The sequence below is a fragment of the Paenibacillus sp. 01T431 genome (genome assembly GCF_056398625.1).
Window position 1 is genome coordinate 344,813 of the sequence record NZ_JBFTPT010000006.1, and the last position, 57,671, is coordinate 402,483.

General features: G+C 46.1%; 59 protein-coding genes, 1 pseudogene and 1 riboswitch (1 of these 61 cut by a window edge). Of the genes and pseudogenes, 17 read left to right on the plus strand and 43 right to left on the minus strand.

The genetic code is table 11. The features are described 5' to 3' along the window. Positions 1-585: 585 nt before the first annotated feature. A complete protein-coding gene (locus tag AC1DM9_RS13770) occupies positions 586-942 on the plus strand; it encodes a hypothetical protein (protein ID WP_339208874.1) in 357 nt (118 codons plus the stop codon). Positions 943-1,566: 624 nt separating this feature from the next. Here the strand turns inward: AC1DM9_RS13770 and AC1DM9_RS13775 are convergent. Next, entirely contained in the window at positions 1,567-3,336 is a 1,770-nt protein-coding gene (locus AC1DM9_RS13775; protein ID WP_477580497.1) for an ABC transporter substrate-binding protein, read from the minus strand. A gap of 460 nt (positions 3,337-3,796) precedes the next feature. Here AC1DM9_RS13775 and AC1DM9_RS13780 point away from each other — a divergent pair, with 460 nt between their 5' ends. Continuing rightward, positions 3,797-4,051 (plus strand): hypothetical protein, encoded by a 255-nt coding sequence (locus tag AC1DM9_RS13780; protein WP_339208871.1) that lies wholly within the window; start codon positions 3,797-3,799, stop codon positions 4,049-4,051. A 395-nt stretch (positions 4,052-4,446) separates the two neighbouring features. Here the strand turns inward: AC1DM9_RS13780 and AC1DM9_RS13785 are convergent, their stop codons facing one another. Continuing rightward, positions 4,447-4,719, minus strand: coding sequence for a hypothetical protein (locus AC1DM9_RS13785; RefSeq protein ID WP_477550275.1), 273 nt, complete (start codon positions 4,717-4,719; stop codon positions 4,447-4,449). Between the two features lie 202 nt (positions 4,720-4,921). Between AC1DM9_RS13785 and AC1DM9_RS13790 the strand changes: the two genes are divergently transcribed. After that, positions 4,922-5,035, plus strand: a complete 114-nt coding sequence (locus AC1DM9_RS13790) for a hypothetical protein (protein ID WP_477511445.1) — start codon at positions 4,922-4,924, stop codon at positions 5,033-5,035. 772 nt (positions 5,036-5,807) lie between these two features. On the opposite strand, the gene AC1DM9_RS13795 is transcribed toward AC1DM9_RS13790, so the two are convergent. Further along, positions 5,808-6,116 (minus strand): hypothetical protein, encoded by a 309-nt coding sequence (locus tag AC1DM9_RS13795; protein ID WP_475448978.1) that lies wholly within the window; start codon positions 6,114-6,116, stop codon positions 5,808-5,810. 547 nt (positions 6,117-6,663) lie between these two features. Here AC1DM9_RS13795 and AC1DM9_RS13800 point away from each other — a divergent pair. Beyond that, positions 6,664-6,912, plus strand: a complete 249-nt coding sequence (locus AC1DM9_RS13800) for a DUF2642 domain-containing protein (protein WP_339208868.1) — start codon at positions 6,664-6,666, stop codon at positions 6,910-6,912. 168 nt (positions 6,913-7,080) lie between these two features. Continuing rightward, the gene (locus tag AC1DM9_RS13805) at positions 7,081-7,368 is read left to right on the plus strand and encodes a hypothetical protein (protein ID WP_477580499.1); all 288 of its coding nucleotides are present in this window, start codon (positions 7,081-7,083) and stop codon (positions 7,366-7,368) included. Here AC1DM9_RS13805 and AC1DM9_RS13810 read toward each other — a convergent pair. Then, positions 7,358-8,731, minus strand: coding sequence for an MFS transporter (locus AC1DM9_RS13810; RefSeq protein ID WP_477580501.1), 1,374 nt, complete (start codon positions 8,729-8,731; stop codon positions 7,358-7,360). The genes AC1DM9_RS13805 and AC1DM9_RS13810 overlap by 11 nt on opposite strands. 244 nt (positions 8,732-8,975) lie before the next feature. On the opposite strand from AC1DM9_RS13810, the gene AC1DM9_RS13815 reads away from it, so the two are divergent. From AC1DM9_RS13815 to AC1DM9_RS13830, 4 genes and pseudogenes are all read left to right on the plus strand, one after another. Beyond that, the gene (locus tag AC1DM9_RS13815; RefSeq protein WP_477580503.1) at positions 8,976-9,455 is read left to right on the plus strand and encodes a MarR family winged helix-turn-helix transcriptional regulator; all 480 of its coding nucleotides are present in this window, start codon (positions 8,976-8,978) and stop codon (positions 9,453-9,455) included. Between the two features lie 168 nt (positions 9,456-9,623). Next, positions 9,624-9,737 (plus strand): sporulation protein YjcZ, encoded by a 114-nt coding sequence (locus tag AC1DM9_RS13820; RefSeq protein ID WP_083681988.1) that lies wholly within the window; start codon positions 9,624-9,626, stop codon positions 9,735-9,737. A gap of 199 nt (positions 9,738-9,936) precedes the next feature. Further along, a pseudogene (locus AC1DM9_RS13825) lies at positions 9,937-10,359 on the plus strand (NucA/NucB deoxyribonuclease domain-containing protein); the annotation flags it as partial. Between the two features lie 9 nt (positions 10,360-10,368). Continuing rightward, on the plus strand, positions 10,369-10,515 hold the full coding sequence (locus tag AC1DM9_RS13830; protein ID WP_256710905.1) for an excalibur calcium-binding domain-containing protein: 147 nt from the start codon (positions 10,369-10,371) through the stop codon (positions 10,513-10,515). 39 nt (positions 10,516-10,554) lie between these two features. On the opposite strand, the gene AC1DM9_RS13835 is transcribed toward AC1DM9_RS13830, so the two are convergent. Next, positions 10,555-11,769, minus strand: coding sequence for an MFS transporter (locus AC1DM9_RS13835; RefSeq protein WP_477580505.1), 1,215 nt, complete (start codon positions 11,767-11,769; stop codon positions 10,555-10,557). A gap of 50 nt (positions 11,770-11,819) precedes the next feature. After that, positions 11,820-13,358, minus strand: a complete 1,539-nt coding sequence (locus AC1DM9_RS13840; RefSeq protein ID WP_477580507.1) for an FAD-dependent oxidoreductase — start codon at positions 13,356-13,358, stop codon at positions 11,820-11,822. Between the two features lie 150 nt (positions 13,359-13,508). Here AC1DM9_RS13840 and AC1DM9_RS13845 point away from each other — a divergent pair, with 150 nt between their 5' ends. The 3 genes from AC1DM9_RS13845 to AC1DM9_RS13855 all read left to right on the plus strand — a co-directional run bounded on the left by AC1DM9_RS13845 (position 13,509) and on the right by AC1DM9_RS13855 (position 16,153). Then, on the plus strand, positions 13,509-14,360 hold the full coding sequence (locus AC1DM9_RS13845) for an MBL fold metallo-hydrolase (protein WP_477580509.1): 852 nt from the start codon (positions 13,509-13,511) through the stop codon (positions 14,358-14,360). A gap of 314 nt (positions 14,361-14,674) precedes the next feature. Continuing rightward, positions 14,675-15,730, plus strand: a complete 1,056-nt coding sequence (locus tag AC1DM9_RS13850; RefSeq protein ID WP_477580511.1) for a DUF418 domain-containing protein — start codon at positions 14,675-14,677, stop codon at positions 15,728-15,730. A 261-nt stretch (positions 15,731-15,991) separates the two neighbouring features. After that, entirely contained in the window at positions 15,992-16,153 is a 162-nt protein-coding gene (locus tag AC1DM9_RS13855) for a hypothetical protein (protein ID WP_179089800.1), read from the plus strand. A 104-nt stretch (positions 16,154-16,257) separates the two neighbouring features. Here AC1DM9_RS13855 and AC1DM9_RS13860 read toward each other — a convergent pair whose 3' ends face one another. The 10 genes from AC1DM9_RS13860 to AC1DM9_RS13905 all read right to left on the minus strand — a co-directional run bounded on the left by AC1DM9_RS13860 (position 16,258) and on the right by AC1DM9_RS13905 (position 27,018). Continuing rightward, complete coding sequence (locus AC1DM9_RS13860; protein WP_477580513.1) at positions 16,258-17,049, minus strand: glucosaminidase domain-containing protein; 792 nt, start codon at positions 17,047-17,049, stop codon at positions 16,258-16,260. Between the two features lie 207 nt (positions 17,050-17,256). Continuing rightward, positions 17,257-18,123, minus strand: coding sequence for a TatD family hydrolase (locus AC1DM9_RS13865; RefSeq protein WP_477580515.1), 867 nt, complete (start codon positions 18,121-18,123; stop codon positions 17,257-17,259). Further along, the gene (locus AC1DM9_RS13870) at positions 18,124-18,921 is read right to left on the minus strand and encodes an ABC transporter ATP-binding protein (protein WP_477580517.1); all 798 of its coding nucleotides are present in this window, start codon (positions 18,919-18,921) and stop codon (positions 18,124-18,126) included. A gap of 2 nt (positions 18,922-18,923) precedes the next feature. Continuing rightward, complete coding sequence (locus tag AC1DM9_RS13875) at positions 18,924-19,697, minus strand: ABC transporter permease (protein ID WP_477580519.1); 774 nt, start codon at positions 19,695-19,697, stop codon at positions 18,924-18,926. Continuing rightward, complete coding sequence (locus AC1DM9_RS13880) at positions 19,687-19,989, minus strand: thiamine-binding protein (protein ID WP_054028091.1); 303 nt, start codon at positions 19,987-19,989, stop codon at positions 19,687-19,689. Before AC1DM9_RS13880 ends, AC1DM9_RS13875 begins: the two co-directional genes overlap by 11 nt. Positions 19,990-20,057: 68 nt before the next feature. Beyond that, entirely contained in the window at positions 20,058-21,098 is a 1,041-nt protein-coding gene (locus tag AC1DM9_RS13885) for an ABC transporter substrate-binding protein (protein WP_477580521.1), read from the minus strand. A gap of 184 nt (positions 21,099-21,282) precedes the next feature. Continuing rightward, a riboswitch (TPP riboswitch) is annotated at positions 21,283-21,395 on the minus strand. A 138-nt stretch (positions 21,396-21,533) separates the two neighbouring features. Next, the gene (locus tag AC1DM9_RS13890; protein ID WP_477550267.1) at positions 21,534-23,006 is read right to left on the minus strand and encodes a glycosyltransferase; all 1,473 of its coding nucleotides are present in this window, start codon (positions 23,004-23,006) and stop codon (positions 21,534-21,536) included. A gap of 91 nt (positions 23,007-23,097) precedes the next feature. After that, the gene (locus tag AC1DM9_RS13895) at positions 23,098-24,180 is read right to left on the minus strand and encodes a GerAB/ArcD/ProY family transporter (protein WP_441881383.1); all 1,083 of its coding nucleotides are present in this window, start codon (positions 24,178-24,180) and stop codon (positions 23,098-23,100) included. A gap of 21 nt (positions 24,181-24,201) precedes the next feature. Next, positions 24,202-25,410, minus strand: coding sequence for a Ger(x)C family spore germination protein (locus AC1DM9_RS13900; protein WP_477580523.1), 1,209 nt, complete (start codon positions 25,408-25,410; stop codon positions 24,202-24,204). An 18-nt stretch (positions 25,411-25,428) separates the two neighbouring features. After that, complete coding sequence (locus AC1DM9_RS13905) at positions 25,429-27,018, minus strand: spore germination protein (RefSeq protein ID WP_477580525.1); 1,590 nt, start codon at positions 27,016-27,018, stop codon at positions 25,429-25,431. Between the two features lie 197 nt (positions 27,019-27,215). Here AC1DM9_RS13905 and AC1DM9_RS13910 point away from each other — a divergent pair, with 197 nt between their 5' ends. The 3 genes from AC1DM9_RS13910 to AC1DM9_RS13920 are packed head-to-tail and all read left to right on the plus strand — an operon-like array spanning position 27,216 to position 29,003. Further along, positions 27,216-27,425: a hypothetical protein gene (locus tag AC1DM9_RS13910; protein ID WP_076268302.1), complete on the plus strand. Its 210-nt coding sequence runs from the start codon at positions 27,216-27,218 to the stop codon at positions 27,423-27,425. Next, on the plus strand, positions 27,415-28,680 hold the full coding sequence (locus AC1DM9_RS13915; protein ID WP_441881392.1) for a DNA polymerase IV: 1,266 nt from the start codon (positions 27,415-27,417) through the stop codon (positions 28,678-28,680). The genes AC1DM9_RS13910 and AC1DM9_RS13915 overlap by 11 nt, the downstream gene beginning before the upstream one ends. Next, positions 28,677-29,003, plus strand: a complete 327-nt coding sequence (locus AC1DM9_RS13920) for a YolD-like family protein (protein WP_339208844.1) — start codon at positions 28,677-28,679, stop codon at positions 29,001-29,003. The genes AC1DM9_RS13915 and AC1DM9_RS13920 overlap by 4 nt, the downstream gene beginning before the upstream one ends. 190 nt (positions 29,004-29,193) lie before the next feature. Here AC1DM9_RS13920 and AC1DM9_RS13925 read toward each other — a convergent pair whose 3' ends face one another. Continuing rightward, entirely contained in the window at positions 29,194-30,489 is a 1,296-nt protein-coding gene (locus tag AC1DM9_RS13925) for a DUF2515 domain-containing protein (RefSeq protein WP_477580527.1), read from the minus strand. Between the two features lie 168 nt (positions 30,490-30,657). On the opposite strand from AC1DM9_RS13925, the gene AC1DM9_RS13930 reads away from it, so the two are divergent. Beyond that, complete coding sequence (locus tag AC1DM9_RS13930; RefSeq protein WP_477580529.1) at positions 30,658-31,353, plus strand: SOS response-associated peptidase; 696 nt, start codon at positions 30,658-30,660, stop codon at positions 31,351-31,353. 62 nt (positions 31,354-31,415) lie between these two features. Here the strand turns inward: AC1DM9_RS13930 and AC1DM9_RS13935 are convergent, their stop codons facing one another. The 5 genes from AC1DM9_RS13935 to AC1DM9_RS13955 all read right to left on the minus strand — a co-directional run bounded on the left by AC1DM9_RS13935 (position 31,416) and on the right by AC1DM9_RS13955 (position 36,864). Continuing rightward, positions 31,416-31,703 (minus strand): stage VI sporulation protein F, encoded by a 288-nt coding sequence (locus AC1DM9_RS13935; protein WP_076268279.1) that lies wholly within the window; start codon positions 31,701-31,703, stop codon positions 31,416-31,418. Positions 31,704-31,773: 70 nt separating this feature from the next. Further along, a complete protein-coding gene (gene recG, locus AC1DM9_RS13940; RefSeq protein ID WP_076268278.1) occupies positions 31,774-33,825 on the minus strand; it encodes an ATP-dependent DNA helicase RecG in 2,052 nt (683 codons plus the stop codon). Positions 33,826-33,832: 7 nt separating this feature from the next. Beyond that, positions 33,833-34,687 carry a DegV family protein gene (locus AC1DM9_RS13945; protein ID WP_441881406.1) on the minus strand — a complete coding sequence of 285 codons (855 nt, stop codon included), beginning with the start codon at positions 34,685-34,687 and terminating at the stop codon, positions 33,833-33,835. Positions 34,688-34,720: 33 nt separating this feature from the next. Continuing rightward, positions 34,721-36,448 carry a DAK2 domain-containing protein gene (locus AC1DM9_RS13950; protein ID WP_441881451.1) on the minus strand — a complete coding sequence of 576 codons (1,728 nt, stop codon included), beginning with the start codon at positions 36,446-36,448 and terminating at the stop codon, positions 34,721-34,723. Positions 36,449-36,504: 56 nt separating this feature from the next. Further along, on the minus strand, positions 36,505-36,864 hold the full coding sequence (locus AC1DM9_RS13955) for an Asp23/Gls24 family envelope stress response protein (protein WP_076268275.1): 360 nt from the start codon (positions 36,862-36,864) through the stop codon (positions 36,505-36,507). Positions 36,865-37,157: 293 nt separating this feature from the next. Between AC1DM9_RS13955 and rpmB the strand changes: the two genes are divergently transcribed. Beyond that, complete coding sequence (rpmB, locus tag AC1DM9_RS13960; RefSeq protein WP_053375639.1) at positions 37,158-37,346, plus strand: 50S ribosomal protein L28; 189 nt, start codon at positions 37,158-37,160, stop codon at positions 37,344-37,346. Between the two features lie 99 nt (positions 37,347-37,445). On the opposite strand, the gene spoVM is transcribed toward rpmB, so the two are convergent. The 21 genes from spoVM to AC1DM9_RS14065 form a co-directional block, all read right to left on the minus strand. After that, entirely contained in the window at positions 37,446-37,526 is an 81-nt protein-coding gene (spoVM, locus tag AC1DM9_RS13965; RefSeq protein WP_010345573.1) for a stage V sporulation protein SpoVM, read from the minus strand. Between the two features lie 121 nt (positions 37,527-37,647). Beyond that, positions 37,648-37,923: a hypothetical protein gene (locus tag AC1DM9_RS13970; protein WP_076268274.1), complete on the minus strand. Its 276-nt coding sequence runs from the start codon at positions 37,921-37,923 to the stop codon at positions 37,648-37,650. 11 nt (positions 37,924-37,934) lie between these two features. Next, entirely contained in the window at positions 37,935-38,579 is a 645-nt protein-coding gene (gene rpe, locus AC1DM9_RS13975; protein WP_477511464.1) for a ribulose-phosphate 3-epimerase, read from the minus strand. 5 nt (positions 38,580-38,584) lie between these two features. After that, on the minus strand, positions 38,585-39,559 hold the full coding sequence (rsgA, locus tag AC1DM9_RS13980) for a ribosome small subunit-dependent GTPase A (RefSeq protein WP_477511465.1): 975 nt from the start codon (positions 39,557-39,559) through the stop codon (positions 38,585-38,587). Beyond that, a complete protein-coding gene (gene pknB, locus AC1DM9_RS13985) occupies positions 39,510-41,615 on the minus strand; it encodes a Stk1 family PASTA domain-containing Ser/Thr kinase (protein WP_477580532.1) in 2,106 nt (701 codons plus the stop codon). The genes rsgA and pknB overlap by 50 nt, the downstream gene beginning before the upstream one ends. A 5-nt stretch (positions 41,616-41,620) precedes the next feature. After that, positions 41,621-42,382, minus strand: a complete 762-nt coding sequence (locus AC1DM9_RS13990) for a Stp1/IreP family PP2C-type Ser/Thr phosphatase (RefSeq protein ID WP_076268271.1) — start codon at positions 42,380-42,382, stop codon at positions 41,621-41,623. A 7-nt stretch (positions 42,383-42,389) separates the two neighbouring features. Further along, the gene (gene rlmN, locus AC1DM9_RS13995) at positions 42,390-43,436 is read right to left on the minus strand and encodes a dual-specificity RNA methyltransferase RlmN (RefSeq protein ID WP_076268270.1); all 1,047 of its coding nucleotides are present in this window, start codon (positions 43,434-43,436) and stop codon (positions 42,390-42,392) included. Between the two features lie 101 nt (positions 43,437-43,537). Then, positions 43,538-45,052: a 16S rRNA (cytosine(967)-C(5))-methyltransferase RsmB gene (gene rsmB / locus AC1DM9_RS14000; protein ID WP_477512341.1), complete on the minus strand. Its 1,515-nt coding sequence runs from the start codon at positions 45,050-45,052 to the stop codon at positions 43,538-43,540. Beyond that, positions 45,049-46,005, minus strand: a complete 957-nt coding sequence (gene fmt, locus AC1DM9_RS14005; RefSeq protein ID WP_477512342.1) for a methionyl-tRNA formyltransferase — start codon at positions 46,003-46,005, stop codon at positions 45,049-45,051. Before fmt ends, rsmB begins: the two co-directional genes overlap by 4 nt. A gap of 4 nt (positions 46,006-46,009) precedes the next feature. Continuing rightward, a complete protein-coding gene (gene def, locus AC1DM9_RS14010) occupies positions 46,010-46,495 on the minus strand; it encodes a peptide deformylase (RefSeq protein WP_218639590.1) in 486 nt (161 codons plus the stop codon). Positions 46,496-46,537: 42 nt separating this feature from the next. Further along, positions 46,538-49,030, minus strand: coding sequence for a primosomal protein N' (gene priA / locus AC1DM9_RS14015; protein WP_477512343.1), 2,493 nt, complete (start codon positions 49,028-49,030; stop codon positions 46,538-46,540). Beyond that, on the minus strand, positions 49,030-50,241 hold the full coding sequence (coaBC, locus tag AC1DM9_RS14020) for a bifunctional phosphopantothenoylcysteine decarboxylase/phosphopantothenate--cysteine ligase CoaBC (protein WP_477512361.1): 1,212 nt from the start codon (positions 50,239-50,241) through the stop codon (positions 49,030-49,032). Before coaBC ends, priA begins: the two co-directional genes overlap by 1 nt. Positions 50,242-50,497: 256 nt before the next feature. Continuing rightward, positions 50,498-51,022, minus strand: coding sequence for a YfiT family bacillithiol transferase (locus AC1DM9_RS14025; protein ID WP_076268265.1), 525 nt, complete (start codon positions 51,020-51,022; stop codon positions 50,498-50,500). Positions 51,023-51,133: 111 nt separating this feature from the next. Beyond that, complete coding sequence (locus AC1DM9_RS14030; protein ID WP_477580535.1) at positions 51,134-51,679, minus strand: NUDIX domain-containing protein; 546 nt, start codon at positions 51,677-51,679, stop codon at positions 51,134-51,136. 24 nt (positions 51,680-51,703) lie between these two features. Beyond that, positions 51,704-51,964 (minus strand): hypothetical protein, encoded by a 261-nt coding sequence (locus AC1DM9_RS14035; RefSeq protein ID WP_477580537.1) that lies wholly within the window; start codon positions 51,962-51,964, stop codon positions 51,704-51,706. Positions 51,965-52,231: 267 nt separating this feature from the next. Next, on the minus strand, positions 52,232-52,441 hold the full coding sequence (rpoZ, locus tag AC1DM9_RS14040) for a DNA-directed RNA polymerase subunit omega (protein WP_053375625.1): 210 nt from the start codon (positions 52,439-52,441) through the stop codon (positions 52,232-52,234). A 16-nt stretch (positions 52,442-52,457) separates the two neighbouring features. Next, a complete protein-coding gene (gmk, locus tag AC1DM9_RS14045; RefSeq protein ID WP_441886903.1) occupies positions 52,458-53,075 on the minus strand; it encodes a guanylate kinase in 618 nt (205 codons plus the stop codon). 13 nt (positions 53,076-53,088) lie between these two features. Beyond that, positions 53,089-53,349, minus strand: a complete 261-nt coding sequence (remA, locus tag AC1DM9_RS14050) for an extracellular matrix/biofilm regulator RemA (protein WP_005548256.1) — start codon at positions 53,347-53,349, stop codon at positions 53,089-53,091. A gap of 326 nt (positions 53,350-53,675) precedes the next feature. Further along, positions 53,676-55,565, minus strand: coding sequence for a bifunctional homocysteine S-methyltransferase/methylenetetrahydrofolate reductase (locus AC1DM9_RS14055; protein WP_441886910.1), 1,890 nt, complete (start codon positions 55,563-55,565; stop codon positions 53,676-53,678). A gap of 30 nt (positions 55,566-55,595) precedes the next feature. Then, positions 55,596-56,426, minus strand: a complete 831-nt coding sequence (dapF, locus tag AC1DM9_RS14060) for a diaminopimelate epimerase (protein WP_441886898.1) — start codon at positions 56,424-56,426, stop codon at positions 55,596-55,598. Positions 56,427-56,547: 121 nt separating this feature from the next. Beyond that, on the minus strand, positions 56,548-57,671 hold the end of the coding sequence (locus tag AC1DM9_RS14065) for a calcium-translocating P-type ATPase, SERCA-type (RefSeq protein ID WP_477580539.1). Its footprint extends 1,660 nt past the window's final position; the window shows 1,124 of its 2,784 coding nt (coding positions 1,661-2,784); its start codon lies beyond the right edge, outside the window — the gene reads right to left on this strand; its stop codon occupies positions 56,548-56,550.

The window sequence follows — 57,671 nt, forward strand, 5'->3', positions numbered from 1 at the left end:
TATGGGTCACAGTTCAACTTGGTTGCTGGGCTATTTTCTATTTAGATGCTCTTAGCGCTACGGCCAGCTTGCGCCAGCCTTCTGCTTTGAAATTAAGAAAATTTTTTATACTACCATGGCATTACGAATAAATAGAACAAATGAGAAAAACCTTGCCTTATTTCGTACCATTTCGGACATGTGAAAGGTCTGAATAATCTTATTTTATATTCTTTATAGGCTACTCGCTATCTAACCGAAAGGGGAAGATCTCCTCTTCCATGAAAAGGGGGCCCTATTTTTTGTATAAAGCCCCATGATCCCAATTCCAAATAATTAATATCAGTTCTAACTCATCCTGTTGAGATTCAACTTTCCTCTTTCATTTTTAACCCATCTCTCGTTGGCCGTTGTGATCCTTTTGCCAACCTCTTCTCTTCCAGTTAAATGGTAACTAGTCAATATTAATGATATAACCATGCCTAGCAATGCTTTGATTTTAAAATAATAAAGAAGAATCTTAAATAAGAGAGAGAAATAAATAAATTAGGTGTACAATACTAATAGACTCCTGTTAAGGAGTAAAATTAGATATGAGGTGTTCCCTTGATTCCAGAAGGTATTAATTGTTCCGTGTTTTTTGATGAAATTAAACAAAAACCAAAAAGTAACTCCACATTATTAATAAAAGGGATTGTCAGTTCGGGGTTTAAAATTAAAATGAACTTGGAGTACTCAGGGGTAGAGCTTATCGATAACAGTAACGCCATGATGCCGGATGAAATTTTGAATTTATTGAATGAAGATTTAAATGAAATTTTCGGAAATGGACCATTTGATAAGAAAGTATTAAAACAAGAAATTAAAAACCTGAATATGCTGTATTATGTAAGATATAATGGTAAAGCATATCGAAGCGATGAATGGGATGCTATGCAGCCAGAAGACTTTGCACAAATGTAATAAACGCCATCATTTATAACGATATTGAAAATCCAAATCACATGTAAAAACAGGAAAAAAGCCTCCCTACTATTATGGAGACTTCTCCCTGTTTGTGAGACAAGAATCGCAACTAGTTGTCGAAATCCTATCGATTTTAGCTCACAGCCTAGGGCTTTAATTGACTTCAAATTAGGGTCTCGACCAACCGTGTATTATCAATTCCGTTTAGTTACACTATCCGCAGTTCCTTCAGCCCCATCCCCCTTGTCATATCGATACGCCTCTCAATATAAGACAACCCAATTTATAAAAAGATACAAGGATTTTTAAAATAATGAAATATCCAGGAAATGCTTTTTTCTTATTTAGGGTAAGGCTCACCCTAATGGGTCTAACGGCAAATAATTCGCGCGATTCCCCTTAAGCAGTACTCAAATTGTTCGATGCACTTTTAACATCTTATAATTTTTAAAGTATTCAAGAAAGACCAGTAGAATATAAGCAAGAAACTTTTATAAAGACTGCTGAGTCCTTTAGTTAATTAGATCCAAGCAATGAAAAAAACCTCCTCTGAATGGCTTTCGAGGAGGATTTTCTAAATCTCATGCATCATTTTAAAGATGTAAAAAGAGGAACCAATTGTTAGGCACGCCAAATGTGTTTGAAATCAATCCAGCCGAGCGAATTGATCCGAACTCCTTTTAAAGAAGGATGGTAGTCGGTATAAAATTTACTATGAAGCAAGAATAAGACCTGGTACTCCTCCCGAATTCTCTCTTCAATTTCTGTGTAAATAGCCATTCGGTCTGGCGAATTCCTGCAAGCAAGCGCTTCATCAAATCGATCAAGTGTCCAAACCGACAGTTCCGGCGTCATCAGTCTCTTCAAGAAGCTGTCTTCCTGTTCACAGCTCTCGATCAAACTAACCTCATCCTCAGGAAATACGAGCGAATACAGCGTCATATCAACCTCGTCCAGCACATTCTCCGGTGACTCAACACGAACTTGCATCTTAATGCCATAGTCGGTACACTGCTTCTGAATCCATCGGGCATCAGCCTCATTACTCGTATGCGAACATAACGTAATCGGCGATTGATCGAATCCGTATCGGATAATCTGCTTGCGCAGCTCCTCATCACAACCTGTTTCCCTTATTCCTTCAAAAGGTTCTGATTTAGGGAAAAAACCTTTGGCCGGCATATACCGGTAGCCTCCAAGTTCGCGAATCATTCGATTCCGGTCAAGCAGCTGATCTAAAATAGTGCGGAACATCTCCGACTGCTGAAGCCCTGCTCTCTGCATGTTAAAGCTCAGCATACTCGTACAGACATTCTTGGATTCAAGCTTGATCCAGCCGTCCTCTTCCATCACAGCCTGCTGTTTCGGATCACAGATCAGCTGCTTCCAACTTGCCACATTGGCCTTAAGAGCTTCATGCTGCGGTACATGTACGATTTCGACCTGGTCCAAATGAGGACGTGATTGAAAATATTGTACATTTGCTTCAAGCAGCAGCCTTCCACTGTTCCACTCTTCAATCTGGAAAGGGCCTGTGCCAATGGGACGCTTCCAGAACATCTCTTCGCTTTGCCCCAGCAGCCCTGAAGGCAATATTGACATTACAACGGAGCAGGCATATTTGAGAAATAACCAGTTGGGTTTATGCAATTGAATGCGTACAATCCGTTCTGATATGGCTTCGACTCTGTCCAGCGACCGCATAATCCAGCTATTCAGTTTTCCGCTTCTCAGACGTTCTATCGTAAAAACAACATCAGCTGCAGTAAGTTCAGTTCCGTCATGGAATAATACGCTTTTCCTCAGATGAAAAGTCCATACTGTAGCATCCTCATTGCATTCCCACTCATGGGCGATACCGGGCAATATCCGGCCCGTATTCTCCTCCAGCACAACAAGTCTGTCACAAATCTGCTGAATGATATGCGCATCAAATGAAAAGATACATTCTGCCGGATCCAAAGTCATGATCGTCCTTGTAATAGGAAGGCGCAGCACATCGGCCAGTTTCCCCTGCTGTTTGTGGAAGCCAAAGCTGCCTCTCATCCACTCCATAAATTTCTCATTGGCCGCCGTTCCTTCCCCAAAGTTCTGGAGAAGATGAAAAGCCTTATTATAATCACCGTCTTCGGCATATTGTCGTGACAGATCCAGAAGCAGCTTCTCCCGGTCTTTCCGGAAAGTAATCTGTGATCGGTTGCCCCTGCCTCTTCCTGCCTTCCACTCGATGAAGCCTTCCTCTGACAGTTTGCGGAGGACAAGCTTGGCATTTCGTTCCGTACAATACAGCGCCTCAGCTATTTTCTCAAGTGATGCCTCCGCCGCTGCCCCAGCTCCAAGCTCACTCGCAAACCGCCCGTACAGCGTTAAATAACGTTCAATCGTTAACATCGTAATTCCTCACCTCACTTAAAAGAGGAAATCTATTGAGCATATTCTACACTCTTTACACCTTTCTTTCACCTGTATAATGAAATTAATAAGTGGGGTACCCTAAACAAATTCCAAATTTTACGTTTTGCTATGTCGAACAAATAAAAGGCAATATTTAATTAATGATATAGTACTATCTCCCTTGAATGAAATATATTATGTAATCGTTTTAAAAGTTTACGATAACCAGCTAAACTTAATTTACTTAGGAATTTGACGTTTTTAATACCTGTTTACAGTGACTTATGCGCAAAGTCGCAAGGAAACATCCTGATGGCTCTTTTCTGATTTACTTTATTATTAAAATTCTACTAATCAAACTATCATTTCATGTATCTCAAAAAAAGGCATCATTTAAGTCACAATCTATCATCCTCCAGCATTTGATATAGAGTCTAGTGAAAGCGAGGTGATAGATATGTCTTCTGTAGGTATTCCTTTAGAACCTGATTTAGTATTAGTATCCTGGACAAGAAACCCGCTTATCCCCGGTTCTGCTCGCAAAATTACTGCTTCCCGTGTCATCGGCAGTGCTAAACCTTGTGAAAGCAAACTAACTTCAGGCTCGCTCCTTATCCCTGCAATAAAATGCTTGAAGAAGAACGGCTTTATTGTAGTTGTTAGCAAGAGAACAACAGCTGTATCCGGCTATTTACTGTTACAACGCGGATAGCATGATTTTTATTTATGATTTGATTTATGAATTGGCTCTTCATCAGGGCCCTTTTTTAGTTTTTGCTCATTCCGGTTCTAACGATGTAACACTTTAGATGAAGTCTCAATTTCTGACTCTACATCAATCCAATAATATCAGCTTATTTTTTGCTCAAATTGTGTATTCATACTTTGTTTGGTATGTTAAAATTTAGTGGAATTATCAAAGAATTTGTCGAGAGAAGGCATTGTTATGAGTAGAAATAGAAATAGAAGTAGAAATTCCTACATATGTCCCCTACCACACGAATCACACGAATCTTGATCAGGAACACATGAAAGAGCCTACAGATTTATCCGAAGGCTTTTCATCTTCACTTATTTCATTGCCATTGCGTTTCAACACTTTAGCTCTTAGGAGTCTTGAAGTGGATTGTTTTGAGAAGCGATAGCAGCAGCTTGTGCTTGTTGTAGTAATTGTTGTGCTGCTTGAATATCTTGTTGTTCTTGTTTCACTTGTTGTTGAGCCTGCAAAACATGTTGAATCTCCGTTTGCAGGAGCTGTTCCGCTTCTAGTAATTCTTGACTCTCTACTTGCATCAATTGATGCGCCACCTGAACCTCTTGCTGTGCTTGCTGCAATTGTTGATTTTCTAGAAAATCATCAGCATCCTTTTTCACGCTCATTGAATAAACCTCCAATAATTATTGTTATAGTCCTTTATTGCCCAATAATTATAGTGCTCATATTTACATTTTTTATGCTGAAAATGATTTCGGTTTAGGTATTACCTGTCTTTAATAAGGAGCAGTACATTGATTTATAAAATTAATCTAAGGATGTGATCACTCATGGACTCAGGTCTCTTGATCATATTCAGAGTTACTGTTGTTACTCTTAATTGGAACTGTAATTACTAAAATGATATTAAACAAACAATTACCTAGCAATAACTACACGCCTTTTAATTACATAATGGCTCAATCACCTGTGGAGTTTTAATAAGAAAAGCAAGAAAAAATAGTGAACGATACTTATGGTGATGATTAAGGTTAGTTCTTCAATACCCGATAATGTAGTAATCGTCAGCAAAAAATCTTCGTTACGCAACCTAAACAAAGAGGGCTTGCTCAGAAGTAGATCTATCTACGTTTGGAACAGCCCTTACTTTGTTTGGTTGATAAGGCTTTTCTTTGATTTCACTGCTTCCAACAATGCTCTCTCCTACTAGACCTATAGCTAACGAACCTAGCAGCTCTTATTTAACCCATTTATAAGGGATTAAAATTTTAACGAACTCCCGAGACGTTATTTCGAGAAAAATAACGCTTAACACCCTCTTCAGCAAGCTATAACGTCTATACAGTTCGTTAAAACTTCAGAAAGGCAGTTTTATGCTTAATAAGCAGGATACAGTTCGTTAGAGATAGATGTGAGCTTAGGAAGTTATGCGATTTCGGTGAGATCAGTGAGACGAATGAGTGAATCCTAACGTGATTGCCGTCAGGTTTGGATAAAAGGGTTAGATAAAGAATAACCAGCGGTGCAGGCAGAGTTCAGTTCCTGCTTCGCAGTTTGCAAAAGTAAATCTAAGACTGATGCGGCCTTCGATTGCACATATTCCACTTATACAAGCAGCTATATACCACAATAGGAAATAGCGGTGCAGGCATAACCGCCAGCAACGCTATTTTTTAATGTTATCCAGCTTTTTTGTTCAAATCAAGCTATGGCAACAGCGAACATAACTACTTATGAAACGTCCTCTTTTCATTTATTGTTGAACATTAAACAACTGTTCAACTTTTTTGATTGCTTTATTCAGCAAAATAGAAATTAAATTGGAGGAGTAGCCAAATAAAAATAACATCACGTTTGTACTGCTCAAATCCAAGTTTTGAGTTTCGCCTGGCGTAAATAGTACTCCTAAAAACAGCACGGGTATAAACATCGCTACGAGTATTCTAGTCATGCTTTTACTGTAAACGACCATGGAATCCGTTATGAAGTATAATAGCGCCCCCATAACGCTAACGAGAAAATATTTCAAATAATTTGTTACATAAACATTTATATTTTGCATAGGATCAGCACTATTATAGGAATCGATAAATACAAAAAGACCCGAGTATATTAGTATACAGAAAACTAATAATATGTAGGTTACATTTAAGTTTAAACGTGTAGATAAGCTGCCGTATGCTAGGTTTTTCCCGCTTTTATGGTCTGCTAAAATAATGTCCATTTTATCAAGATTGAATTTAAACAATGTTAATTTTCTTTCTAGCTATGCAGAATCCGTTTCTTTAATCTTATCTAACTCCTCGTACAGCGATTGGCATTTACTTATGATCAAGACGCCAATATTATCGTACTCTTTTGCTCTCTCCGATATTAAATTAATTCTTTCAGCCAGTGATTCCTTTGTAATTCTCAATCTTTTTCCCCCTGTATCTACTGTAGTTCTCATATTTTAGTATTATCGGTTTTTTAAAAATAGTATGTTATACCCAATTTATTACTTATATGCATGTCAAACGAATCGAATAATGATACAGGGCTTTAGCCCACTCCATGCACTAAGCATCTGCATATGATGGGTTAGAACCTATATTTAAGGAGTGGATAATTTGTATCAACCAAGCAACGTCAGTCCAGTTCAGAGTAATCCTGTTCAAATCCAAACCGTATCGGCCATTGATCCTTATGTAGTAGAAGCCCTCATGCGCTTAACTGGTCGCTGCGTATTACTCGAAACAACGAGGGGAGCAATCGAAGGATCTATCATTGACGTAAAACCAGACCATGTGCTCCTGCAATTACACAGCCGTCAGGCTTGCGTTCGAATCGCTGAAATTGTATGGACAATGCCATTATAAATCGAACAAAAGGGGTGCTCCCCTAGTAGGCAAACCTACTTGGCGAGCACCCCTTTTTCTTATGAATGCTGTTACTTTATTTTGTTAGACTGTGCATCGAGCATTCTCAAAAAAACCTATAATCATCCACTATTCAAATGGTATAATCCCAATAATTAGGTAAAGAAGGTGATGCTCCTGTTTTTCTCCAGCGAATTCAATCCATGGACGGCTTTGCTTCATTTATTCATTTCGTTGTTTGATACTACGCTAGCAAAATATCTTTTCTTCGGGCTCATGCTCCTTGTATTTGTATTACTCTCCTTAAAGAAACGATCCTATGGAGAAGAATCTCCCAAGATGAAAGAAGCAGAACAGATCGCAGAGAAAATTACAAAATATACAGGTCGACTATTAATGTTTGGCGCAGCAGCATTTGTTGTATTTCAATTAACAAGGATATACATTATTGATTAGCTCGTGCAACAGCTTTAGCTGCTCCAAACTGAAGACGATATATAACGATAGCAACAACAATTACAATACTTAGTACAACAAAAATATTACTGTACACATACGCTGTTGGATTCGTCACAACCGGATTTAAGTGAAAGGATGATGAACCTTTATCAAGCAATTTGCCAATTAGGCTCATCGCAATGGCACCAGAGATAAAGTTGATCATCGATAACAATCCCATGCCAACACCCGTCTCTTCTTTCGGTAACGTCCGAGATATCGTATTCGACATCGCAATTTGCATGAAGGTTTGTCCAACATTGCCCGCTATGAGAATGAGCGCTATCACGTACGGAGACACTCCAATAAATGTAGATAAAAGCATGAAGCATGAGAAAATTAACAAAGTAGCGATAGAAACGAGTGTAAAGTTGCCGCGTTCGTCAGCCAATTTGCCGCCCCTGCGTCCCATGATCGCGGAAGCAATCGCTGCTGGAAACAGGACAAAACCAATGCTGCTAGGCGATAAATGATTTAATGCTGTTAAAAATTGCGGTGACATAAACGTTAAACTAAAGCTCATCGCTGTCGTTATGAAAGCTATAAACAACCCTATAGAGTAATTTTTGTTGTGGAATAGCCTTGGCTGAATAAAGGGATTGTCCGTAGTCCTAATCCGGATAATAAATAAAACGAGCAGCACAATCCCCGCTGTGAAGAGTAAGCCGCTGCTCTGCGTAATCGCAAGCAAGAAAAGCGCAACCGCCGCAGCCAGCAATCCACCGCCAATAAAATCTATTTTCCCCGCAGTGCCTTTCGAATGATCCAAATATTTACGAAAGAAAGGAAGTGTGAGTAAAGGAAGGAGCGATATGACAAACAAGAGCCTCCAGTTTCCTACACTTGTAATTAATCCTGCTACTACTGGCCCCATAGCACTTCCTAATGCAAGCCCAATTGCTGAGGTTCCTAGTGCCCTCCCCCTCTTTTCAGGCGAGAAATATCGAATGGGTATAATCATAGCCGTAGCTGGAAGCACCGAGGCGCCAGCTGCTTGCAGAATGCGACCGGCAATAATCATCCAATACTCGGTTGCAAGCAAGCCGATGAGCGAGCCGAGAGCAAACACGATTAGTCCATACGTCAGCAAATCCTTTAAACGATATTTATCCGCTAGTTTTCCAAATACGATTGATCCAATCGCATATAACACCATATAAGACGTCATAATCCAGCTCACTTGTGAAGGGATCAGATTAAACTCCTTTCCGATTGCCGGAAGAGCCACATTAAACATCGTGCCGTTCATTACTGAAAATATTAAAGTAACAACGAGTACTCGCAGCAGCTTGTCCCCATTTTTAAATTCCGAACCAACCATGCCATTCCCTCCAATAAATATCATTTTGATCCTATTAAAAATCGCCTTTCACTTTAGTGAGTATCCTCACTATATTATATTACTGAGGATACACACTAATATGAGAGGTGTCAAGATATCAAATACTGATATAGCTGGTATTAGCTAATAACGTATGCGAAGTTTTGCAACTTGAAAACAATCAGCTAAAATAGAAAATAAACAGCTCGGCGATACCGATTATACGTCGAACAAGGAGGCACTTATGTTTACGCACTCGGACAATCCCGTACCTATAGACATCATTCATGTATTAATGAGGACAACTCACTATATTCAAAGAGAATTTGAAACACAATTATCCGCGCTTAACATGCCTTATCAAATTACCGGCCCAAGGCTGCGCCTTCTATCTGTCGTCTACAAAGCAGGGAAAATTCGCATGAATGAACTAGCATCTGAACTAGGCATTAAAGCGCGTACCGTTACCGATTTTGTTGATGCTCTGGAACGGGATAAACTACTTATCCGAATCCCAGATCCGACTGATCGTCGAGCTACGCTGTTGGAGCTCACCGAACTCGCGCAAGCAAATATAAGTCAAGTTCTAGCATTTCAATCGGATATTGCAGAGCAATTATTAAGCAACTTCTCCACTGAGCAGCGTCAACAATTTTTTGACCTTTTATTGCAGCTCATTGAGAATAAGGATATCTCTAATCCTTCTGCACACGTTTTAAAATAAAGCGTATCCCATATGCTGAATTCCTAATAAATCGCCAAATTCTCCATCACAAAAGGCTCTCATAGGCTAGAGACATATATAAAATGTCTCTATGACAAACACCCAATCAAAAAGAAAAAGTGGAGCATAACCTATAGAATCTTCAATTCAAAGGAGGTGCTATGAAAAATGTCCGGTCACGTTGGCGGTGCTTTCACTAACACTGGTACGATTCTGGTCCTTTTCATCTTGTTGGTTATTATCGCTTGCACTTGTGGTGCATTCGGCGGTTACGGCAGATAACCCTCTAAACACTGAGCTGCTACATTATCCTCATACACTTCCTCCGAAGACCTACTCGATAGGTCTTCTTTTTTTCTCCGTTACATTCATTTTATATTCGAAATTATCCGTTTTTGAACAGTATTGTAAAACTCATCCTATCCGCGACTGCAAGCTGTATTGTATGATGGTTTCAAATGACTAGAAATGGAGACACATCATGAGATCATTGTTAGCCGCATTACTCACCCTCACGCTTATCCTCACAGGATGCGGACAATTCATTATCAGTTCTGATTCAAACCCGGCTTCCACTGCTTCAGAGTATGGAATGACGATTCATTTGCCTACTGATCGTTATCCAGAGACGATGGCGCATATTGCAGCAGCCATTCGTGCAGGTGCTTCAGCCGTTTGTACGATCGATCGAGATGGCGCTAATGCTAATCGTGAAGCCTCGTTACGGGGTATTCCAACCAAAAAGGGCTATGATCGAGATGAATGGCCGATGGCCATGTGCAAAGAAGGCGGTGCTGGTGCGGATATCGCTTATGTTTCTCCTAAGGATAATCGCGGCGCTGGTTCGTGGATTGGAAATCTTTTGACTGATTTAGAGGACGGAACGCGTGTATTATTCGTTATTGATGAAGCGATGGAGCAGCCGAAGCCAACAGAAGAGACCGTTTATTATGCCAATTGTGCAGCGGCTAAAGCAGCTGGGGCCGCACCTTTACATAAAGGAGACCCCGGATACTCCTTGAAATTGGATCGTGATAAAGATGGGATAGCATGTAGCTAACCCATCCTCGAAATGCTTCGTGCAGCTGATCATTCCTTCTCACGAAGCTGATTTTTGCTTGCTTGGCTTAATCGTCAGCAAGGCTAGTATGGAGCAAAGCAATGCAAATCCCGCAAACAAATAAAATAGCAATGCTTCGTTTTTGAGCAGTACTGATGCAATCAATGGACCTACGGCTACGCCTATAAAACGCGTGCTGCTATACAGCGAGGTAATGGTGCCTCGCTGTTTTTTCTCTATCCCTTCCGTTATTAAAGCGTCCAAGCTTGGCAAGGCTAAGCCAATACCTGCTCCGCTTATAAACATAAAGGTAATTAGAAAAAATATCCCTTTTGTATTGATGATTCCACAAACCAGCATCATCCCCGCAAGTACAGCAGTGCCGATGACAATAAACCACTTCATTTTCGCCTTGTTTTCCCCTACAATTTTTCCAGTGATGAACGAAGCAAGGCATATGGCGCTTAAAGGAATGGCTAGCAGCAATCCTTTCCAAATGCCTTCGATTTTGTAATGGTCCTCTAAGACTGATGACAGATAATATAGAAATCCGAACATAATGAACATTGCAAGACCACCGATGGCAAAGGTTGCATAAAGCCAGTGACCCTTCTCAACGAGTATCGATTTAATGGATTGAAAAAACTTTTTTAAACTGCTCTCTTCTTTTTTCTTTTGCTTTGATTTAGGCTCCTTTACGAGGAAAATAACCCCAATGATTGAAATTAAAGATATGAACGGAATAACAGCAAGCGGCAAGTACCATATAACAAGGGCAAGCGCCGAACCTAATACCGGACTGAGCACTTTTCCAAATGTATTGGAGGTTTCAATCATCCCGAGCCCACTGCTTACTTCCTCCTCGCTCTCGAACATGTCACCGACTAACGGAAGCACAATTGGAAAAGCACCTGCAGCCCCAATCCCTTGTATAAATCTTCCTGCCAAAATGACCGCATAAACGTGGGAATGCATCAACCATGCTGCTAAGCCTGATATTAGTCCTCCGATCGCTGCTATGGACAAGCCTATAATAATGACTATTTTCCGTCCGAAACGATCTGACAGATACCCAGCGATTGGAATACAAATAATCGAGACTGCAGCATAAACCGTTATGATTAAGCTCGACTGCACAGAAGAGATATTCAGTTTTTTCTTCATTAAGGGCAATACGGGAATCAACATTGAGTTAGCGAGCGTCATAATTAATGGAATGGATGCTAAAGCTGCTAAGTCCCACTTTTTTTTCACAGATGTACTCCTTTCTTATTTGGAATGGTTTGACGTATCTGGGTTCATTTTTAATGCCGAAGATGCAAGGTTTTTAAAGGCTCTTCTGCAGGCCCCTCCATCACATCGCCATTAATCGCAAATCTAGAGCCATGACAAGGACAATCCCATGTGCGATCCCCATTATTCCATTCCACTTCACAGCCCATATGTGTGCAGGTTGTGTCTACGAGAAATAATTTTCCATCTTCTGATTTGTAAGCTCCTGCTCTTTTTCCATGCAAAAGCACGACACTGCCTTCATCCAGTGCCAAATCCTCCGGACGCTTATGAGCCATTTCGAGTTTGCCCGCGATAAGATGCTTCGCCATATCGGCGTTATCTACAATAAGATTCGCGATCGTTCCGAGCGACATCGAGCGTGAAGGCGCATAAAGCTCCTCATATGCATTATCCTTCTTCATAATTAAATCTCTAATAAGCAAAGCGGCAGCTGTGCCATTCGTCATGCCCCATTTACGATAGCCTGTCGCAACAAAAACATTAGTGGAAGATTCCGTTATTCTACCGATATACGGGATCTTATCACCAGTAACAAGATCCTGGGCCGACCAACGATACGCTATTTCCTTTACCCGAAAATGCTGCTCCGCGTATCTTTTCAGCTCCTCATAATAATTAATTGTACAAATCCCTTGGCCTGTTTTATGGCTTTGACCGCCAATGAGAAGCAGTCTTGTGTTTTTCGACGTTTCTACATAGCGAATGGAGCGCTTCGGGTCCTCAGCGCTTATGTACATGCCGCCTTTAATGTCATCCTCAACATGAATGCCGAGTACATAGGAACGATCTGCATGCATTCTTGAGAAATAAAATCCATGCCCATCAAAGAATGGAAAATGAGTACAAGATACGACATGCTTGCATTTGATACGGTGTCCTTTGCTTGTAATCACTTCGGGCAATGGTCCTGTTTCTACATCAATAGCTGTCGTTTTCTCATAAATAAATCCACCTGCTTCCACGAACTTCCGTACAAGCTCATACAAATATTGCAATGGATGAAACTGCGCTTGATCCTGCATGATGACAGCCGCTTTGACTGGGATCTGCAAAGGAATTTGATCGGTGAAAGAGCCAGGAATGCCGAGCGACGAATAAGCAGACATCTCGTTCTCAAGCTTAGTTATGTATGCCTCTGAATCGGTATAAACATACGCATCCTGTACGGAATACCCGCATTCCATTTTATGCAGCTTGATCGTTTCCTTAATGAATTGAAGGGCGTCATTGTTCGCTTTGTAATATAATGCTGCCTTTTCCGCTCCAGCTTTCTGCATAAGTTCATCATAAATAAGATCATGCTGCGCTGTTATCTTCGCAGTTGTATGCGCCGTTGTTCCATTAAGAAGCTGACCCGCTTCTATGAGGGCAACTTTAAACCCTTCCTGAGCTAATAAATAAGCTGCTGTTACACCCGAAATCCCGCCTCCAACGACGGCAATATCGACTTCTATATTTTCTTCAAGTATGGCGTATGAAGATTGCCGACTCGACGTTTCTGACCAATAAGACTCCGGAAATTTGGGTAAATCATACGTTTTCTCCATGACCATCACCTCCTAGAAATAATGCACCTTAATTTGTACCAATCGCTATTATTTCATTCTAAAAATAAAGATCTGCTTAAGCCAAAAGCATAACCAATAGTCATTTGGACAGTTTATACAAGAGAATGATGAAAAAGGAGGCGTTTTACGTTGGAGAGCTCATTCGAGCATTCTTTTGTGCCGATAACGACTTCTGCTAGTGGAAATGGACTTGCTTATCGGCCTGATGTTTATTGTTACTCAATCCAATTCGTCAATATTTGTTTTGTTGGTGATCCAAAGAAACCAGAAGCGGGCTGGGTTCTTATTGATGCAGGCATGCCAGGATCCGCCCATAAAATTATTAAAGAAGCTGAGGAACGCTTTGATTCCGCACCTCAAGCGATTCTGCTTACTCATGGCCATTTCGATCATGTAGGTGCCATTATTGAATTGATTGAACACTGGAATGTGCCCGTGTACGCGCACAAGCTGGAGCTGCCCTATTTGACTGGAGAATCCGATTATCCGCCCGCGGACTCCTCTGTACATGGCGGTCTCTTGTCAGAGCTTTCTACCTTCTTCCCCCATAAAGGAATTCACCTCGACGACAAAGTTCATCCCTTTCCAACTGACGGCAGCTTGCCGGGAATGCCAGGCTGGAAGTATATTCATACGCCGGGGCATACACCAGGACATACTTCATTTTTCCGTCCTGAGGATGGCACTTTGATTGCTGGTGACGCATTTGCAACAGTTAAGCAGGAATCGCTATATAAGGTCATCACACAGGAGCAGGAAATTAGCGGTCCCCCTAAATACTTTACGACTAATTGGAAAGCCGCCGAGCAATCCGTTAGAAATCTCAAAGATCTGAATCCGAATTTGGCGATTACCGGTCACGGGGAACCGATGTTTGGCGCAACCTTGTCTGATAATCTCAAGCTCCTTACGAAAAAATTCAAAGAAATTGCAGTTCCGGAGCATGGACGTTTTGTTCCAGACCATAACCAGATACATTAGTCAGTTTACTTAAAAATAGGACGGAGCAGCTGCTTAATCTGCTCCGTCCTATTTTTGTTTCTACCTACAGTGCATCTTACAATCTTGTCACCTTTAATGTCACTCTAATCGATGGCTGCCTATCGTTTTTTTCTTTATGATAGGAAATAGATTATTGAACATCAGAGGAGGCAACCACTTATGAATCAATGGTTAAAAACGATAAGAACTGTCGCTGCTGTAATTATTGTTGTAATCTTCACAGGGAAAGATTCCTTTTAAAATAAAGTCCAAACCATTTTATATTCTAAGTAAAAATTAGGAGTGCATGCTGCTTGAACCCCATTTCTGGAAACAAACGAATTGAAACGCTTGATTATTTGCGAGGTTTTGCTTTAATTGGCATTCTGCTTGTCAATATTTTGCCCCTTCTTAACGTAGCGCCAGCTGAAGCGGGGACTGCTAATTGGTATATGTCTCGTATCCTGGATTTGACGGTAGAGTCGCGTTTCTATGTCATATTCACCTTTTTATTCGGTGTAGGCTTTTATTTATTTCTATCTAGAGCGATCGAGAAAGGCAATAACGGCTACCTTTTATTTATTCGCCGGCTTATTTTTTTGCTAGCCGTAGGATTTGTTCATCAGAAATTCCATCCTGGAGAAGCCTTGTTTCTTTACGCAATCGCCGGCTTCTTCCTCCTTCCTTTCTACAAGCTTAAACCAAAAATCAATTTGATTATCGCTTTAGCGCTTATACTTCCTGCCGCCTTTCTAGGAGGCAAACTATTGCTTATTCTACCTTTGTTTCTGCTTGGGCTTGCAGCTGGACAATATAAGGTGTTTCAACGTCTTGCAGAGTCAAAATCTGCGATCCGCAAGCTGCATTGGATCTCTTTTGCACTAGCCGCTGTTGGCGTCTTTATCCAGTACCGTCTACTACCCGAGCAAAATGTTATGGTCATTGAAGAAGGCAGCTCTTCATCTGAAATGATAGCCATGCAAATTTACCAAGGAGCAGCCGCATTTATAGGCCTTCTTGTCGCTTTATTTTATGTCACTACTCTTGTACGGGCTGTTCAGCATCCATTTATTCGTACGCTGCTCAAACCTTTAAGCGCCTATGGCCAAATKGCTTTAACCAACTATTTAGGGCAAACGATTATCGTGCTTATGGCGGCAGCATTTTTTAATTTAAACGGTATGCTTAGCCCTATTCAAACGACACTGCTTTGCATCGGCATTTATATTATCCAAATGATATTCAGTATGATCTGGCTCTCCTTTTTCAAAATGGGACCGATGGAATGGATCTGGAGAATGTCCACCTATTGGACGATTCCAGCCATTCGTAACGAGCGCTATTGTAAACAAACCGACAAACATTTTTAATGCTGCGTTAAGGTTCGTTTTTTATACTTAGAGACATCAACCCCACTGTTGATATATAGATCTAGGACACCGGCCTGCAGCGATGCGGGTCATTTTTTTTTTTGTTTTAGGCCGTTTGATTTCATACAGCAGCCTCTTTGTCCCTTCAATTTTTGGAACCATATCACCCATAAAAACGTTATTACCGAATATACTCTCAAGAAGTGACTGCTTGCGAAGGAGGTTTTGCCTCGGCAAAACCTAAGCTTTAGGAGGCGATTAATGATGGAAACGTTCGGCAGAGGCTGTCTTTACATTATTCTCGGTGTCTTGATCGTGATGGTGCTCGCTGTTATTGTTGGCGGTACAATTACCATTCCGTGGTACATTTTTATCCCCCTTGTCGTACTCGCTTTTTGGGCTGCATCCAAGAAAGGCAAATAAACTGCTCATTCCATAGCATGATATCTAAACTGCATCACAAAAAGAGAAGCCAACGGATGATCCGCTGGCTTCTTGCTTATTTTGTAGAAGCTTAAATCGCTTAACTAACTGCCTGCTTTCACCTGCGACAGCAATATGACTCGCGCAGCCGTCTCCCAACTAGCGGTTAACCCAAGCTCTGCGGACAAATCTCTTATTTGTACATAACCTGTTGCTTCGGACAAAATCGAGTCGAGCTCTTTGCCGTTTACGGTAACCTTTTTCCCCGTCCAATCAATCTTCGCTCCGAGCGCTTCACCAAGCAGCCTTGCCGGTACCCAAGTTGTACCCTTGAGCAAGTAGCCATCTGAAATAACCTCTCCCTTGTACAAAACGACAACAAGCTCTGCATCCTTCAGCTTCTCTGGCTTAGGCAGCGGCGTGCTGCCTAAAACATCATATTTTTTCAACCCATACTGCGAAATAATGGCTTTTAATTTGGCTGGATAAGCCGGATCTGTCGCATAGCCGCATGCGTACAGCATGTCAGCTTGCTGTTCTGGCGTCACTGCCTTGCGAACACGCTCATAACGCGAAGTAGCCAGCAGCAAATCCAAATCCTTATAAAAATGATAGACGCTCTCATAGGCTCGGAAAGCAGCGCGAGTACTCTCGCTTCGGCCATCGACGACCTCCCATGTTCCTTTAACGACCGCTTCTCCGTGCCAATATGCATTCGTCTGTCCACTGCCCACCTTGATACCGCCTAAGTTGTACCACGGGTGAATAACACCGCCGGTTTCGAGTACATTTTGCGCTAAACGTACGGATGGAAACATCGTTGATCCTTCTCGCCTTATTCTTATAACTGTCGGAGATAATTGTTCAATAAATTGTTGTTTCGTCAGCTGTGCCATCGTCTGTCTCCTTTCTGCTGTCCACTTTGGCTTGCCATCTATTACCCTGTCCTTATCTTTGTATGCTTTGAAAGTGCAAGTGGCAATGGACAAAGCGGTATGAAAGGTCGACTCTACCACTATGTTTTTTTGTATTTTAAATATAAAAGGGCCGCATCCTCAGATTGTTCATTCTGATGGAGCGGCCTTTTCTGTATGAATTCAATACTATAGGAGTCCATAAAAGCGGCGAGTATTGGCTAGCATTATTTCCGCAACCTGCTCAGCTGGCAGCTGCTTTATATTCGCAATATGCTTTGCTGCATCTGCAGCCATTGCAGGCCGCGTCGGCTGACCCGCATAGATTTCCTCAAACGGCCATGGCCCATCCGTCTCCACCATCAGCAGCTCAATGGGATACTCCCTTACAAGCTGCTGTATTTCTGCCTCGTAAGCGACGTCTGGCGTTATTGACACCATGTAGCCGCTTGCCGCCATTCGGCGGATAACCTTTGCATCGCCCTTGAACCAATGAAAATGCGCTCTGCGAACACCATGTCGCTCCAAAATGTCGCAAGCTTTGCCGGCGTCCTCATATACTGCATGCAATACAATCGGACGATCAAGTTCGGCTGCCAGCGCAGCAAAACGATCCAGCAGCTGCAGGTATGGATTCTCATCAAAAACGATATTTCCCCCAGCTTGCTGCGCTTCTGTTCGCGTATAATACGGCAGCCCTACTTCGCCAATTGCAAACCGTTCCCCTGCTTCATGACGCAAACGAATCCAATTGAATAGCTCATCAAGCTCCTTATCGGCAGGTATGGGCTGCTCTGGGTGGAAACCATAAGCAGGATGCACACGCCCTGCATAACGCAGGGCAATGTCACGGTTCACAATAGACGATTCCAAATGCATAGATACGGCAATCACAGCTGCTACACCTTCTGCGAACGCACGCTCTAGAAGCTCATCACGCTGCTCTGCTTCATACAAATCAATATGAATATGCGCGTCTATGCATGTGCCCTCCTGCTGAGGAGATTCCGAGTACAATTGCCCTTCGCGCGGATCATTGCTTGTTTGTATCGCCATCTATACGTTTCCTTCCTTCGCACCTGTCTTAAGCAGATCATAAATGCGCTGCTTCATCGCATAAAACCGTGGGTCTGTCCATAAAGACTCATGACGCGGACGCTCGAATGGCACTTGAAATTCCTCCAGCACCACTGCCGGCGATGGTGACAGCACAATAATCCGATCCGATAGAAACAAAGCCTCTTCAATACTATGGGTAACGAGCAGCACCGATCTTCGGTTCAGCTCCCAGATCGACATAAGCCACTGCTGCATTTGCTGCCGCGTCAAGGCGTCCAGTGCGCCAAACGGTTCATCCAGCAGCATGAGATTCTGCGGAGCAAGCAGTGCCCGGAGGAAAGAAACCCGCTGCTGCATTCCTCCAGAGAGCACATGCGGATAAGAATCCGCATATTCCTGCAGCCCGATTCGCTCGAGCCATTCCGTTGTCCTCGCCTTCGCGAGTTTTTTATCAACGCCAGAGATCGTAAGCGACAACTCTATATTGCCGGCAACGGTTTGCCATGGAAGCAGCGACGATTGCTGCGGCATATAGGAAATATGTCCGCGTTCGCCCGTCGTTTGCTTGCCATCGATCCAAATTTCGCCTTCCGTAGGACGTTCCAAACCGCCGATAATTTGAAACAAAGTTGTTTTACCGCTGCCGGACGGCCCTACAATCGATACGAACTCCCCATCTGCTATTGAAATGGATAACCCGCCAAGCACTTCTTTGCTCATCTGTCCTTTGCCAAACTTCATTCGAATATTTTGTGTTTGAAGCGTTACTGAATGATGCTCAGCACGATTGACCACTGTCAGCTCACCTCTTTCTCAGGGCGCCAGCGTATGACAAGACGCTCCGCTAAGGTTATTAGCCCAAATAACGTCAAGCTGATCGCAACAATAATGATAACTGCTGCAAACACTCGATCAGGCATAAAGCCTTTGAACGAGATGATCATAAATGCGCCAAGTCCTTTGTTCGTGCCTATCCATTCGGCCACAACTGCACTGAGTACGCTGTAAGAGGCCGCAATTTTCAAGCCGGAAAACAAATGAACAATCGCATGAGGAAGCTCCAATCTCCAGAACAACTGCCATTTGCGAATGCCGATCATTTGCAAATAATTACGAAGCTGCGCATCGGTGTTCATGAGGCCGCTCAGCATGGCAACCGTGATCGGGAAGAAACACACCATGATCACAAGCAGCACCTTTGGCAGCATTCCATAACCTAGCAGCATCGTCAAAATAGGAGCGATCGCAATGATGGGAACGTTTTGCGACAGCACGAGCAAGGGGTATACTGCCGATCGAACCCCAGGAATTAAATGCAGCAAAGCGGCGAGCACGAAGCCCACCGCCGATCCTCCCACAAATCCGAGCAGCATGATTTTCACCGTCGCTCCCGTATGCATCATTAACCTTGGCCAAATTTGGATGGCCTCTTGTACAATTGAAATCGGTGATGGAAACTCCCATTGTTGAAATAATCCAAGCCATGCAGCTGCCTGCCAGCAGACGAGCAGCACGATCAGTAGGGCTGCTGGCTGCCATATTTTCGACCAAATCGATTTCTTATTGCCCATCTGGATATTTCTCCAGCAGCCTGCCCATGGAAGCGCCGTTTGCCGGATTGTAGTAAATTTTAATTTGTGAAATAACGGACGGGCAGCCCATCTCCGCCATCGCCTCGCTCATCGACTGCACGACGCTGAGCAGATGGCTCAGCTCACCCTCCATCGTCGTTTCAAGCGGTGCTACACGATAAGGAACACCTGCCGCTTTAATGATTTCAATTGCACGATCCACGTAAGGAATAACACTTTCGCCGCCTGGCGTTGTCGGTAATATTTGAATACTTACTAATGCGTTTGCCATTTGATTTCCTTCTTTCTCATCGTTGTAAGTGAGAGCGGGCTTTCCCGCCCTCCGTATGTTCGAATAGCTTATTGTGGTAAAAATTCGTTCGTAAATGCATTCTCCGCTTCAAGCTCCTTCTCCAGCAGCTTGTGCTCAAACATCCATGCCGCATAGTTTTCCCATACGCTTAGCTTCTGTTCGCCCCAGCGCGGTGCGTCATCCTGATATTTCGAGCTTAACCATTTTTGGCTGGCGCGCACAAGCTCCGCATTCAAATCCGGCTCTGCTTTTATTAAAATTTCTGCTGCATCCTCCGCATTGCTGATCGCGTATTGGTAGCCTTTAGATACGGCAGCTGTAAACGCTTTGACTGTTTCCGGTTTATTCATAATCAAATCTTCGTTCGTCACGATTACCGGCGTATAATAATCCAGTTTGTCGCTGTAGTCTGTTAAATAAACCATATTGATCTTCTCGCCGCGCAGCTCTGCTTCCACGCCAGTCCATGCATAGTAAATCCATGCAAAGTCAATATCGCGTTTCACCGCCGTAAAGAAGTCGCTGTCGCCGATGCTCATGATGTTTACTTTGCTCACATCTGCGCCCTTCTCCTGCATAATCGATTGAATGACCGCCTCCTCAACAGGAGCGCCCCAGCCGCCATACGTTTTGCCTTCAAATTTCTCAGGTGAATCGATTCCCTTTGCAAGCGGTGAAGCAAAACCTGAGGTATTGTGCTGAATGACAGCGGCGATCGATACGAGCGGCACGCCGGCAATTCTCGCCATCGTGACAGACTCCTGATAGCTTACGCCAAACTGCACATTGCCCGAAGCGACCATTTGATCGGCACCGCTTTGTCCTGGTTGAATAATTTCAACGTCCAGTCCTTGCTCCTTAAAAAAACCTTTATCTCTAGCTACATAAAGTCCGGTATGATTCGTATTTGGTGTCCAGTCGAGTACAACCTGCACCTTCTCTAGCGGCTTGTCCGCTGTTCCCTCTTGCTCTTTCGGCTGTTCGCCCTTGTTCCCAGCGCCACCGCCGCAGCCTGCCAGCACCAATACGAACACAAGCATCGCGGCCACGATTTTCCACGACAAATACCCTGTTTTTTTCTGATTCATGATGTTGTTCCCCTCTCCATGCTTCGATTCTTATAGGCGACGACTCCTCGTAGTATCCGGTTCCATGGCTGCATCATTCTAATCGCAACAAAAAAAAGCGTCCCCCTAATCCGGAGGACGCCATATCATTGGCTGTGCAGCTGTTTATACAGCAAATGCTTGATCAATTTGATCTCGCCTGCTTGCTAAACAGAGCTTCTGTCCCTACGCTGGCATTATCCAGATCAGGTTTAACGGGTCGGAATTGTATAGAAAATCCCCTCTCAGCCGGCCTAACCAGCTCCCCGGAACATATTCGGTTTCGTCAATACCATTCATTGTATAGCAAAACCCGCATTTAATGCTAGTTTTTTTTGAAAATGATTATCATCAAGCCACGATACTCATCCTCTTACTATATACGGCAGCCAGAACGTGCAGCTCCTGCACCAGCTTTCATTGCCCTAGATCGATATGCTCATCCAGCCATTCTACCTTTGTTTCTTCAGCAGCCTTCGAATTTTCTAAGTCTGCCGTATCTTTGGTCTCTGCTGCAGGAGCAAGGCGTCCATATACGAGCAAATATGCGGCTGTCAGCTCTTTTGACATCTCTTCAGACGTTAGCCGCTCTAGCAGATGGATGTATTCTAGCTGCTCCTGCGGTTTATTATCCGCACGTGTAATCTTCACATAGGTAAAACCGGCCTGCAAATAAAGCTGGCTAACTTGTTCTGCTGAGTACTGTGATGCCGCTTGATGCTGTGCTTGTGCATTAGCAGGATCTAAATATTGCCGAATATTGTTGAAATAATAGCGATTGGCAAAGCACCCGACTAGCCAGCCGCCAGGCTTTAGAAGACGAACTAGATTTTTCATGGCTTGCGGTGTCCCGTATGCATGAGCATCTCCGATTACGATGCCGTCAAGACCTTCAGCAGGCAGCCTCCAATCCTTCGGATCATTCGAGCGGAATACAGTAATTCCCGAAGCTTCTGCTACTCTAGCCGCCAGCTCGTTACGCTCAACTCCGTACCATATTGCGGATGGGAATTGCTTTTTCATATGAAAAATCGTAGCTCCGCACCCGCAGCCTATTTCCATAATCGAGCAATTCTCGCGTCTGTACTCATGCGATTCCCGCTCAATTACGGTGCTGAAATCCATTCTAATATACGTTGCATCACCAGGGTCAAAGCCCCATTTGGACATAAAAACAATGGCATTTTTTCTGAAGTTTTGTACATATTGTTCTGGCTCTGAGCTAAAGGAGATGCTCCCGTAATGATGAATAAACGTATCGCCGCACAGCATCAGCTTATATCCCGCCAGCCGGAGCCGCAGGCTATAGTCATCATCTTCAAAGTTGCCGATACCGAAGATCTCGTCGAGCGATCCCGTTTTCTCCCATGCTTCTCTCCGCAGCAAAAGGCAGTAGCCGACCAGCTTCACGCGCTCCTCCCATTTTGTTCTATCAGGGTTGGCATGCAGTGCCGAAGCAAACAGCTCCATTTCATCTATCGTCGTATAGGTGACCGGGATCGTCGTCCAGTAGGAAGCCGAATTCGTAACGGGGCTGACCGCCCCTATTCGTTCATCACTAAATAAGCAGCGCTTGAGACCGTCAAGCCAGCTTGGCGTTACGATTGTATCGTTATTTAGCAGCATCAGAAGATCGCCCGAGGCCGCGGCCAATCCTTGGTTGCAGCCCTTAGGAAAACCAGCATTGCTGCCATTGTCGATTACGATAATATCGCTCTCGCTTTTAGCCCATTTTACCGTATCATCCGTCGAACCATTATCTACAATAATCAGCTCATAGCTGCCTCTCTGCGTATGTCTCCGAATACTTTCCACACATTGCTTCGTGTATTCAAGCTTATTGTAGGTAACGAGAATAATGCTTGTCATGCAGCTATTGGCATCGCTCACGCGTATCCTCCTCAAGCAAGCATAAACGGCTCACTTACCCATAAAATATGTCAGCCTATCCGCTTGGGTGAGCACTGTGCGCAACTTTCAATCATGCAGCCTTTTTGTATTTCTTGCGTATTCCGACGAAAAGCATAAGCAGCGGCAGCACAATTTGGAACAACGGCGCAATCTTCAGCGTAACATCGAGTCCAATCCAAATATGGGAAGTATTATTGGCTTCGATAAACGACGCCCCATAAATAATGAGACCAATGGGCAGCACACAATATCGGTAGGCAATACCAGTGATCATATTGAACATGAATACCGATGCCATGTATAGCGCAGTCATTTTGACATATAGACCGATGAACAGAAGCAAGGTTACAAGCACATCAAGCCTCTCCAATATATTAGCAAGCCTAATTAACTGAACAACCTCAAGCAGCGGCAGTGCTGTAAGCGAGGACAGCTCCGGCCCTAATACGCATAGCGTAATGATATTCATTAGAATTAGAAATAAGGATACGCCAATATAGGCCTTGTAAGTGACTGGCCCAATCCCTTTCTTCTCACTCACGTGCTTCCAAAAAACGAAAAAAATAACCATTTGCCCAAATGGAAAAGATACTAAATCTGGAAAGGCCGCCTTCACGACAGGCCCAATCCCGTGTTCAAAAACKGGAAGCAAATGTGCTATTTTGGGCAACCTGGCAACAAACAGGAGCAAAATAATAAAAGCATAGCTGAGCGCTGCAATCGGAAATAGAAGCTGTACGACACGGACAAATACTTCCACTCCCTTGCTGACGGTATAAGCGGCGGCGCTCATAATCAGCAGCATAACAATCCATTTCGGCGTAAAGGTCAGCAGCGCCGTCATCGTAAGCTCCCCGACGTCCCGTACGTTGCGCATCGATTCATAAGCAAACCATAACGCGTGAAGTATGCCTACAAAGCCGCCGATCCATTTTCCGAAGTGTATAACATAAAGCTCAGCAAGCTCCGAATTCGGGGAACGCTTCTGCACCTGGACGTACATAACGATAAGCAGCAGACCAGCAATCGCAGCAAGCGTCATCGCCAGCCAAGCATCCTGCTTCGCCTGTATGCCGAGCTCGAACAAAGGGGTGCTGCCTATCAAAAAAACGATGATCAAAATCGAAAGCTGGTTTTTGCCAATCTGCTGCATAGGGTCTCCTTTCTGCTTATGTTATTGGTGGTTCTTTTCCTGCGCCTTCTTAAATCCACTTCCGCTAAGACCAGTTGAATTCAAATTCACCTTAACTTTCATCTTTACTTCGATGTTCGAAAACTGCTCCGACCAGCTGCCCGACGTTTTTAACCATTGCTTTGGATATTTATTGTGAATGATCGTTCCGAAGCCGATTACATCTGCTTTATGCTTACTGACAGCGCTCCAGCCTTTTTGCATAATTGCGGCAATCTCGTCCTCAATCCGTTTTTGTATCTTCTCTATTTCTTTCGGATTCATGAGATCACCCTCGCAATTGTACTCCATCAGCGTTCCAGTCGCCTTTACGTTCAAATCCATCAGCCAATTGCCATCTGAAGATTTAGGAGTCTGCGTTGTATCCGAATGTGTGATGCGAATAGATGAGTTTTTCGGCTCGTTCTTGTCCGCTGAGCATGCGAATGAAACCGTCGTTTTTTTTAMTTGATTTGCAAGCCACATCACGCCTTGACTTTCTTCGTTGTTGATCCAGCCTACCAGCTTGTCACCTTCAATAAGGCCCAGTTCAAACAATCTGACCTTTGAAGGTGTACTGGTGTACGCAAGCTGCCCGGCATTGTCCACACTTTCTTTCGTACCGGACACAATTAATCCGGGTATGCCAGTAGCCCTTGTCGTTCCCAGCAAATCCAGCAGTACTTTATGAATGGTCATTTGACGGAAGGCTGAGCTGTTCATCTCTTCATTATTGATCATGCGCTGTATGGCTGCGCCTGGAATTTTCTCAAGCGGAATCAATTGTTCGAGCATCCGGCGCGCGCTTCCCTTTGACAAGAAAACGCTCACCGTCTCGCGGGAATCATGATTGCGCAAATAGGTGTCTAGAAGTGGTCCCAGTCCTTTGCGCGCAGCAGCCTGACCGATAATGACAATTTGATTATGTGCGAAATAGAGGCGCCGCGACGTCTCCTGGCTTGCTTTGCTGACCGCGCTTCTGAAGCTTTCCCCTTGCGTGGAAAAAACATGGACCGCCGCTGTGCTGTTGCTCGCGCTTTGACTGGAAATGGCTTCCGGTATGACCACTTGATACGACAACACCCATTTCCCATCCTTCCAATCAACGCCGGTAGCAGAAACAATCGCAATATCATTCAGCTCTATGCGATTCCAGCAGCCCGTTGCCAGCAAACAAATGAGCATCGGCAGCAGCAGCCTCCATTTTTTCATGGCAGGTTCCCCCTTTCATTACGCCTTATCGGAATGACGCTGTGCCTGCGGTTTTTTTCCGTTCGGCCGCCGCCTTGGATTACGCAGATTCAAATCTAGAGGTCGAAGCACGACCGCCCACCATGGCAGCCTGACGAACACGTCTCGCCATGGTCCTTGCTTTGTAGGACCTGGTGCCAGCGGAGACATATACGGCACTCCGAACGAGCGCAGCGATACCAAATGGATCAGCATAAACAATACAGAAATGAAAATGCCGAAAAACCCAAAAATACCGGCCATAATCATAAAGATAAAACGAATAATGCGAGATGTGGCCGCCATGTTGAATTCCGGCATTACAAAATTGGAAATCGCCGTAAAGGATACGATGATCACCATACCCGCTGACACGATGCCCGCCTGAACAGCCGACTGGCCGAGTACGAGAGCGCCCACGATAGATATGGCGGGCCCAATCGCCCGCGGCATTCGTAATCCTGCTTCTCGCAGCACCTCGAAAGTAACCTCCATCAACAGCGCCTCAACCAATCCAGGGAACGGAATCCCTTCTCGCTGCGCCGCTAGACTAATGAGCAGCGTTGTCGGAAGCATCTCCTGATGAAAGGTTGTAACTGCGATATACAAGGCAGGCAGCAGAATGGACACGATATATGAACCGTAACGGATGAGACGAACGAAGGATGCAATATCATATCGTTGATAATAATCCTCTGGCGATTGAAAAAACGAAAAAAATGTAGTCGGGGCCATTAAGACCATAGGCGAGCCGTCTATCATTACCGCTACTCTTCCCTCCAGCAGTGCTGCTGCCACGGAGTCCGGCCTCTCTGTATTTGAAAGCGTTGGAAACAGCGTGAACGTATCATCTTGAATAAACTCTTCCACGTATCCGCTCTCCAGCACACCGTCAATGTCAATGGCCGCCAGTCTGCGGTAAACCTCCTTAACGATCCCTTCATCTGCTATTCCATGCAAATACATAACAGCTACGTTCGTATGCGTTTGCTGACCGATCTTGTGCACCTGCACATGAAGGTCAGAGGAACGTATTATGCGCCTGACCAAGCTGATGTTCGTTTGAATATTTTCTACAAAAGCATGCTGCGGACCACGAATCACGGTCTGTGTCTGAGGAATCGTAACACTGCGCTGTTCGCCGCCGTTCACATCCGCCGTCAGCGCTTCCGCGCTGCCATCCGCCATAATGACACATAATCCGTCCGTCATATATTGGAGTGCATACTCCAATGTGTCCACACTCTGTACCGAGCCGATTGAAACGACGCAGCTGCGAAGCGCTTCCAGCAGCTTGCTTCCCTTCACATGAGCATGCTGCGGCAGCCTCATTGACATTAACGGCTCCATGACACTCTCATTAATGATTTGCGAGTTCACGATTCCATCCACATAAATAATGGCAATCTCACGTTCTGGAGCCGCATCGCTGCGAAACATTCGGATTACGATATCCGTGCTGTTGCCGAAGCAATCGCGAATGGTTTTGACATTCGCATGCAGCGACGGACTAAACGGCGTTAGCCTACCTGTGTTTTGTTTGTTCATAACGGCACCCTTCGTTTCCATGTTGCTTCTATTTTGGCGCATTATGGATGTAAATATGTACTGTCCTATTTGTGATTGGTTTTCGTGCTGCTCCGCGTATAGCATTCGTACGCCTAATTGGACTGCGAAGCTGTTCCCAACCAAACCTTGTCAATAATAACCACAAATAACCTCTAGTATAAGAACGTGTGTTCTGTATATAATAAGAACAAACGTTCTTGTTATGGAGGAGATGCATCATGACAATGGAAAAATGGTTCAGCCTAGTCGGTTGTGTCGTAGATGTGATTTATATGAGCAAAAAAGGCAAGTTTACGAAACGAAGGATTCGTGTCCTATCTGTAAGAGACGGTTATGTCAGAGCCTTTTGTATAGACTCCGGCGCACAGCGCGTCTTTCTTGCGGCAAATGTATTAGCAGCAGAGCTGGTGAGCCGAAATGTCTCTTAACAAAGTCATTATGCTTGCGGATTGCCAATCGTTTTATGCATCGGTGGAGAAGGCGGAACATCCCGAGTATCGCCATCTGCCGGTTGCTGTTGCGGGCGACCCCGAACGCCGCTCCGGCATCATTCTGGCTGCTTGCCCGATCGCCAAGTCATTTGGAGTAACGACTGCTGAGCGGCTGGGCGACTCGCTGGCGAAATGCCCGGATTTAATTATCATCAAACCGCGCATGCAGCTGTATATCGATGTTTCCATGATGATTACGAGCATTTATCAATCCTACACAGACCTCGTCGAACCTTATTCAATCGATGAGCAATTTCTCGATGTGACGGGCTCGCTGCATTTGTACGGCTCACCGGATGAGCTGGCTCATCATATCCAAACCCGCATCCAAGAAGAGCTAGGAGTGTACACCCGCTTCGGTATTGCGGAGAATAAAATTTTGGCTAAGACGGCCTGTGACAACTATGCGAAAAAAAACGATGCAGGCATTTACACCCTCTCCAGAGACAATCTTGAGGATACGCTCTGGACCTTGCCCGTCTCCAAGATGTTCATGGTCGGCAGCCGGATGACGAGGCACTTCCAATCGATGGGACTGGAGACGATCGGCCAATTAGCGGCAACGCCGCTTGAGAAGCTGAAGCTGATGATGCGCCGTAAATTCGGCAAAAACTCCGATATCAACGCGGAGCTGTATTGGAACATCGCAAACGGAATTGACAAAAGTCCCGTAACGCCGGGCACGCATCAGGTTGCGCCCAAGGCCATCGGGCATATGATGACGCTCCCGCGTGACTATGGGAAGCTGGAGGAGATCAAAGTTGTACTGCTTGAGCTGACCGAGCTCGTTTGCCAGCGCTGCCGAGGCAAAGGATATATGGGGCATGTCGTTTCCGTCGGATTAATGGGTGCCGATTATGATCGGCCTACGGGCTTTAGCCGTCAGATGAAGATGGACGATCCGACAAACGTCACGAATCAGGTTTATCGGGCCGCGGTAGAGCTGATGCTGCGGCATTGGGACGGTTATCCCGTAAGGAAGGTTGGCGTCAGCCTATCGCAATTTTCGCAGGATGACGAATACCAGCTTTCCCTGTTTGATCCGAACCGCGAGAAGACGATGGCGCTTGAGCGGGCGACGGACGCCTTGAAGAGGAAATATGGGGATGCCACTATTTTGAGAGCGGTGTCCATTACGGATGCGGGGCAAGCACAGCACCGCTCTGAGAAGATCGGAGGACATTACAAATGAGAAAAAAACTTGAAGGAAACGGACTTTGGGAGTCGAGCCGGATGATGCTGCCCGAGCATAAAGTCGCAATCAATGAGCAGGAGAAGACATTGCGGCTGCGTGAACGGGTGGAGCTAGATGAGCAGGAATGGGAACATGTAGCCCGCTCCGTGACAGAATCGCTGCAGCAGCGGCAGCCCATCACGCTCCGTTTATTTCATCCGCAAGAGGAACTGACCGTCAGCGGAATCGTTGACCGCGTAGATCAACTGAAAGGCCGCTTCATGGTCGATGGCGAATGGTTCTCTATTTACGATATTGAAGGCGCTGCTGCTTGGGAATAAGGAGTGCTCTGTTCCGTTAGCTTCGCTCAAAGCAGCCTAAAGTAGAACTCATCCTTGAACAGGAACTGCTCAACTGGCAGAAGGGCCAACGAAGCAGTTCCTGTTTTCTTTTGATATTATTTTGTATCGCTTCTGGCTTTTTCCCTCGATCTCGTCCGGCTCCGCCAACAAGTGTCGAAGTCCGGGGGTTTCACTTATTGCCACGCTGCACCGCAAGAACAGCCAATTCGATCTTGTTAAGCATGAGCCCATATTCATTCGTAATTTCAAAAGAATGCGGCATTGGCAGCTTTTGAAAATAAGGCGTAATGTCGGCAACGGACGTAAACCAATCCCCAGGCTCCGGCATTTCTATGGGCTGATCGTTCCACGCTGTACTAAGCTCTGGGCTGTAAAGCGGCTCAGCACCAGGCTTTAACCGTGCACCCAGCAGACGCTCCTTATAAATTGGCTGTGGAGGCTGCTGACGTACACGCGTAAACATATGCGGCGCGTAGTCGGCACGCGAGCCTGTATGCTTAACCGCAGCAGCGAAGGATCTAGCTCCTTCATAGACGCGCGGCACACCGAATAACATCGCATATAGACGCTTGCCGAATTCAATTCTCTCTTCTATATTTTCAAACCGCTCCAAAATAAGACCAGAGAGCCGCAGCGCAAACGCTCCTTCCCCTTTTCCCGGGCCATTGCCATAGGGGAAAATAACCCCGTTCAGCTGAAGCAGCGATTGCAGACCAAAAAATAACGTATGCAGCACCTTCTTTCGAAAAAAGGGATGCTGTACAACACGCTGCTCGATATAATGCTGCTCATTAACGATTAATGCGATCGTGAGCGGCACCGCGTCGCGATCTCGCCAGTACTGCTTCCAGACCGGCGCCATAAACGAGGTTACGCCAAAAGCAGGCAGCAGATGGAACAAGCTCCTCCCCTCGCGCCTGCTCCGTTCATACAAGAGCAGCTGTGGATAAGCATCTTGAAATATCAATGCATTCGCCTGCTCCAAAAAACGAAACACGGCCAACCGCTGTTCCGAGTTCAGCAGCCATGGAAGCCACTCGCCTTGCAAGTCAGTCATATTCCAGCCGCCATTACGGGACACCATATGCGCAAGCAGCGCCCAGTGCAGCTCCGGAGTGCGGAAATACAAAATACGATAAGCTTCCGTTCTCGTCACGTTATTCCGATTGGCAGCAGCAGTCTCAGCGCGAATTCGTTCGATTAGCGCAAGTTCCTCTTCATTCCAGCTTGTCACTGCTGAAGCATCAGCAGATTCAAAATGCTTCGACCATGCATACTTCAATTTTGCAACGGAAGAAGCTGAAAGCTGCAGCGGTGTTGCTTCCGCAATCATTGCATCCGATGCGCTCATTGCCCCCCACTTGCCTACTGCATAGTCAAACGCAGCGCTGGGGAGCGCGAGCAGCTGCCCTAGCCAGTAACCGAATGTACGGCGATAAGACCGTCCCTCATGCTTTTTGTCCATTGTCAGTGCTCCTCCTATCGCGTCGTTGACTATACAAGCTTGCTGCCTAGTTTAAACCCTATAGTATCCAGTATCAGCCACGGAGCAGTTCGTCATACCGTGTATGCAACATATGCGATTCGAGCGCTCACGATGTATAATAAAAGCATTAGAAAGGAGATGACAGCCATGTGCGGAAGGTATACACTCACAGTTACGTTGGAAGAGCTGATGGTTAGGTATATGATCGAAGAAACGATGGTACCTTTTCACCGTCCGAAATATAATATAGCTCCGAGCCAGCAGGTGCTGACCATTATAAATGATGGCCAAAATAATCGGCTAGGCGAGCTGAAGTGGGGACTTGTGCCGCCATGGGCGGATGATCCGAAAATTGGTTTCCAGATGCTGAATGCTCGATCAGAGACAGCAGCGAGCAAACCAGCCTTTCAGGCCCCGCTGCAGCGCAAGCGCTGCCTCATCCCTGCCGATGGTTTCTATGAATGGAAAACGACAGCACAAGGCAAGCAGCCGATGCGCTTCGTACTCAAGAACCGCTCCTTATTCAGCATGGCCGGTCTGTACGAGACCTGGCTTTCTCCTGAAGGGACCAAAATAAATAGCTGTACGATTTTAACAACTACGCCAAACGAGCTCGTTTCCGAGGTTCATGATCGCATGCCGGTCATTTTGCGGCCCGAGGCAGAGCAGCTGTGGCTGAACCGCGCGGTAACGGACGTTAAGATGATCACTCCACTCCTTAAGCCATACTCATCGCATGAGCTTGAAGCTTACCCTGTCTCCCTTGCAGTCGGAAGCGTCCGAAACGACGACTCTTCTTTAATCGAGCGCATTGAAGTGGACGAGCAGCTCGAGCTATGGTAGCAGCAAACCTAGCAGAACGATGTTCCCGTTGCCAAATAAAAAAAAATCGCTGACCAAAGCGGTCAGCGAAACATCCCCCACAGTTTCAGCAAGTGAAACGTGTTGTTCGGGTCAATCTTTTGCGCCATAATGAAAGCAACAATCTGGTCTTCCTGTGTATCCGTAAGCTGCTCCTGCAAAATAACGGACGCCGCTTTCACAAGCCGTCTAACCTTTGGCCGGTCTTGCAAATCGTATTTGGTCACATTTCCTAGCAGGTCCCTAATCCGTTCCTTCACAGCAGGGTTTTTCATTTTGTATTTAACACGCTCGACCAGCTGAGGCTTAATCCCATAGTTTTGGTAACTCACTTCGTTGACACCTCCATCAGGCAATCCAGTCACATCGTTAAACTATATGCCGAAAGGAGGTGAATATTGCCTAGTCCAGCTGTTCCCCTTGAAAAAATTGATCCTGCTCCAGCAAGCTGCGCAATCTAACGAATGACTCATTCGTCCAAAAATCATCTCGTCCTGTTAATTCAGCGGCATCATCCCTAGCAAGCTCCAGCAGCTCATAGTCAGCAACCATGTCGGCCAAACGAAACTCTGGCAATCCGCTTTGCTTCGTGCCAAAAAAATCGCCCGGACCACGAATCTCAAGATCCCGCTTAGACACTTCAAATCCGTCATCCGTGTCCGTCATGACCTTCATTCGCTCGCGTCCCGTTTCTGATTTCGGATCAGCTACTAATATACAATGTGATTGATGCTCTCCCCGCCCTACACGTCCTCGCAGCTGATGCAGCTGGGATAATCCGAATCGCTCCGAATCCATAATGATCATAAGTGTCGCATTAGGAACGTCGACACCTACCTCAACGACCGTCGTCGCCACAAGCACATGCGTTTCATTTGCGCCAAAAGCACCCATCACGCTTTCTTTCTCCGCAGCTGAAAGGCGTCCATGCAGCAGGCCTACCCGCAAATCTGGAAACGACTGCTGCGTTTGCACATACAGATCAATCGCATTTTGCACATCGAGCTTCTCCGACTCCTCGATCAGCGGGCAGATGATGTAAGCTTGACGCCCCTTATTTACTTCTTTCCTTATAAAAGCGAGCACACGCTCCATCATGCTGTGCTTAACCCAATACGTCTTAATCGGCTTGCGCCCATGCGGCCGCTCGCGAATCGTCGACACGTCCATATCGCCGAATGCGGTAATCGCCATTGTTCTCGGAATCGGCGTTGCTGTCATCGTAAGCACATCGGGGTTCATCCCTTTGCGCCGCAGCACGCTCCGCTGATTGACACCGAAACGATGCTGTTCATCCACAACGACGAGCCCAAGGCTCCGAAAAAAAACATCGTCCTGAATTAGAGCATGCGTTCCAACGACAATATCAATCATGCCCATTTGAAGCCCCGCAAGCACATCCCTGCGTTTGCGCTCTGTTACACTTCCCGTTAGAAGAGCAACCTCAATTCCGAGCTCTGCGAACATTTTTGTAAGCGAGCGCATGTGCTGATCAGCCAGTATTTCTGTTGGCACCATCAAAGCCCCTTGATGACCTGATTTCACCGCAACATACAGTGCAATAGCTGCCACAACCGTTTTGCCGGAGCCAACGTCACCTTGAAGCAGCCGATTCATGCAGGACGGCCTTCTCATATCGACACAAATTTCATTAACGACCTTCTTCTGAGCATCTGTCAGCTCAAACGGAAGGGTTGCGGCAAATTGACGAATCGTTTCACTCTCAATTCGATGTGCGATGCCATCATTCCGCTTGCGATTAAGAGCCCGATACGCTTGGAGCTTCAACTGAAACAGAAACAGCTCCTCGTATACCAATCGTTTGCGCGCCTGCAGTCCTTCCTTCGTATCATCCGGCAAATGAATGCGATGCACCGCGTCGCGTCTGGGCATCAAATGATGCTGCTCCACAAGCTCAAACGGCAAAATCTCTTCAATCATCGACCCATATTGCGTCAACGCTTGACGCACGGTCTTCCGCATCCAAGGCTGTGTGATGCTTCCGCCTACCGAATAAACCGGCTGCAGCGTTCCTGATTTAGCCGGTCCGCCGCTGCCAGGAAACTCCGAATCCGATATCGTCATTTGCAGGCGCTGTTGTTCCCACTTGCCCGTAAGCATAATCTCACGGCCAATGACAAGCTGGTCCTGCAGAAAATGCCGATTAAACCAGACTGCCGTCACGAGCCACTGCCCAACCTCAACCTTGCATGTTAATCTTGATTTGCTTTTTCCATATCGCTGCAGCATTGGAATGCCTCGGACATGTCCTAGAACCGTCACCTTCTCGCCTTCCTTTACATCGGTCAGCTCACGAATGCGATAATCCTCATAGCGAAATGGAAAATAATCAAGTATATCCGCCACTGTTCTCACGCCAAAGGCGTGAAGCTCCAATTCCTTGGGAGCACTCACGCCTTTGATTTGCCGAACAGAAATTTGATCAAGAGTCATTTTACGATCACATCCTGTACATAAACACGGCCGATGTGCCAGGTCCCGTATGCGTGCCGATAACAGCACCTACCGTCGTCCAGTTCATTTCTTGTACATTGAACTGGGCTTTCAATAGCTCACACAAATCCTCAGCTGTGTCTTTACTGAAAGAGTAAGCCATAGTCATACCGACCGGCTCATCGCCATACGATTGTTTCAATAGTTCAATAATACGAGCCATCGCCTTCTTAGAGCCGCGCACTTTATCTACAGCTAGCACAACCCCATCTTTGTCCAAAGATAAGATAGGCTTTATGTTAAGAATCGAACCGATCAGCGCGGATGCTTTGCCAATTCTTCCGCCCTTTTGCAAATATTCCAACGTGTCGACTAGAAAGTATAAATTAGTACTGCGCTCAAGACGCTCAATCTCTTCGATAATCCGTTCTTTCGATTCGCCTGCTTGTGCCATTTCGGCAGCTCTCACAACACGTAGTCCGAACCCGTATGAAGCAGATTTAGAATCGATTATCGTAATATCCGCTTCTTGCTCGAGCATGGAATGAGCAATGACAGCCGATTGATACGTACCGCTGAGCGCGGCCGACAAATGAATAGAAATAATAGGTGAATCAGCGTCCTCCGCAAGCAAGCGCTCATATACTTCTGAGAACTCGTTTGGTGATGGCTGAGATGTTGTAGGAAGAACAGATGACTGCGCAAGCTTCTCGTAGAATTGTTCGGACGTAATCGTCACGGCATCTAGAAACGTCTCCTCGCCAAACAGCACCTTAAGGGGAACTACCGATATCCCCAAGCGCTTCTTGACCTCTTCCGGAATATCAGATGTGCTATCCGTTACTATTCGGACCTTTCCCATGGCCATTTCCTCCCATTGTTAGAACGATTACATTTACTCCAAAGCAAAAACATACGGATACAGCGGTTGTCCGCCTTTTTGCAATTCAAGCTCCAGATCAGGATACTGCTCTCCGATCCATTCGCATAACGACGCCGTTTCTGTCGCTTCCGCATCCTCACCTGACAAAATCGTCAGCAAATCTCCACCTGCATCGAGCATGTTAGCAATGAGCGATTGGCAGGCTTCGAGCAAGCTTGCTTTGGATACAACTATCGTCTTTTCTTTAATGCCGATGTAATCGCCCTCGCGAATATCCACACCTTCAATGGTCGTATCTCGCACAGCCTTTGTTACTTGTCCCGACATAACCTGCTCAGCAGCGTTTTTCATCCATGCGCTATTTCGTTCAGCCGTCTCGTCTTCCTTAAAAGCAAGTACAGCGGCTAAACCCTGAGGTATCGTGCGAGTTGGGATAATCGTAACATTCCGCTCGCTAAGCTCAGCAGCTTGTTCAGCTGCCAAAATAATATTTCCGTTATTCGGTAATATATAGATATGCTCTGCTGACAGAGCCTCGATCGCCTTCACAAAATCTTCTGTGCTCGGATTCATCGTCTGACCACCAGACAATACCGTATCCACTTCATTTTCGAGGAAAATGTTCGTAATCCCCTCGCCTAGAGCAACAGCAATAATTCCAAACGGCGCCCATTCAAATACTTGACCAGGCGGAACTCCCTGTACGGCCTGCCCTGCAAGCAGTTCTGCTGCAGAATAGTCAACAACGGCTGAATCCACTGCCTCATGCTCAAGCAAATCACGATGCTGCTCGCGCATATTAAGAATATGAATATCGGTTAATTCTCCGTAAGGAAGCGATAGGTTCAGTACGTCTCCCGGTTTGCGAGAGTGTACATGAACTTTAATAATATCGTCTTCTGTTATGACCAATATAGAGTCTCCATCTTTCCCAAGAGCACGTTTGTAAGCGGATTCATCAAAAAACGCTCCCGCTTGTCCGCTTAGCTTGCGATTGATAAAAAATTCCATATCGTATAAAAATTCAATAGCTTCCGTCGCTAAGCGTGCTTGTGCCGAGATCGGCTCTTGCTTGCGAATTGGTGGCACGATAATAGGAACAGCCACTTCTTCAGGTGGAGCTGCTTCTGACGGCATCGAATAAGTATCAAGCTGGCCATCGATTTCTGCTAGGCTGCGTACGAAACCCTCATAAATAAACACGAGACCTTGTCCGCCAGAATCGACTACGCCAACCTGCTTTAATACAGGCAATAAATCAGGCGTACGCTGCAAAGCTTCATATGCCTTCTGATGCACCTCGTGCATCAACTCAGCCACGTCACTCGTTCTACGGGCGTACTGAACGGCATGCTTCGCAGCTTCCTTGGCAACGGTAAGAATCGTTCCTTCTACAGGCTTTACGACAGCTTTATAAGCGAGGTCAACACCGTATTGCAAAGCAGCGGCTATTTGCACCGTTCCCGCTTCTTCAAGACCGGCAAGCGACCTGGAGAAACCTCTGAACAGCTGTGACAAGATAACGCCGGAATTGCCCCGAGCCCCCATCAGCAGCCCCTTAGATAAGGCTTCTGTCGTTTTTCCAATGCTGCTTGACGGCTTGCTGCGCAGCTCGCGAACGCCTGAGGACATCGTTAAGTTCATGTTTGTTCCCGTGTCGCCATCCGGCACTGGGAATACATTTAATGCATTAACGTGCTCTGCGTTTCGCTGTAAATAATCCGCGCCGAGCAGTGCCATTGCGGTAAAATCAGATCCGTTTATAAAGCGCTTACTCAACGAAATTTCCCTCCCTGTTACTTAAGTACCCTGACATCCTGCACAATTATATGGACTTCTTCCACTTGTAGACCGATTACGTCGTTCAGCACATATTTTACCTTGGATTGAATGTTATGCGCTACCTCGGAAATTTTTGTTCCATAGCTTACGATGATGTAGAGATCAATATGCAATTCTTCATTTACTCGTCTAACTTCAACGCCGCGAGTCAAATTGTCTCGTCCGAGCAACTCGGCAATTCCGTCCTTTAGCTGTTTGCGTGAAGCCATCCCGACAAGTCCATAACAATCCATGGCCGCAGAGCCCGCAATAATGGCTATGCAATGGTCTGAGACATGTATGGAACCTAATTCTGTGCTTAGCTGCATTGGCATGGAAATACACTCCCTTACTGTATGTATTATGGACTAAGTATTATTGTACTATAAACGGCTCCTTTATAGAAGTCTGTTCAATAAATCCAGTTATTCTGCATGGTTGCTCGCTTTAAAAGCGATAAAGAACATCCTTGTCCTTATATTTAGGTTGAACAGAACCAATGTTTGTGATACGATATTCAAGTGTGTTTAAATGTTATTTCGCTTACGAATGAAATTTTCCTCACGCATAACGAAGCCATATTAATGGAATCCGTTTTGTTCAAGCAAGATTTAAAGGAGGTGTAGTCATGTCCCGCAAATGTTTTCTTACAGGTAAAGCACCTGGTAAAGGTAACAACGTTTCCCACGCAAACAACAAAACTCGTCGTTCTTGGGGCGTAAACGTGCAAAAGGTTCGCATTTTGGTTGATGGTAAACCGAAACGTGTTTATGTTAGCACACGCGCACTTAAAGCTGGTAAAGTTACACGCGTATAATGATGGCAATGGCCATAGACAAAAGCACCTGAGCGCTCAGGTGCTTTTTTTTTTGCTTTTCTACGATCACGGCCGAAGGGTGTCCTGCAGCATCTAGACCTAATTTTTTTGGAAGGTATTCAAAATCGCCTTTACGAACCCGCCCAAAAATTTAGGCAGTTTGATTGTATAAAATTTCATGCCTCATCCCTCCTCAGACACGCTCATCGAATTTATCCGTGACAACATTACTACGCTCATGTAAACATCCTATGCGTCGTCAGTTTGTCCTATTCCATAGTGCGTCTGAGGGGAAAGCCTATTATGCGCCCGTTATTGGCATTGGATTATCTCTTATATATATAATAGCCGCTCCAACGACAGCAATTAGTAAATAAAATACTATCGATAGCGCGAAAAAAGCGATTCGCATGCCTAGCTTTTCAAATCTCCGGAAAAAGCGAATGCCCACGTACAAAGCGAGCAGCGAGAAGAGATACCGATAAAAATCCGATATCATCGAGAATAGCGCTAGCAGCAGTCCGGCAAGAAATGTATACATCAACAGCCAGAGTGTTGTTTTCAACCGTTCATTCATCGCAGTACCTCCTAGCGCAATACCGCGATTGCCGCGGCTCGGTCTACCTCTGAGAACACGGCACTTCCTGCCACAAGCACATTAGCGCCAGCTTCACGAATGACTGCTGCCGTTGTTTGATTAACACCACCGTCAACCTGGACATGAACATCATCTAGTCCCTGCTCCTCCAGCATCGCACGAAGCTGGCGCAGCTTCACAAGCGAATAAGGAATGAACTTCTGACCCCCAAATCCAGGGTTAACCGTCATAATAAGCACGAGATCAAGATCATGCAAAATAGGCTCCAGCACAGAAACAGGTGTTGCCGGATTAATCGCTACGCCCACAGGCAGCCCTTTTTCTTTTATGTAATGAACGGTTCTATGCAAATGCACGCAAGCTTCAGCATGAATAGTAATGCGGTCCGCGCCTGCTGCAATATAGTCCTCAATTGAAAGTTCCGGACGTTCAATCATCAAATGCACATCAAAAGGAAGCTTCGTCACAGGCCTGATAGCTGAAATGACCGGCGGTCCAAAAGTTAGATTGGGGACAAAATGTCCGTCCATCACGTCGATGTGAATCCAATCTGCTCCTGCCGCTTCGACTGCTTGAACTTCCTCTCCTAGCCTTGCAAAGTTGGCCGATAATATAGAAGGGGCAATAATCGTCATAGTTGTTAGTACCTCCGTTTTTTCTCTCTCATCTCCGTCATAAACAGCAAGTAGTGGTCATGCCTGCTTTTTTCTATTTTCCCGCTCTCAACCGCAGCAAGCACGGCGCAGCCTGGTTCACTTACATGCGTGCAGCCACGGAATTTACAATCGGGAGACAGCTCGCGCATTTCTACAAAACAATAACCTAAATCTTCGATTCCCAGCTCCTGAAAGTCCAGCTGGCTGAAACCTGGTGTATCAGCGACTAAGCCGCCTCCAATTTCAATAAGCTCCACATGCCTCGTTGTATGCTTGCCTCGTCCAAGACGATTGCTGATTTCATTTGTCTCCAGCTTAAGACCAGGAACGATCGCATTAAGCAGTGATGACTTGCCTACGCCTGATTGTCCGGCAAATACGGCCATATGCCCTTTCAGCTTTTCTTGAAATGGAGCAATGCCTTCTCCCAAACGAGAGCTTGTCCCGAACACTTCATATCCAAGTGCTCTGTATATACGATTAACGGAGGCAGCCGCAGCTTGCGCCTCCTCCGTTTCCAAACCGTCTTTCTCTAAGTCCTGCTTGCTTAAGCATAATACTGCTGGTATGCCTGCATGCTCGATATGCACAAGGAACTTATCCAGCAATTGCAAATTGAGAGCAGGCTCTGTAACCGAAAACACAAGAATCGCAAGATCGATATTCGCAACTGGCGGTCGAATAAGCACTGATGTACGAGGCAGCAGCTGCTCGACGGTTCCTTCACCGTTCTCTGTCAAGCTATACATCACTGCATCGCCTACAAGCGGCGTTAAGCCCTTATTCTTAAAGACGCCTCTAGCGCGGCATTGGACTGTTGCCGAGTCCGACGCCGCATTCTCCGCTCTTACGTAGTAATAGCCACTGAGCGCTTTTACTATCGTGCCTTTGAGATGACCCTCTTTGCTATTATGGCTGTTGCTGCTCTTGCTGCTGCTCTTCTTCAATTGGCTCATCATTGTTTTGGGTAACCTCCGTTTGTGTCGGCGCTTCTGTTTCCTTCACTTCATTACCCGGAATAGTCAAATTGGATGAATTCGTGCCATTGACTATTTCTTTGTACGTAATTGTTTTGATATCAATAAACTGATTGTCTCGGAATACCGTTACTCTGGCTTCCGTATCCGGTGAGACAAGAACGGTAACTACGAAGGTTTCCATACCTGTAATTTTACGTTTCTCTGATACAATATTTTCACCGCGTGCATCGGAGTATTCAATTCGAACTTCACTTGCTTTGCCTGCCTCCGCCGGTGAAATCATAATGTTAAACTTATGCTCTTTCGCATCGGCTGGCGGCCCTGAGCTTACAGTAATTGTAACTTTTTCCCCTTTGGTTACTTTATCATTAGGTTGGAATGGATCTTGGCTAATGACATGATCCTTCTCGTGCAAATAACTCGGAGCATACAAAATATCAGCTTTGTCTAGTGTAAGCTCGTATGCTTTGATCAAATCCTTGGCTACATCAAGCGGCTTGTTAATTAAGTTAGGCATTGCAACGGTCTCTCGGCCTTTGCTGACCACGAATTTAAATTCAACCGATTCAGGGTTGTAGGCTTCACCCGGTTTTGGCGACTGCTGAATGATCGTATCTGGAGCTTCCTCACTGAAAACAGGATCTTCAATTACGATTTGATCCTCTGTTATCCCAAGTGCAATAAGCTCATCAATAGCGGTCTGCAGCGCTTTCCCAACATAATTATCAATTTCTTCCAGCTCAGGACCGTCACTCACCGTTAATTGAATAAGGGAGCCTTCCTTCACTCGCATATTCATCTTTGACTGACTTATAACCTGATCCTTCGGAATTTCCTTGTTATGCTCGCGAATGATAGGATCTTCTACCTTGAGCCCAGCGGCCTCAATCATTTGACGTGCTTCAATTTCGGTTTTGGTTACGACATATGGCACGCTTACTTCCGCAACGTCAAGCACCCCAAGAAGCTTAATGAAGCCAAATATAATAATCGCCAGTATGAGCAGTGTAACACCTACGACAGTAAGCGGTTTTTTCCAGCTCTTGGACTTTGGCAGCTGCTCAACTTCTTTTTGCTGCTCATCATTTTTCGATATGACGGGCCGTGCAATCTCTTGTGTTTCTGTTGGCCGTATATCACCACGGATAGCAGGCATAACACGCGTCTCATCCAAATCATTAACATGTGCGAACGTGATTTTGGGTTCCTTTAATCGTTCTGGACGAAGGCAGGTATCCAAATCAAGAAGCATTTCATGCGCTGAGTTATAACGTTCACTCGGATTTTTGCGCATCGCTTTGAGAATGACATTCTCAACGCTCTGCGGAATATGCGGATTAACGATTCGCGGCTCCTCGAAATTTTCTTGCAAATGCTTCAAAGCTACGCTAATTGGGCTCTCGCCAAGGAACGGCAGCTTAGCTGTCAGCATTTGATAGAGTACAATGCCGAGCGAATATAAGTCGGACTTTTCTCCGGTATTAATTCCTTTGGCATGCTCAGGGGAAAAATAGTGAACCGATCCGATAACCGAGCCTGTCTGTGTAATCGTGGATGAAGTAACCGCCCTTGCGATACCAAAATCCGTAACCTTTACACGTCCATTTTTGCCGATTAATATATTATGCGGCTTAATATCACGATGAATAATGTGATTTTGATGCGCGTGATCAAGCGCATCTGCAATTTGCATAGCAATGCGCACCGCTTCATCTGGCTGCAACGGCGCTCGTTCTTGTATAATTTCATTCAAATTATGGCCTTCAATATATTCCATAACGATATAATGCGTATCTTCTTCTTGTCCTACATCATAAATGCTGACGACATTCGGATGAGATAGCGCAGCTGCTGACTGTGCTTCACGACGGAATCGGCGAATAAATTCTTCATCATGCACAAATTGCTGCCGCAGCACCTTCACTGCGACTTTTCTATTAAGCAGCACATCATGCGCTTTATACACAAGCGCCATCCCGCCGCCGCCTATGCGAGTCAATATTTCATAACGTCCGCCTAAATCCTGTCCAATCATCCTTGTCACCCCTCTCGATTCGTGCCAGCTGCTTCTTGGAGAAGTACGACAGTTATATTGTCGTCCCCGCCTGCTTGCAGCGCAAGCGAAATGAGATGATCAGCTTTTGCATCCAGCTCAAGTTGATCCGTCGTGACCGTTTGCAGCATTTCCTGATCGCTCACCATATTTGATAATCCATCGCTGCACAGCAGCAGCACATCCTGTGCGGACCACTCTACCGCTTGAACATCGATTTCAACTTGAGAATCCGTACCAACTGCACGAGTCAGTACGTTGCGCCTTGGGTGGTGAGCAGCCTCCTCTGCGCTAAGCTGGCCAGACTTGACCAATTCATTCACAAGTGTATGATCATTCGTTAATTGTGTAATGACGCCCTCGGTAATCTTGTAAGCGCGACTGTCTCCCACATGGCCTATAATAGCGTTGTCCTGTTTCACTAAAGCGGCCACGATCGTAGTACCCATATTCCGATACTGCTCGTTCTGGGAAGCAAGCTCAAAGACAGCGTCGTTCGCCTGCGAAATCGCTTGTCTTATGAGCATTTTTCCTTCTTGCAGAGACAAGTCCTCTTTAGCGGCGCTTTTCTCCAGCATGCTTCGGAAAGCGTCAACTGCCCTCTGGCTTGCAACGTCTCCAGCCTGATGGCCGCCCATGCCATCAGCTACGATGGCAAGCGTTACTCCATTATTCAGTTGACTTACCCATGATTGGTCTTCATTGACATGACGAACCCGTCCAATATCACTGCGGTTTGCCGTTAACAATCAATCATCACCTCGCCTGAGACTCCATATGTTTTGCTCTTAATTGGCCGCATGCAGCTGCAATGTCATGCCCTTGTTCCCTGCGGATCGTTACACTCACTTTATTTTTCTCAAGTACACGCTGGAATTCAAAGATGTCCTCGCGCGGAGTCCGAACATAATTGCGTTCAGGAACATGGTTTACAGGAATCAAGTTAACATGGCACAACATTCCTTGCAGCACGTCTGCCAGCTCCTGCGCATGCTCAGCTTGATCATTAACACCGCCGATCAAGGCGTATTCAAATGTTATTCTCCGGCCAGTCTTCGCAATATAGTTATGGCAAGCTGCCATTACATCAGCAAAAGGAAAACGACGGTTAACCGGCATTAGCTTTGAGCGAAGCGCATCATTTGGTGCATGGATCGATAGTGCCAAGTTGATTTGTGTATTCTCCTCGGCAAACTTGTACATGCTCGGCACGATGCCGCTAGTCGAAACCGTAATGTGACGCTGACCGATGTTTAGGCCTTTCTCGTGGATCATAATACGCAAGAAAGCCATCGTTGCATCATAGTTCTCGAACGGCTCCCCAGAACCCATAATAACGATGCTGGATACACGTTCTCCGGTAGCATCAAGCATCATCTGCGCTGTAACAACCTGCGCTACGATCTCGCCTGCAGTCAAGTTGCGTTTCAAGCCGCCAAGCGTCGAAGCACAAAACGTACAGCCGATTCGGCAGCCGACCTGTGTCGTTACACAAATACTGTTGCCGTAGTTATGGCGCATAATAACAGTCTCAATCGCGTGGGCATCATGAAGTCCGAATAGAAACTTCACGGTTCCGTCCTTCGATTCAAACTTTGTAATCTCGTTAAGCGTAATAATTTGGAAGTTCTCCTCCAGCTTATCGCGAAGGGCTTTCGATAGGTTGGACATATCTTCAAAGCTCTTTACCCGCTTCACATATAACCAATCAAACAGCTGTCCGCCGCGAAATGCCGGCTCACCATTATCTGTCATCCATTGTTGAAGCTGTTCGAGCGTGTAGTCATATATGCATGGTTTCATTTCATCACACCTGTACCTTTATAGTAGGACGGCTCATAGAAGCTGAACACCGCCATCGATTTATTTTACCACAAACGCCCATGTTCAGCCATAAGCAGCGATTATGGACGCTTTACCATCCTTGCTATGAAAAATCCGTCACTGTCAAAATGCTGTGGAAGCAGCTGAGCTTGACCATTAAAATGCTCATCGATGGCTCCAGCTTTCATCAACTGATCAACGATAGCCTCTGGCCAATTGCGATCCAATTCAAATTCAGGATGCTCCTGCAGAAACCGAGCTACTTGCTGCTCATTTTCTTCCTTCTCTATCGTACATGTGCTATAAACAAGCACACCGCCAGGGCGCACTAAATCACATACAGAATGCAATAAACGCTGTTGAATGGCAGCGATATCCGATACGTCACCTGCGGTTTTGGTCCATTTGATTTCCGGTTTGCGTCTAATAACGCCGAATCCAGAGCATGGTGCGTCAAGCAGCACGGCATCCATCGATTGCGGCTTGAAGCGCTCGCCTAATTTTAGAGCATCTTCGGTAATCGCTTCAACATTGCGCAGCTTCAAGCGCTCGGTTTGCGTCACAATTAAATCACGTTTATGTGCATGCAAATCATTCGCCCACACCTTGCCTTTGCCGCCCATCAGTTCTGCCAAATGCGCGCTCTTTCCACCTGGTGCCGCGCAGCAATCCAGCACTTGCATGCCGGCTTTTGGCGCTACAATTTCAGCTACCAGCATGGAGCTTTCATCCTGTACCGACCAAACACCCTCGCGGAATCCGTCCGTATCAGCCAGATTGCCTCCGCGATTAATCGTAATACCTGCAGGAGCAATGACAGAAGGCTCAGCTTCATATCCTGCTGCTTTTAGAAGCTCGATCGCTTCTTCACGATTGCCCCTTAGTGTATTAGCGCGAACGCTTGTATGCGGATGCTCATTGCCCGCAGCGCAGATAGCTTCTGCCCGCTCATAACCGTATGCCGTAGCCCAGCGGCTTACTAGCCATTCTGGATAGGAATGCCGCAGCGCAATTTGCATAATTGGATCTTTATGTTTAATTTCAGCTGGCTGCAGCTCAGCTCGTCCGCGATCGATGCTGCGGAGCACGCCGTTAACCATACCTGAAATACCGGAATGTCCGCGTTTCTTTGCAATCGTAACCGCTTCATTCACAGCAGCATGTGCCGGAATGCGATCTAAGTACAATAGCTGATAAGCACTCATTCGAAGCAGCTGATGTACCCAAGGCTCAAGCTTATTCAGCCCTTTGGATACAAAGCGGCTAAGCCAGTAATCAAGCGTCACTTGTCGCTGAATCGTGCCGTAAACAAGCTCGGTAACAAGCCCGGCGTCCGCTCTCTGCAAACCTGCATCCTGCAATGTGCGATTAAGCTGCAAATTGCTGTATGCACCGGTTTGTGCGACCTTTACTAATGTATCCATTGCCAGCTCACGCGGAGATTTCACCTTGCGCGGCCCCGGCTGCTGTTGTCCATTTTGAGCAGACTGCCCGCCGGCAGCAGGTCGTTTATGACCTGCTTTCGCTCCGGATTTTCCTTTTGCTCGGTTGCTGCTATTGCGATTTGGACTTGGTTTTTGTGTACTTTCCGTCATGCTGCTCCACCATCTCCTAATCGTGTGCCCGCTTCTAAGCGAGCACCCTTAAGCCAATCTGCTGCGGTCATCGTTCTTTTTCCAGCGGGCTGAATTTCTTTCAGCACTAGTACGCCTTCACCCGTTTGAACATGAATGCCGCTGCTGTCTGCTGCAACTACGGTTCCTGGCTCAGCAGCAGCTTTAGCTGCTGTGGCTGCAGAAGGAACTCCGCAATTCCACACTTTGAATACTTCTCCGTTTAAGTACGTAAAGGCGCCGGCCATTGGCGACAATCCTCGCACCTGATTAAAGATGGCACGCGCAGGTCTTGTCCAATCAATTCGTTCATCATCGCGGGTCAAATTCGGTGCATAGGTTGCTTGCTCATGCTGCTGCGGCTCGGCTTTTACTTCTCCAGCAACGATTGCAGGAAGCGTCTTGCCAAGCAGTTCAGCACCTGCGATGCTCAGCTTCTCAAACATCGTGCCCGATGTATCCTCATCGGTAATTGGAAGCTCCACGACGCTAATCATATCGCCGGTGTCCAGTCCTTCTGCCATATACATAATCGTCACGCCAGTTGAACTCTCGCCATTAATGATCGAACGCTGTATAGGTGCGCCGCCGCGATATTTCGGCAGCAGCGAGCCATGCACGTTGATGCATCCAAGTCGAGGGATTTCCAGCAGCGCCTTCGGCAATATTTGGCCGTAGGCTGCCGTTACGATAAGATCCGGCTGCATCTCAGCAACCATTGCAACCGCCTCCGCACTGCGCATGCGCTCAGGCTGGAGCACTGGCAGTCCAAGCGACAACGCCGCTTCCTTTACAGGCGGCGGCGTCAGCGTTTTTTTGCGGCCCTTCGGCCGATCAGGCTGTGTTACAACAGCGACAACATTATATTGCTGCTCAAGGAGCAGCTTCAAAGAGGGAACGGCAAATTCTGGCGTCCCCATAAATACGATACGCATGAAGCTATTCGCCGCCTTTTCTAGCTCTTTCCGAAATGTCGTAGATGCTCTCCGCCAAATCGGTAAACAAAATGCCGTTCAAATGATCAACTTCATGCTGGAACGCGCGCGCGAAGTAACCAGATGCTTGAACAGTAAACGTCTGTCCGCTGCTGTCTTGTCCGGTTACCACAATGCGATCAGCACGCAGCACGTCGCCATTAAGATTCGGAATGCTAAGGCAGCCCTCAGGACCAAGCTGCTCTCCTTCTTGCTCTACGATGACGGGATTAACCATCTCGACCAAACCATTCTCATCGCCTACATCTACTACAATAACACGCTTCGAAATGCCGATTTGAGGCGCAGCAAGACCTACTCCCTCTGCATCGTACATCGTTTCAGCCATATCTTTTAACAGCTTTTGCAAGTTTGCATTAAATTTCGTTACTTCCTTCGCCACTTCCCGCAATACTGGATCTGGCTCTTTTACAATTATACGGATACTCATAGTATTCCCTTCCTTTACGTTCATTAAAATAGTAATAGCTATTTATAATATAACTTGTGGATCTACGTCAATACTGAATTGCACCTGGCGCTGCGGCGGACCATCCGTAAACGGGACGAGTGCCTTGCGAACAAGGGCCGAAGCATCGATACTCCCACGATATTTTATCACACATTGAAAACGGTAGCGATCTTTCATTCTTGAAATCGGCGATGCTACTGGCCCAAGCACCTCCAGCGCTCGACCAAAACCGCTGCTTAGCGAAATAAGGACGCCTTCATTTTCCGCTAATTCTCGCAGATCAGAAGCAAACCGTTCACTAATGGAAGATAGCAGCGGCAGCTGCTCATGAGACATCGTAACGAGAATCAGTCTGCAATAAGGCGGATAGCCCATTGCACTGCGATGACGCAGCTCTTCACTTACAAAAGCGGTGTAATCATGCTGCTGAGCGGTCACTACTGCATAATGCTCGGGAGCATAGGTTTGAATGACGACTTCACCTGGCAAATGATGCCTGCCTGCACGTCCCGCAACCTGTGTAAGCAATTGAAACGTTCGTTCTGCTGCGCGAAAATCAGGCAAATTTAGCGATGTATCGGCAGCAATTACGCCAACTAGAGTAACAAAAGGAAAATCAAGACCTTTCGCTACCATTTGCGTACCGAGCAGTACATCCGCTTTACGCTCGCCAAACTGCTTCAGAAGCTTTTCATGCGAATTCTTTTCTGTAGTTGTATCCACATCCATGCGAATAACACGAATGCCCGGGAACAGCTTCGAGAGCTCTTCCTCAACCCGCTGCGTTCCAGTTCCAAAATAACGAATATGCTCGCTTTGACAAGAAGGACATGTGGTTGGGGCCTGCTCGGCATGCCCGCAATAGTGGCAGCGCAGCGCCCGTGATTTCTGATGATAGGTCAATGAAATATCGCAGTGGGGACAAGCTGCAGTATAGCCGCAAGACCTACACATCACAAATGTTGAGTAACCGCGTCTATTTAGAAGCAGCACCGATTGCTCTCCGCGCTCGAGCCTATCAGCAAGCGAGCTGTGCAGCAAGCGGCTGAACATCGAGCGGTTGCCTTCCTTCAGCTCCTCGCGCATGTCGATAACGGCAACCGGCGGAAGCGGTCTGTCGCCTACACGGCTAGGCATTGGCAGCAATGCCGGCTCGCGGCCTTCGTCCCGGGCAGACAGCGGCCGGCTAGCCGCTGCAAAGGATTCCAGCGATGGCGTTGCCGAACCAAGAACGACTGCCGCTCCATGCTGCTTCGCTCTTCTGACCGCCACATCACGAGCGTGATACTTCGGACTTTCCTCCTGTTTATAGGAGGATTCATGTTCTTCATCAATTATAATAAGCCCAATTCGTTCAAATGGTGCAAAAATAGCGGAGCGTGCGCCAATGGCTACCTGAACTTGGCGGCTGCGAATTTTTCGCCACTCATCGTATCGCTCGCCATTCGAAAGCCGGCTATGCAGCACAGCAACTGCGTCGCCAAACCGTCCTTTAAAACGCTCAACCATTTGGGGCGTCAGCGAAATTTCAGGAACGAGTACAATGGCCTGCTTCTCCTGCTCCAAGCAAAATTGAATAGACTGCAAATAAACTTCCGTTTTCCCGCTTCCCGTTACACCATGCAGCAGCATCGTCTGAGGCTCGCCTGCATCAACTGCTCTAACGATACGGTCATAAACATCTTTCTGGCCTTCTGTCAGCTCTAGTGGAGTCGTTCGTTCAAATTCTCTACCCGCATAAGGATCGCGCTGCTGCTCTACCTCTCTAAGCTCAAGCAGCCCTTTCTCTGCGAGTGAACGAACACTTGCCGCAGAGCCCCCTGCCAAAGTGAGCAGCTGCTGCAGCGCCAGTGGTCCGCCATGCTCCAGCATAAAGGCAAGCACTTCACGCTGCTTAGCCGCACGAGAAGGCAAGGCTTCCATCTGTACGCGTACAGCCTCCACATTATCTGGCACATATACGGTCAGCACCTTGCGTACAGCAAGTCGATCGCGAATTGAAGTTTGTTCGACCAGCACACCTTCGCGAAGAGCAGCCTTGACGGCCTTTGCATGCTCAGGAAAACGCTCCAGCAGCACTTCAAGTTTAACAAGCTGTCCACTGCTGCCTAGCCACTCCAGCATAGCTGGCGGCAGATCCACCATTGCTGCTTCTTCGTCTTGAATGCCAACCAGCCGTTCAGCCTTTCCCTTCAAGGCTGCCGGAATCATAGCCTGAAGCGCTGTCGTCCATGAGCAACAATATTTATCGCTCATCCATTTCGCAAGTTCAATAAGATCCGGCAATAAAGGTGGAACATGATCGAGCAGCTCTGAAATCGATTTTAATCGATTTATAGCAACATCGGTCGTCTCCGACAGTTCCGTGACAAACCCTTGCAAGACGCGGCCGCCAAAAGGAACGCCAACGCGGCTGCCGACCTCAATCCAATCTTCAAAGGCTGCAGGCACTTCATAGTCAAACGGCCGATCCGTCTGGCGGCTCGGCACGTCAACAATTACTTTAGCAATCATTAGCCGTTCCCTCCAGGAGACACTAGCCGCCCTGCAATCAACTCCAGCAAGCGATTCGCAACCTCACGCTTAGACAATAGCGGCATCTTCTCCACGAGTCCTTCTGCGCCATATACCTGCACAATATTGGTATCTCCGTTAAAGCCCGCTCCGTCCTTGCTTACATCATTAGCAACGATGAGGTCGCAATGCTTGCGGCGCAGCTTGTCCATCGCATAATGCTCGATCTGCTCCGTTTCTGCCGCAAAACCAACAAGAAACTGCTTCTGCTTGTGCTGTCCCAATGTCTCCAAAATATCCGTTGTACGCTCTAGCTCGAGTACGAGCTTCTCGCCTTTTTTCTTCATCTTCTGATCGCTTACATGTACCGCTCGATAATCGGCTACCGCTGCCGACTTCACGACAATATCCATGTCGTCATAGATGCTCGTTACAGCTTCAAGCATTTGCTGCGCGGACTCCACACGAATGACCTTCACACCTGCAGGAGGCTCTGCTGATGTACGGCCCGCAACTAAAGTTACATCAGCGCCCATCATCAGCCCCGCCTCAGCAATTGCAAAGCCCATCTTGCCTGACGAGTCATTGGTCAAATATCTTACCGGGTCCAGTCGCTCAATCGTTCCACCTGCAGTAACAAGCAATTTTTTCCCTTTTAGCTTACCGTTTTTGCTAAACCACGAGTCGATTGCAGCTACGATATCTTCCGGTTCGGCAAGGCGTCCTTTGGCAACATAGCCGCATGCGAGCTGCCCGGTGCCAGGCTCAACAAACATCACGCCGCGCGACGCCAGCAGCTCCAAATTATGGACAACGGCTGGATGCTCATACATATGTACATTCATCGCTGGCGCTATGAGTACCGGACAAGTAGCAGCAAGCAGCGTTGTGCTAAGCATATCATCAGCGTGACCTCCGGCTAGCTTTGCTATTGCGTTAGCAGTAGCCGGAGCAATGACGACTAAATCCGCATGATCAGCCAAATGAATATGAGAAACTACCGCAGGATCTCTCTCATCAAACGTATCGATATATACGGGATTGCGAGATAACGTTTGCAGCGTGAGCGGCGTTATAAATTTTGTTGCCGATTCAGTCATGATGACGTTCACATTAACGCCCGCCTGCACCAGCTTGCTGCAAAGCGCTGCGCCTTTATAGGCTGCAATTCCGCCTGTGATGCCGAGTATAATTGTTTTTCCTTTTAGCATGGTGTATCTCCCGTCAAGCGCAAACAGCAAAACCCATCCTTTGGCGGCAATAGTCCGTTTCATGATGAAATATAAACTGCTTTCACAATATGTTAACATCAAATTTTATATTTCAAATGCAAACGGCAGAAGCCGCCCAATGGCAGATAAGCTCGTTACGCGATAAAATGATAAGCCGCATAATAAGTATCTAGCTTATCATGTTATATTATTTGAAATGTGTAACTTTATTTGTCATTGATAATTACGAATTGTACTACCAATCCTTGCGTTCCCTTAAGCTTGTAATTTGGGCAACATGATGTTTGCCATGCCAAGCTACAAATCCAAGAAAATAAGCTAATCCAATTTGACTGCCCTTCTCTGGATGATAGAACATTTTTTCGAAATCTGAAGCATTCATTGAACGAAGCAGCAATACCCATCGTGCATAAATACCCTCTACAATCGCTAAGCTGATATCTGTCGATGCTTGCAGGCTGTCAGCGGTTTCTGCCCAGCGTTCCCCGTTAAAAGGCTTAATCGTCGGATTGGACTCCGTCAGGGCAAGCTTGAATCGTGTGAAACTATTCATCGATGCATCTGCCAAATGATGAACTACTTGGCGCAAGCTCCATCCGCCGCTTCGATAAGACGTATTCAACATGTCTTCATCCAAATCTGCCAAAGCTGCTCTTAGCTGTCCTGGGAGCTTCTCAATCTCTACAATCCATTGTTCACGCTGCTTAACCGTCATTCCCTCGAACGAGTACCTGCCAATTGGATAACGTAATTTGTCCATTCCGTTCCCTCCTGTTCATTCGTCCTGCACCTGCAAACACTGCTTCTATCATATCATATGCGGCAGAAAATTCTAAGTAATCCATTCACATTTCAAGCTGTAATTTATGTTTTATTTCCCTTGATTAAGCGCTGCTTTTCTTAACTGATGAGCAAGCTTGTACAGCTCGGCAATATCATATCTGCCTATTTGCTCGAACCTACCTACTGCCTCGCCAATATCCACGACATCAACGGCAATGACTTGCTCGCCGTCTGGCGGATTAAGCGGTGCCTCCACCAGATTAACCTCGCCATAGCCGACTAGCCGCACAAAATGCGGATGCGGAATATGCGGCCTATATGGCTCATCAGCAAACGAGCGGCATTGAAAGCAGCCAAACAACGTATAAGAAACCAATTCTGCACCAAGTTCTTCTTTCACTTCACGAACAAGTGCGTCCATATGGTGCTCGTTAGGCTCTAAAGTCCCTCCGGCAAGTTCCCATCTTCCGTCATCTAGCTTCATGACTACATATTGATCGCCAACCGTAGGTATGATGCTAATATTGCTAACAGATTCTTCCGCCACTTCGTAATCAAGAGAGAAACAATTTTCAACCAAACCCCATACTATACCTTTAGATAATGTTGGAAAAGATTGCAGGCTTATGTTCATTTTGATGTTCGTCCTTATCGACTATTATTGGTTATTCATCATTTTCAGAAATTCAAAGATTCCAACTGACATGCCAATCCCTACAAGCACAATAAGAAAGCCAATAACAAAGTTCATCCATCCTGAGCGTTTGCGTCTTGGCTTAGCAACGATCCGCTTGACCTGTTCATCGAGCTTGTCTAATGACTCTTTTATTTCGCGGAGTTCCTGTTCATCTGCCATCATTCTCGCACTCACAGCCTCTCTTTGAAACGTTATGACCTGCTCAAACTCGCTTATCAACAATATGTTTGTTCTCTTTGATTTCTTTCCTCAGCATTTGGATCTCTGTATTAAGCATTTCCACTTGCTTTGTCAATTTAGACGAGTTTATCGAATCTCGGATAATAAATGACAATAGAAACAAGAAAACAACCATAATTATAATCGTAAAAAAGATGGGATCCACAGGATTGCTCCTTTCAAAAATTGTGCGCATTAAAAAAGAAAAAGGAGTGTAATACTGTCTCCAGTATACACTCCGCTGTTCTGTTTACTATAATAAAACAGATCTTAATCCTCTTTTGTTGCTAGGTTTTCCACTTGGAGAATGTCACCGTAAATTTCTTCTAGTGCCACACCAACATACTTGCGGGAGCGCGGGTTTTTAAGCTCCGACTTGTCTCCGTTGCGAAGCATGCGTGCGCGTCTTGAAGCTGCTACGACAAGCGTGTATTTACTGTCAACTTTTTTCACCATTTCATCAATGGACGGATATAACATCGTTCATTCTCCTCACTCATGCTTTCTCAATTGCGGCAACCATTCCCGAAACGTAAGGTAAATATCTTTCTCTGCGGCAATGCTCTGCAATCATGATGCTGCGAATACGATCGCATGCAGCATCTATCTCATCATTCAATACCGCATAGTCGTAGTGACCGAGCAAATTCATTTCTTCAACGGCCACAGACATGCGATTATTGATCGTATCCAATGTTTCAGTACCACGTCCGGTAATTCGCTGCTTCAGCTCATCCAAAGACGGCGGCAACAGAAATACGAAAATACCTTCGGGAAACTTTTGTTTCACCTTAAGCGCTCCCTGTACCTCGATCTCCAAAATAACGTCCTTGCCGCTCTCTAAAGTTCGTTCAACGAAATCACGCGGTGTACCGTAGTAATTACCAACATATTCAGCATGCTCCAAAAGTGCGTCACGCGCAATCATATCTTGGAACTGCTCTCTGCTTTTGAAAAAATAATTCACGCCATCTACTTCACCCTGACGCGGTAGCCTGGTCGTTGCCGACACAGAATAAACCAGCTCAGGAACCTTGTTGCGAAGAACCGAACAAACCGTTCCTTTGCCAACCCCTGAAGGGCCGGACAATACAATTAACAATCCCTTATCCATATTACTCCCCGTACTATTCGTCGTTATCGTCGTCCTTAGTGGATAATCGGTGCGCAACTGTTTCTGGCTGAACCGCCGATAAAATCACATGATCACTATCCGTAATAATTACAGCCCGTGTGCGACGACCATATGTAGCATCGATCAGCATATGTCGGTCACGCGCTTCTTGAATGATTCTTTTAATCGGAGCCGATTCAGGGCTTACGATTGATATAATGCGATTTGCAGATACAATATTACCAAATCCGATATTAATAAGTTTAATAGCCAAGCCTCGTTCCTCCTCCGCCTACGGTCTTCCCTTGTGCATCTGTCTACAAATGTTCAAATACCTTTTATATTTTATAAATGTGAATACGACAAGTTCGCGTTCTTGCCAAATACCGACAGAACTACTGCACTATTGTTGACGAAAAAAGTGTCGGACATACTTCCGTTACAGGCTTTAGAAGCCATTATAAACGATTTTAGGCAGCCTGTCCTTACCACGCTGAACATGTGCGGCATCTGTATCCATGATTCATTTTAATTGATTTTTCACGAACGAACAAGCGAAAATGCGAAAACAAGCAAAAAAAGGCTGTTTTCGCATCTATTTTATCGATTTAGTTGTGTACGCTCAGTCTTCTCCCAAACGTATTTGGTAAGCTGAACACCCATATCATAGAACATAAACGGTGTGATTAAATATATGCCATTAAAATGCGGCAAAGCAACGTCGAGCAGCTCCTTTGCAATTTGCACGCCTTCCGCTCGGCCCGCTTCCCCTTCAAGACCCGCCATGCGCTGGCGAACCTCATCAGATAGCTGGATACCAGGCACCTCGTTATGCAAATATTCGGCATTCCGTCCGCTGGCCAGCGGCATAATTCCGATAAATACAGGTACTGACAAATGCTTCGTTGATTCTGCGATTCGCTCAATTAAGCTTGGGTCATAGACAGGCTGCGTCATAATGTAATCTGCACCCGAAGTAATTTTACGTTCAAGCCGTTGGACCGCTTTGTCTAAATGCTTCACATTAGGATTAAATGCGGCGCCTACAACAAACTTCGCTTTTTGCTTAAGCGGCTTGCCTGAGAAGGCTGTTCCATCATTCAACTGCTTAATCATACGAATCATCTCGAAGGAAGTAAGGTCATAAACCGAGCTCGAATCCGGCAAATCGCCAAATCGGGCAGGATCTCCAGTTACAGCAAGCACATGATCGATATCGAGTGCATCAAGACCCATCATATGTGACTGCGTACCAATCAAGTTGCGATCTCGGCAAGCGATATGCACGAGCGGACGAATGCCTACTTTCTCCTGGACAAGCGCTGCGAGTGCAATGTTGCTCATTCGCGTAACAGCCAGAGAGTTGTCAGCCATCGTAACCGCATCCGCCTTTGCTTCCTTCAAAGCAGCAGCACCAGCCATAAATTTGCGAATATCCAAATCACGCGGCGGGTCAAGCTCAACAATGACGGTGTGGCGCTTCTGAACCAAATCTACAATGTTAGGCTCCTGCACCGTTTGTTTCAGTGGCGCAGCATCTACTGTATCAGCTGATTTCTCAACTGGCTTTACAACAATTCTCTCTGCTGCAGCCGAATGAACAGCTGCTTGTCCGAGCTGTGGAACGTAACCATCTAGCGCCTCGGCAATTGCCTTAATGTGCTCAGGAGTCGTACCGCAGCAGCCGCCAATCAAGCGAGCGCCGCGATCTGCAAAGCGCAAGGCTGTCTCTGCAAAATATTCAGGTCCTGCGGGATACGTATATTTGCCATCAATATAGTCGGGTATACCTGCGTTCGGATATACCGATAATGGTAAGCCAACTGGCCCCGTTATCGAGTCGATCGCTCTCATAATCCCATTCGGGCCGCTGCGGCAATTAAATCCAACCATATCAGCGCCCTCTTCTTGCAGTAAATCGAAGGCTCCCTTCATGCCATTCCCATCCTGCGTGCGGCCAACATCCTCGACTGCAAACTGGCAAATAACAGGAACATTCGACGCTGCTCTAGCAATCTTAAGGGCAAGCAGCATTTCATCAAGATCATAGAAGGTTTCCAGCAAAAGACCATCCACGCCCTCATCAAGCAGCGCATGCATTTGCCGCTGATAGGCTTCAATTACTTTAGCTGTTCGTAAATTTTTCAGCTTGCCGTCTCGAATGGAGCCAACAGCGCCTACAACATAAGCATCATTGCCGATCGCTGCACGAGCTGCGCGTACACCAGCACGGTTAATTGCATCCATTTCGTCTTCTAAGCCATATTTCGAGAGCTTCTCAAGATTGGCTGAGAACGTGTTTGTCTCAATTACGCGTGCGCCAGCTTCATAGTAGCGACGGTGAATATTTTCAATTACATCGGGACGGTTCGTATTGATTTCCTCATAAGAAACGCCGACAGGGAACCCCATCTGATATAGATAGGTTCCCATCGCGCCGTCCCCGGTCAAGATACGCTGCTGGAGCGCTTCCCTCAAATCCGGTTTCATTATATTCATACCACCCATCTTACTTTGCTCTTAAAACTCGCCGCAGAATGATACTGCAGCCGGTCCAGACATATATACATGATTATCGGATTCATTCCACTCAATCAATAGGTCGCCGCCTTTGAGTGAAACCGTTGCTGTCCGATCTGTTGCGCCAGTGAGTACAGAAGCAACTACCGTTGCGCAAGCGCCTGTACCGCAAGCTAGCGTTGGTCCTGCACCGCGCTCCCAGACGCGCATATCGGTATGCGTACGGGATTTCACCGTAACGAACTCAACATTTATTTTACGTGGAAATAACGGATGTGTCTCAAGTTTGGGACCCCAAGTGCCTAGATCAAAATTTACAGCATCATCAACATAGATGACACAGTGAGGGTTGCCCATCGATACAGCGGTAAAACGGAATTCACGACCGTCCACCTTTATCGGATGTTCAACGACTTGCTCCGCATCGATCGTTGTTGGTACACGAAGGCCATTTAGAATCGGCTCTCCCATATCTACACGAACAGATGACACTTTGCCATCTTGAACGGTAAGCTGCACTTTTTGAGCGCCTGCGCCAAGTGTTTCGATTGTAATCTCTTCTTTATCGGTTAAGCCATTATCATACACATATTTAGCGACGCAGCGAATGGCGTTGCCGCATTGCTCAGCTTCTGAACCATCAGAATTAATAATGCGCATACGGAAATCCGCGATTTCTGAAGGCAAAATATAAACGAGACCATCTGCCCCGATTCCAAAAAACCGGTTGCAAAGCTGTATAGCTAATTCCGCAACATTTTCTGGAAGCTGCTGCTCGCCTGCAATCACCACAAAGTCATTTCCCAAACCGTTCATTTTTGTAAAATTCATCTGAATGCCCTCTCCTTGCTACATCTCTAGGTATGATAAAACTATGATTAATTGCTAATAGCATACCGCAAAGCAAGGAGAAAGGCTATTCATAATTTGTATCAAGATTTGTATTTTTTCGTTATCTTGCCGCGGTTTGAGGGCCTAACGGCCATTTCGTTTTACCTTTATTTTTCTTGGAAGTGCCGAATACACTGCCAATTCCCATTAAGAAAGTAGGAATTCCCGCAGCTACAAAGACGAGACACCATTCACGGAAGTTAAGTGGAACGGTTTTGAAGATAGGCTGCAATGCATCGATATAAAGCACTCCGATCATCAACACTAGCGATGACAATACGGCAAGCACCAAATATTTATTTTGGAACGGATTACGGTGAAAAATGGAACGCGAGCTTCGGCAGTCAAATACATGGATGAGCTGTGCCATAACGAGAGTAGCGAAAGCTACCGTTTGCGCCTTCATTAGGTGCGCAGCATTGTTTGGACCGTCTTGAAGCGTAATCCAGAAAGCGCCAAGCGTACATACACCTATCAGAATGCCTCGGCTTATAATTTTCCAGCCCAGCCTGCGGGAGAAGATGCTCTCCTTTGCCGAACGAGGCTTTTGCTGCATTAAATCCTTTTCTGCCTGATCTACGCCAAGCGCCATTGCCGGCAATCCGTCCGTGACCAGATTGACCCACAAAATTTGAATCGGAACGAGCGGAAGCGGCAATCCTGCCATCATCGCAAGAAACATGACGAGTATCTCACCAACGTTTGATGCTAATAAATAACGGATAAATTTTCGGATATTTTCATATATGCCTCTTCCTTCTTCTATAGCAGCTACAATTGTCGAGAAGTTGTCATCACTCAGAACGAGCGCGGACGCTTCCTTCGATACATCCGTTCCGGTAATGCCCATCGAAATTCCGATATCCGCTGCTTTGATCGCTGGAGCATCGTTTACGCCGTCGCCTGTCATCGCAACGACATGTCCTTGGCGCTGAAGCGCTTTGACGATACGCAGTTTATGCTCTGGCGATACACGCGCGTATACATAAATATTGTCTATGAGCCGGTCGAGCTGTTCATCGGACATCGCCTCCAGCTGCTTGCCGCTCATTGCGATGCCTCCGCGCGGCATAATGCCTAGTTGACCTGCAATTGCTTCTGCTGTCAGCTGATGATCGCCGGTAATCATAACGGTCTTAATTCCCGCACGCCTGCAGTTCGTAATCGCTTCTTTCACCTCGCGGC

What these genes read in the sequence shown, in the direction of transcription:
- pknB (WP_477580532.1), bottom strand. Translation starts at nt 41,615, where the DNA reads ATGATTGGACAGGATTTAGGCGGACGTTATGAAATATTGACTCGCATA.
- AC1DM9_RS13795 (WP_475448978.1), bottom strand. Translation starts at nt 6,116, where the DNA reads ATGCAAAATATAAATGTTTATGTAACAAATTATTTGAAATATTTTCTC.
- AC1DM9_RS13830 (WP_256710905.1), top strand. Translation starts at nt 10,369, where the DNA reads ATGGAGCAGCCGAAGCCAACAGAAGAGACCGTTTATTATGCCAATTGT.
- priA (WP_477512343.1), bottom strand. Translation starts at nt 49,030, where the DNA reads ATGATTGCTAAAGTAATTGTTGACGTGCCGAGCCGCCAGACGGATCGG.
- gmk (WP_441886903.1), bottom strand. Translation starts at nt 53,075, where the DNA reads ATGGATAAGGGATTGTTAATTGTATTGTCCGGCCCTTCAGGGGTTGGC.
- AC1DM9_RS13905 (WP_477580525.1), bottom strand. Translation starts at nt 27,018, where the DNA reads ATGCGCCAAAATAGAAGCAACATGGAAACGAAGGGTGCCGTTATGAAC.
- recG (WP_076268278.1), bottom strand. Translation starts at nt 33,825, where the DNA reads ATGACTCTTGATCAAATTTCTGTTCGGCAAATCAAAGGCGTGAGTGCT.
- AC1DM9_RS13880 (WP_054028091.1), bottom strand. Translation starts at nt 19,989, where the DNA reads ATGGCAAACGCATTAGTAAGTATTCAAATATTACCGACAACGCCAGGC.
- coaBC (WP_477512361.1), bottom strand. Translation starts at nt 50,241, where the DNA reads ATGCTAAAAGGAAAAACAATTATACTCGGCATCACAGGCGGAATTGCA.
- AC1DM9_RS13865 (WP_477580515.1), bottom strand. Translation starts at nt 18,123, where the DNA reads ATGGCGATACAAACAAGCAATGATCCGCGCGAAGGGCAATTGTACTCG.
- AC1DM9_RS13875 (WP_477580519.1), bottom strand. Translation starts at nt 19,697, where the DNA reads ATGGGCAATAAGAAATCGATTTGGTCGAAAATATGGCAGCCAGCAGCC.
- AC1DM9_RS13855 (WP_179089800.1), top strand. Translation starts at nt 15,992, where the DNA reads ATGATGGAAACGTTCGGCAGAGGCTGTCTTTACATTATTCTCGGTGTC.
- AC1DM9_RS13780 (WP_339208871.1), top strand. Translation starts at nt 3,797, where the DNA reads ATGTCTTCTGTAGGTATTCCTTTAGAACCTGATTTAGTATTAGTATCC.
- rpe (WP_477511464.1), bottom strand. Translation starts at nt 38,579, where the DNA reads ATGACGATTATTGCCCCTTCTATATTATCGGCCAACTTTGCAAGGCTA.
- AC1DM9_RS13785 (WP_477550275.1), bottom strand. Translation starts at nt 4,719, where the DNA reads ATGAGCGTGAAAAAGGATGCTGATGATTTTCTAGAAAATCAACAATTG.
- rpmB (WP_053375639.1), top strand. Translation starts at nt 37,158, where the DNA reads ATGTCCCGCAAATGTTTTCTTACAGGTAAAGCACCTGGTAAAGGTAAC.
- AC1DM9_RS13860 (WP_477580513.1), bottom strand. Translation starts at nt 17,049, where the DNA reads ATGGCACAGCTGACGAAACAACAATTTATTGAACAATTATCTCCGACA.
- AC1DM9_RS14055 (WP_441886910.1), bottom strand. Translation starts at nt 55,565, where the DNA reads ATGAAACCGGATTTGAGGGAAGCGCTCCAGCAGCGTATCTTGACCGGG.
- AC1DM9_RS13950 (WP_441881451.1), bottom strand. Translation starts at nt 36,448, where the DNA reads ATGGCACTGCTCGGCGCGGATTATTTACAGCGAAACGCAGAGCACGTT.
- AC1DM9_RS13815 (WP_477580503.1), top strand. Translation starts at nt 8,976, where the DNA reads ATGTTTACGCACTCGGACAATCCCGTACCTATAGACATCATTCATGTA.
- def (WP_218639590.1), bottom strand. Translation starts at nt 46,495, where the DNA reads ATGAGTATCCGTATAATTGTAAAAGAGCCAGATCCAGTATTGCGGGAA.
- AC1DM9_RS13945 (WP_441881406.1), bottom strand. Translation starts at nt 34,687, where the DNA reads ATGGGAAAGGTCCGAATAGTAACGGATAGCACATCTGATATTCCGGAA.
- AC1DM9_RS13820 (WP_083681988.1), top strand. Translation starts at nt 9,624, where the DNA reads ATGTCCGGTCACGTTGGCGGTGCTTTCACTAACACTGGTACGATTCTG.
- AC1DM9_RS13955 (WP_076268275.1), bottom strand. Translation starts at nt 36,864, where the DNA reads ATGCCAATGCAGCTAAGCACAGAATTAGGTTCCATACATGTCTCAGAC.
- dapF (WP_441886898.1), bottom strand. Translation starts at nt 56,426, where the DNA reads ATGAATTTTACAAAAATGAACGGTTTGGGAAATGACTTTGTGGTGATT.
- rpoZ (WP_053375625.1), bottom strand. Translation starts at nt 52,441, where the DNA reads ATGTTATATCCGTCCATTGATGAAATGGTGAAAAAAGTTGACAGTAAA.
- AC1DM9_RS14030 (WP_477580535.1), bottom strand. Translation starts at nt 51,679, where the DNA reads ATGAACATAAGCCTGCAATCTTTTCCAACATTATCTAAAGGTATAGTA.
- AC1DM9_RS13915 (WP_441881392.1), top strand. Translation starts at nt 27,415, where the DNA reads ATGTCTCTTAACAAAGTCATTATGCTTGCGGATTGCCAATCGTTTTAT.
- spoVM (WP_010345573.1), bottom strand. Translation starts at nt 37,526, where the DNA reads ATGAAATTTTATACAATCAAACTGCCTAAATTTTTGGGCGGGTTCGTA.
- fmt (WP_477512342.1), bottom strand. Translation starts at nt 46,005, where the DNA reads ATGCGTATCGTATTTATGGGGACGCCAGAATTTGCCGTTCCCTCTTTG.
- AC1DM9_RS13885 (WP_477580521.1), bottom strand. Translation starts at nt 21,098, where the DNA reads ATGAATCAGAAAAAAACAGGGTATTTGTCGTGGAAAATCGTGGCCGCG.
- AC1DM9_RS13840 (WP_477580507.1), bottom strand. Translation starts at nt 13,358, where the DNA reads ATGGAGAAAACGTATGATTTACCCAAATTTCCGGAGTCTTATTGGTCA.
- AC1DM9_RS13930 (WP_477580529.1), top strand. Translation starts at nt 30,658, where the DNA reads ATGTGCGGAAGGTATACACTCACAGTTACGTTGGAAGAGCTGATGGTT.
- rlmN (WP_076268270.1), bottom strand. Translation starts at nt 43,436, where the DNA reads ATGAAACCATGCATATATGACTACACGCTCGAACAGCTTCAACAATGG.
- AC1DM9_RS13775 (WP_477580497.1), bottom strand. Translation starts at nt 3,336, where the DNA reads ATGTTAACGATTGAACGTTATTTAACGCTGTACGGGCGGTTTGCGAGT.
- AC1DM9_RS13910 (WP_076268302.1), top strand. Translation starts at nt 27,216, where the DNA reads ATGACAATGGAAAAATGGTTCAGCCTAGTCGGTTGTGTCGTAGATGTG.
- rsgA (WP_477511465.1), bottom strand. Translation starts at nt 39,559, where the DNA reads ATGATGAGCCAATTGAAGAAGAGCAGCAGCAAGAGCAGCAACAGCCAT.
- AC1DM9_RS13970 (WP_076268274.1), bottom strand. Translation starts at nt 37,923, where the DNA reads ATGAATGAACGGTTGAAAACAACACTCTGGCTGTTGATGTATACATTT.
- rsmB (WP_477512341.1), bottom strand. Translation starts at nt 45,052, where the DNA reads ATGACGGAAAGTACACAAAAACCAAGTCCAAATCGCAATAGCAGCAAC.
- AC1DM9_RS13920 (WP_339208844.1), top strand. Translation starts at nt 28,677, where the DNA reads ATGAGAAAAAAACTTGAAGGAAACGGACTTTGGGAGTCGAGCCGGATG.
- AC1DM9_RS13810 (WP_477580501.1), bottom strand. Translation starts at nt 8,731, where the DNA reads ATGGTTGGTTCGGAATTTAAAAATGGGGACAAGCTGCTGCGAGTACTC.
- AC1DM9_RS14025 (WP_076268265.1), bottom strand. Translation starts at nt 51,022, where the DNA reads ATGGACAAATTACGTTATCCAATTGGCAGGTACTCGTTCGAGGGAATG.
- AC1DM9_RS13925 (WP_477580527.1), bottom strand. Translation starts at nt 30,489, where the DNA reads ATGGACAAAAAGCATGAGGGACGGTCTTATCGCCGTACATTCGGTTAC.